The following is a 44,626-nucleotide window of genomic DNA, read 5'->3' as shown; positions in this document are numbered from 1 at the left end:
TTAGTTTTTCGGGCGAGTTGGCCTATGAAATTCACATCCCCAATGCATCGCTCTATGCGGTCTATCTGGCACTGCGCGGCGCGGGCAAGGCCCACGGCATGCGCCTGTTTGGGGCGCGCGCCGTTGACAGCATGCGCCTAGAGATGGGGTTCCTGCACTGGAAGGCGGATTTGATCACCGAATATGACCCCTTCGAGACAGGGCTTCAGCGGTTTGTGAAACTGGACAAGGGCGATTTCATCGGCAAGGCGGCCCTGCAACAGCGCCACGCATCATCGCCAACACGCCAAATGGTGACCCTGAGAATAGACAGCAAAACCGCCCCCGCCCATGCTGGGGCATCCCTGATGCGCGGCGCAGATGTGGTGGGCAGCGTGACCTCGGGCGAATGGGGGCATCGGGTGGGACTGAACATCGCCTATGCCTTTGTTATGCCAGACCGTGGCGCACTGGGGGCGCGGATGCATCTGGATGCCTGTGGTACATTGGTAGAGGCAGAGGTTATCGCCCCCAATTCCTATGACCCCAGCTTTGCACGGTTGCGCAGCTAGCCCCTGCATTGGGGTTGCCATCATTATTAACATAAGACAGATTATAGGAAGAGGCAGCACAGGATCCCAAGGCAGATCCGGGGCGCGAGAATTTGCTTAACTTGTCAAGTGGAAACCAGACTGCTAGTGAAAGCTATGATTGATAAAACCGATGCAGTTCAATTGCGCAGCACCAAAAGATCGCTACCGATCGCATTATTGCGCGCCCGCGAAACCCTGATGGCCCCAGTACGCGAGATGCTCTCGCAGAGCCAAATCAGCGAACAAAAATGGCGGGTTCTGCGGGTGATCCACGAAGACGGCCCCCTAGAGCAAACCACCATAGCAGAGCGCGCCTGCCTGCTGTTACCCAGCCTTACGCGAATTTTGCGCGCAATGGAACAAGATGGCTTTGTCTCGCGCGTACCCGGCGAAACAGATCGGCGCAAATCCGTGGTGACAATCACCCCCCAAGGTATGGAAATCATTCAGCGCCACGCCAGCGAAAGCAATGCCCTATTCGAACGCCTAGAACGCGAATTCGGCCCACAGGATTGGGATACCCTGCTAGAGCTGCTGAACAGATTGCGCAAAATGGACGTCTAGGCGCTTTTGTCTTGCTCTAGCTCTGCAATCAAACGGTGCATTTTCTCTGTATTCATCAATTCTTCAAAATGGGCAATCATCGGCTCTAGTGGCAGGCCAACCTCGCTCCAGCCAATCCAATAGTTGCGAAATCGCTCACTCCAGCGGTTTGGATAGCGGGTGCCGAAGGGGCGCTCGAAACGATGCACCCAGCGTAAAAACGGCAGGCACAGCGTGCGCGCGCCCCCATTGCGAAATTTCTGATGGATATAGCCCTCTTCGCCACCAAACCCGCGAAACCGAGCGTTGAATCCAGGCCACGCGGCCCTGCGGCAGGCAAAAACCCCCAGACCCTGCATGGGGATATCAAAGGGCGGCGCATCCGCATCCTGCCCCGCCGGATCAATGCCCCAGCGGCCATACATGCCGCTCTTCCATTCGGGTACAAAATGGGTGGCAATTTCGGCCAAATCATCAAACACCAGCGGCCCCTGCAACAGGTCATTGCTGTCTGGATTGGCCTCGATGTAATCCAGCAAACGGCGCAAAACACCCTGCTGAAAAAACACATGGCTATCCATAGACAGGACAAATTCCCCCGCCGCCTCTGCGAAAATACGCTCGCGTACAGCGGTGCCCACGATATCACCCGCGGGGATGTAACGATAATTGGGAATGCTGTCTTCTAGTCTCTTGAGCGCCGCACCACAGATCCCATCAGGATGATTGTCAATCACCACAAATTCAACATGATCCAGCACCTCTGGGTGATACAAACGCATGGCCTGAATCGAAAAATACACCCCGTCGTAATCATCATAGGTGGCCATACCTATGGTCAGCTTGGCCGCCCCGCGCGGCGGCGTGGGGGCGGGCACCGGATGATTGGCATTTTCAATATCCCCACCACGTGCCCCAAGCGCCCCCGCAAATTTCTGAAATGTCTCAAGACTGGGGCGCACACGGGCTGTGTAATGCGCCAGCTGATCCACCACCCCGCCCAGCTGTTTGGTCAGCCCATAGCTGATCTTGACCACAGGGGTCTGCGCCAGCAATGCCGCCACCGCCCCCAAATCACCCGCACCCCATCTGGGATAAAGCGCCGCAATCTCGGCCATGGCCGCATCTGGCCCTAGGGGCGTTAGCGAAAATTCGTGCTGGCGGTCATAGTCTACCAAGATAATCATCGAGGGCCGCAGGCTTTGGCCTTGGCTGCGCCATGCATCATCCAGAATGAAGTGTTTGCGCCCGCGATAATCAAAGGCCAGAATAGACCCAAAGGCCGCCAGCCGCGCCACCTTGCCCGCGCTGGCCTCTGGCACCGCCAACAGGCCAGCATAGCCAGACACCAGATCCCCCGATGACGCTAAAACACATTGCCCATCTGATAGGATAGAAAAGCCCGCATCAACCATCCATGCGGCTAGAATGGATTTGCCGCTGGCTGGCCCGCCTAAAATCAGGGTAGCATCCTGCCCCTGTGAAACCACGCTGGCCGACAGCAAGGTGCCCTCGGCGAGGCCAGTAGGGGCGCTAAGCTGGGCCACCACATCAGCGATCTGACCAAAGATTTCGGCGGTGTTAAATGGGCCAGCGGCCGGGGCGCCATTGGTGGAAATCTGCCATGTGCCCTGCGGTGTCGGCTGTACCAAAATCTGCCCGCGCGGCTGAATGTCGGGAGCACAGGTTGTCTGACAGGGCAATAGGCTCTGGACAGAGGCGGTGATTTGCTCTGGTCCACATAGTTTTATCACCCCAATGCCCGCGTCAATGTATAAATCTATCACTTATCTATCCTGTCAATTATCCGATGAATTCCCCCGGGGCCGGCCTTGGGCATCTATGGCCCAAAATGCAATAACCCGCGCAGGTTTTACCATACGCGGGTTATAGATCTTTGTAGGTCTATGCCAATTAACCGTCGTTTTGGCTCGGTGATGGCAATGTCGTGGTGATGGTATTATCATCGTCGTCGTCATCGCTAGAGGCGATCACAGCGGCCACAACGCCCAACAGCAACAATGGCACCAAAATGCCAGTGGAAGAGCTGCTCTTGTCTTCCATTTCAATCATTTCTTCTACTGCCGGCTCGGTCAATGTACCGGCCTGCACAGGGGCTACAGACAAGGCAGCCGCTGTCGCGATAGGTGTTACATATTTCATGGTATCTCTCCGTTTTTATCCATGCCTTGTACTAAATATGTAAAATTTGATCAATCAAATCTGGGCGTTTTCTGCATTTTTGGCGGGTTTACCGGCCAATACGGTGCATTTTCGCCACTTTTCACGCGATGTGGCGCATATACCCAACGGGCGCTCTGCTTGGAAAAATAACACAGGGCCGCGGCGCAATTTGGCAGCCAAGAAGAGCTGCTGGATGGTGTGAAATTCTACATCGACAACACCCACCCGGCCCGTGCCTTGGCCGATTAGGTGCGTTTGGGCGATGCGATAGAAAAGGGATTGCAGGGGCGACTTATCTCCGATAAAAATAGTCAACTAAAAAACGAGCCCCCCATGCCCCAGCAATCCACACCCAAAAAACGCCCCAGCCCGAAAATCCTAACGGTGAAACGCGCGTGGCACCTGACGCCAAACATGATCCGCGTTACCTTCCAAGGCCCCGAATTGGCCGATATCCCCACAGGCCGCGAGGGGGCAAATTGCAAAATCATCCTACCAGAGCAGGGCGAAAACCGCGCAGAGTTTCATGCGCGCATCAACAGCGGCCCCCTGCCCCTGCGCCGCACCTATACCGTGCGCCACCACCGCCCAGAGACCCAAGAGCTGGATATCGATTTTGTCGATCACGGCACAGCTGGCCCCGCATCCGCATGGGCCAACCGCGCGCGGGCAGGCGATTTTCTAGGGTTTTCGGGGCCAAGCAGCGTGAAAATTGCCGCGTATAATGCGGATTGGTATTTGGTGGCGGCGGATCCATCCGCCCTGCCCGTGGCGGCCGCCACCCTAGAGGCCATGCCCCGCGATGCCATCGGCACCGCCGTATTTGAAATTACCAGCCCCGAGGACAAGCAAGACATCGACGCCCCCGCCGGCATTGACATTCATTGGCTGGTACACCCAGACCCCAGCCAGCCCTCGAGCGCACAAGAGGATTTCATCCGCGCCATGGACTGGCGCGAGGGGCGTGTGCAGACCTGTATCGCGGGGGAATCTGGTGTGATTAAATCTCTGCGTGGTTTTTTAGCACAGGAAATGAATGTGCCGCGCGCGGATACCTATATTTCAGGCTATTGGAAAATAGGCCTGATCGAGGATCAACACCAACAGATGAAGCGCGCCGAAGCGGGATAAGTGCCCGCCCGCGGCGGTAGAATTTGGATATTTAAAAGATTTGGAAGCCGGCCGGCGGGACTGCGGGGCGGCGCGTTTGGGTGCAGGTCTCCCCGCACCCAAACGCACACCCAAGGGGGCTTAGCCCTGCATTTTTTCGCCGACGAGGGCGATGAGGGTATTGTGGTCTTTGTCAAAATTGCGAATGCCCTCGGCCAGTTTTTCGGTGGCCATTGCATCGGCGTTCATAGCCCAGCGGAAATCAGCCTCGTTCATGGAAATCGCGGCAACGCCGCTGGCGTTTTCTGGGGATAGGGCGCGGGGCAGGTCCGCGGTTTCGTTGCCCATTTCCTCTAGGAATTTTGGCCCGATAGTCAGATTATCACAGCCCGCCAGCGCCTTGATCTGGTCACTATTGCGGAAAGAGGCGCCCATCACGATGGTATCGATCCCATTTGATTTATAGTAATCGTAGATAGAGCGCACAGATTTCACGCCTGGATCCTCATCAGGGGCATAGCCGTCTACGCCCTCGGCCTTTTTGTACCAATCAGTGATACGCCCGACGAAGGGCGAGATGAGGAATGCACCCGCATCGGCACTGGCCACGGCCTGTGCCATGCAAAACAGCAGCGTCAGGTTACAATCGATGCCTTGCTTTTGCAGGATTTCTGCGGCGCGGATGCCTTCCCATGTAGAGGCCAGCTTGATCAAAATGCGCTCTTTGCCAACGCCACGTTTGGCGTATTCGGCGACAATCTCTTGGGCGCGGGCCACGGATGCATTTGTATCAAATGACAAGCGCGCATCCACCTCGGTGCTGACGCGCCCGGGCACAATCGCGGCCAGCTCGGCGCCAATGGCGACCGTTAGCACATCGCAGACCTGTGATGCGGTTTTGCCCGCCGCCTTGCCCGCGGCGATTTCTGCGGCAATCAGATCCGCAGAGTCGGGGTCCTTGATCGCGGCCAGCACCAATGATGGGTTGGTGGTGCAATCCACGGGCTGATATTTTTTCACCGCCGCCACTTCGCCTGTGTCGGCAACCACCGTGGTCATTTCGCGAAGCTGATCCAATACGCTTGTCATAATCTGTTCCTTTTGTTCAGGGCGATGCCCTCTCCCACATTCGCGGCTACCATAGGCGCGTCACAACAGATATGCCAGCATCAATGCACGCCCGCCCACCCCCTAGCGCAGACGCTGAAGGTGCTTTTTCAAAACCAGAACCGCGCGATCCGCATCGCGCCGCGCAATGGCGGCTATGATTGCATGATGATCGCGGTCAACGCGCTGTTCCCAGCGGTTGGCCAACAGGTGCAGAATGTGGCGCGCCGCCAAGAATTGCAAAGATTCGGTAGCCCGTAACATGCGCGGCATCCCACAAGGCGCCAATATAGCCGCATGAAAGGCACGGTTCTTGGCCTCCCATTCATACAGATCGCTGGCCTGATCACAGGCCATCTGCGCCGCGCGCGCCCGCGCCAGATCCCGCGGGGTAAACCGCAGGGCGGCATGGTGTAGCGCCACAGGTTCCAGCGCTAGGCGCATGGCCTTTATTTCACGGATATCATTGGCCCCAATCGCCGCCACCCGCACGCCGCGGCGCGGGATGCTGATGGCCAAACCACGCGCCTCTAGGCGCAACAGCGCCTCGCGCACCGGCACATGGCTGGTGTCAAATCGGCGTGCAATATAATCTTGGCGCAATCGTTCATCCGCCGGAAGAACCCCGCGGATGATCTCCTCGCTTAGGGTCGCAAGGATCTGCTCTGATATGGTTTCACTGCGCGCGGTGCTCATACCCCAGCATTAAAAGACAGAACCACCCCCCGCAAGCCCGCTATGCCAGCAATCCGCGCAGCGCATCGCGCAGGGCCGCGGCCAGATCCGCATCCACCAAGACCCCCGCCTCTGGGTCAAAGGCCTCGCCAAATACCGGCACCGACAAAGATCCGCGCATATCAGCCCCGAAATGTGGCGCCGAGGTCAGCGCAAGATTCAGCACATTCTGCGCCCCCCCAGGCCCCGGGGATGTGCCAAGCGCCACCATCGGCTTTTGCTGGAACACAGGCTTGCCAAGGCGCGAGGCCCAGTCAAACACGTTTTTATAGGCCGCCGTATAATTGCCGTTATGCTCGGCAAAGGCAAAGATCAGCGCATCCGCATCACCAATAGCCTCTAGAAACCGCACCGCGGGGCTGGGCACACCATGGGCCTGCTCGTGATCAATACCGTAAATGGGCATCTCGTAATCACTTAGGCGCAGGGCCACGACCTCGGCCTCTGGATTCAACTCTGTTTTAAATACATCGCTGGCGTGATTAACCAGCATCTGGTTGATGGACTGGGCGCTGTTGCTGGCGGCTAGGGTTACGATCTTCATCTTATGTCTCCGATTTGCAGTTTCCTTGCTTATGCCCTATCTTGGTTTTCAACAACAACAGACCCATATGCGCGGGTTATGCGCATTTTTGCAACAGGTAGCCCATGGACCACTGGACAGAAATCCGCACCGCCGCACAGGTGGCCCGCCTCGGCACCGTCAGCGCCGCCGCACAGGTGCTGGGCATTCACCGCGCCACAGTCACCCGCCACATAGACCTGCTCGAGGCCAGCTTTGCCGCGCCGCTGTTCCTGCGCCACGCGCGCGGCTTTACCCCCACAGATCTGGGCGCATCGCTGCTGCGTAGCGCCGAGGAAACCGATGCGCGCTTTGCTCAATTGGCCCGCCAAGCACAGCGCCAATCCCAAACCCTTAGCGGCGAATTCACCATCACCTCGCTGAATACTATGGCCCCCTACCTGTTGCCCGCCATCCATGAATTCACCACCCAGCACCCAGAGGTACGGGTGCATTTCATAACAGGCGATAAAATCGTGAAACTAGAGCTGGGCGAGGCCGATGTGGCCCTACGGGTGGGGCGCCAGCCCGATGATCCTGATAATGTGGTGCGCGCCTTTGGGGGGATTCAGCTGGGGCTGTTTGCGGCCCAAAAATACATCGATGCCCACGGCCTGCCCCCTAGCGAGCATAGCTTTGCGCATCATCATTTCGTGGGCGGCGCCCAACCAGACCCGCGCCCGCCCTTCCTGCGCTGGCTACATGAATGCGTCCCCGCATCGGCGCTGCGGTTTCGATCGCAAGACAATGCCCTGCGCGCGGCGGCGGTAAGCGCGGGTCTGGGCATCGGGTTTTTGCCCAGACGCGATGCCATCCACGACCCAGACCTGACCGAGGTGATGCCCCCACGCCCCGAATGGCAAACCCCCATCTGGCTGGTGACCCATGTGGATTTGCACCGCACACCCAAGGTGCAGGCCTTTCTTAAAATCCTACACCGCGTGGTGGATTTCTCGGGCACGGAATAACCCGAGTATTTAAATCAACTATTGCACACCCCCCCACCCCCTGCTATCCCTCAATTAACCGATTTAATTAGTCGGATATAGCCAGAGCAGACCCGCCCGCCACCACGCCACAGGGTCACCCACCACTCAGCAACCCCATATCCATCCGCAGGCCCCAAAAACCTGCCCAAGATCTAAGGAACCAGATCATGAAAACCACCCTTTCGGCCCTTGCGCTCTGTGCATTTTCCCTACCAGTCATGGCAGACACCAGCGCAGTGCTGGACAATTATGCCGCCATCGCTCAGGCAAAATACGCAGACAGCCTAAGCACCGCACAGGCGTTAAAATCTGCCGTAGATGCCCTGATCGCCGCCCCCTCCGATGCCACGCTAAATGCCGCCAAAACCGCATGGCTGGCCGCGCGCGTGCCCTACCAACAAACCGAAGCCTACCGTTTTGGCAACCCCATCGTTGACGATTGGGAAGGTAAGGTAAATGCATGGCCCCTGGACGAAGGCCTGATCGATTACGTAGATGCCACCTACGGCGGCGCTACCGATGAAAACGAATATGCGGCACTGAACGTAATCGCCAACCCCACCTTCACCCTGTCTGGCACAGCGATCGATGCGACAGAAATCACCCCAGAATTGCTGTCAGACACCCTGCACGAAGCTGATGAGGTCGAAAGCAACGTCGCCACCGGCTATCACGCCATTGAATTCCTGCTCTGGGGCCAAGATCTAAACGGCCACGGCGCAGGCGCAGGCAACCGCCCAGCAACCGATTATGCCACAGGTGCCGCCTGTACCGGTGGCAACTGTGAGCGCCGCGCCGATTACCTGCGCGCCGCCACTGACCTGCTGGTCAGCGATCTGGAATGGATGACCGCCCAATGGGCCCCCAAGGGCGCCGCACGCGATGGTCTATCCCTACAAACCATCCTCACCGGAATGGGGTCATTGTCCTATGGCGAACAGGCCGGCGAGCGCATGAAGCTGGGCGTGATGTTGAACGACCCAGAGGAAGAGCACGATTGTTTCTCCGACAATACCCACAACAGCCATTTCTACGATGGCTTGGGCGTGCAAAACGTCTACCTTGGCAAATACACCCGCGTTGATGGCACTGTGATTTCTGGTGCCTCTCTGGCGGATCTGGTCGCGGCAAAAGACGCCGGCGTTGATACAGCCCTACAGGCGGATCTGGCCGCCACAATGGGTGAATTGGGCGCGCTAAAGGCCGCCGCAGAGGGCGGATTTGCCTATGATCAAATGCTAGAGCGCGGCAACGCCAAAGGCGAAGCACTGATCATGAATGCGGTCAATGCGTTGGTAAAACAGACCAAATCAATCGAGCGCGCCACCGTAGCACTGGGCCTTGATGCCATCGCGATCGAAGGCTCTGATAGCCTTGACAACCCAGACGCGGTTTTCCACTAATACTGCAAATCGGCGCCGCACCCAACGGGGCTGCGGCGCCAACCAACTGGCCACAGGCCCCAAGGCAAACCATGTATCGATTATCCCACGGCCCCCTGTTGGCGGCGCTAATCTTACCCAACATGCCTTGGGCGGATACCGCGCCTAATGTGATCCCGCGCACCGCCGATGAATCCGCGCGCATTGCCGCAGTCACCGCCCCCACATCCGATTTTTCTGCGCCTGAAAAATTTGAATCCAACCCCGCAGGCGCCGCCAGCGTGCCTGTGCGTAAAAATTCAGATGCCTTTTCTGACCCATCGGCCAATATCTCTTTCGCCGATCAGCTGAATTTTAGATTGGGCAACGCGCTGTTTCGCAAACTATGGGTATCCTCCCCCAGCTCTACCCTCGCCAGCGATGGCCTGGGCCCGCTTTATAATGCGCGCTCTTGCCAGCGGTGCCATTTGAAAGACGGGCGTGGCCACCCACCAGCAAACAATGACGATCGCGCGGTCTCCTTGGTGCTGGCCCTTGCGCGCCCTGACCCACATCCAGATACATCCGATATCACCGGCTATCTCGCCACCCTGCCCGATCCCACCTATGGCGCCCAGTTTCAGGATCTGGCCGCCCCGGGCCATGCCGCCGAGGGCCGCTTCGAGATCACCACCACCGATTATCCGATCACATTCGCTGATGGTACAGAAATCACCCTGCAACGCCCAGAATACCACCTGCACGATCTGGCCTATGGGCCAATGCACCCACAGACCATCGCCGCACCCCGCATCGCCCCACAGATGATCGGCCTAGGCCTGCTAGAGGCCATAGACCCCACGGATATCATCGCCCATGCCGATCCCGATGATGCCGACGGGGATGGCATCTCTGGGCGCGCAAATATGGTGTATTCTGGCGCCCTTGGCCAAACCGCATTGGGGCGCTTTGGTCTAAAGGCCACCTCCGCCAGCGTGCTGGATCAATCGGCGGCCGCATTTTCTAATGACATTGGCATTTCATCCCCCCTACACCCTGCAGGCCACGGCGATTGCACCCCAAACCAGCCCGCATGCCGCGCCGCACCCAATGGCAATACCCCCACGCATGACAATGCCGAAATATCCGCCGAGGCGCTGAGATTGGTCACATTTTATGCCCGCAACCTTGGGGTGCCCAAACGCCGCCGCGTAGATGCGCCCGAGGTGCTACAGGGCAAACAGATATTCTACGACAGCGGCTGTATCGCCTGTCATAGACCAAAATTCGTAACCCAGCGCCTGACCCACCTGCCCGAGCAGAGCTTTCAGCTGATCTGGCCCTATACGGATATGCTGTTACATGACATGGGGCCAGATCTGGCCGATGGTGTATCCGCCGCGCGCGCCACGGGACGCGAATGGCGCACGCCGCCCCTATGGGGCATAGGCCTAACCCAACAGGTCAGCGGCCACACGCGCTTTCTGCACGACGGGCGCGCGCGCAACCTGTTAGAGGCGATCCTATGGCACGGCGGCGAGGCCGAGACGGCCAAGCAACAGGTGCTACGGCTGTCAAAACCCCAACGCGATGCCCTGATCGCCTTTATCGAAAGCCTATGATGCAAAACCTTCTCGGGGGCCCGGTATCACCGATTACTGCGCCCCCTGCCCTATGGTTCAGCGGCTGGTTACTCGGCCACTGGCGCGCTGGGGTCTGGCTCGCGCGCCACAATCTCGGCCCATATGGCGGCCTCTAATTCTTTGGTATCAGAGCTAAGCTGCTGTAGCTGGGCCTGAATTTTAGACATCTCTGCGCGGTGATCAATCTGGGGCTGTTGTGGCACGGGGTCGGGCATGGCCTCTACCTGTGCGCTGAGCGCGCGCATCATATCCTGAAGTTCGATAAACGCGGCCAGATTGGTTTCCTGAAACCGTTCCAAATCTGCCTTCAGGGATTGATTGCTGGCATAGACCCCAGTTTGCAATGCGTTCACACGCGCGGCCACCGATTGCTTGTCCATCACAATTACATATTTTGCCACAACCAGCCCCACCACTGTAGATCCGATCAAGGTAATACAAAACCGCACCAAAAATGCGGTCATCCGTTGTTTGAAAAACATGCCCCAGCTCCTTGGCGATAGGCTAGCGCAGAAAATGCGCGGTGCCAATGATTCACTGTGATTTCTACGGGCTAAACCTGAAAGCGCAAGGCCCGCAGCTGGGAATAGTAGATCTGTGCGCATTCAAACAACATGCGGCTAAGGTGGGTATCAATATAGCGGGCCACGAAATCAGAAGGCGCGCGCACAACCAGCTCGCCCTCAGCATACCCAACAAATTCAAGCCGCGCGAACCACGCCTCGAAAATGGCGCTATCTTGGGCCCGTAGGGCCGCGCGCAGATCACGCCAGGGGGCGGTTTCCGGTGGGCCCTCTTCGGGGGCTGGGCCATCGGTGCCAAAGGCCACTTTGACCACTGTGGTCTCTGGCGCTTTGCTGGGCAACAGTGTGGCGGCGCGCTCCTCAAAATCGGGGCCAATGGCCGGCCAATGCGGGCGGCTGGTTTCCAGCAGATTATCAAAACACATCCCATAGGTGCTGACACGGCCGCGCGCGCCCTGACGTTTGACTGTGATCCATCCTAGGCTGCGCATCTTGGCCATCTCGCGTTTTACCGTGCGCGGATCCACAGACCATAGGCGGGCGATTTCCTTGTGCCCCATGGTCAGCTCGTCACTGCGCCAATTATAACGCGTAGTGATCAACGCCAACAAACGCATTACCAATTTCTGGCGCTGTTTTTCCTGCGCCAGACCATAGACCATCATTGCCGATAGAATATCATATTTTTTGACCGATGCCTGTTGGCCAACTGCTCTGCGAACCGCCATGCGATTATCCCTGCTGTGCTGGTGATCCAGCTTTGTTATCTTGGGATTATTATTTATATATTGATCTACCGAACGCCGCCAGCCTAGGGGGCCCCATGGGGGATATCCTGTTGCAATGGCGCGGTGCACAGATGCATCGGCCACTGGAGAAGCCCTAGAATGGTTGCCGAATGGTTTAGCCTTTGCGGCTTTGCCAACGCTTTTCCCAATTCTTCTTGTATTTGCGTCTAGTGGATTGATTCTGTCAAGAGAAATAGCACAGCCTCTCAATCTCTTTCCCCATTTCCCCCTCAAATATATCTAAAAGATAGGTATCAATGGTATAGGGGGACATACAGTACGTCCCCTATTGGCGGAAAAATGTCCCCTAATTGCGACCATGCGCCGCCAGGGCGTCCCCTAATATTTCCTGCGCTCGACCCGCCAAGCGATTGTTAAACCACAAAAGACTGCCGAATCGCCTCGGGGGCAAAAGACCGTGGTTTCAACCCCCTACCCTCGTTTTCCCCCCGCGGGGAGGCTTTCGCCACTATAGCTAACTTCATCTTTGCTTTTTTTGCAAATAAAGCGTATTTAGAAGAAAACGCAGAATTAACGTCCTACAGGAAACCATACTATGTTCACCCACGAAGATCTTAGCGCCCTTCAGGCCAATTCCCTAAAGATGCAAAGCTGGATCAGACAGCAAACATTTAGCCCAGAGATGACCAAGACCCTGCGCCGCTTTAGCAGCTGGGAGGTGGCAGAGCTGATCTTTCAAATCAACCAATCCACCTTTCGCGGGCGGCTGGCCGCCGATCCCTCCCTGCCCGCCGGCGAGGTCGAGGCAGATGGCCGCCAGCGCTGGTATAGCCTTGATGAAATCAACGAGCTGCGCCGCCGCATGAAGGTGAACCGCAAGAGCCTGATGCCCAAGCGCCCCGCGGGGAAGCGCGCGGTGCGCTGTGCCATTGCCAATTTTAAAGGTGGCGCGGGCAAATCAACCGTGGCGCTGCATTTCGCCCATGCCGCCGCGCTGGATGGCTATCGCGTCTTGGCGGTGGACTTTGATCCGCAGGCCACGCTGAGCCATTCTATGGGCCTAACGGATGTGGCCGAGGACCACACCGTCTGGGGCATCATGGCGCGGGATCTGGAACGCGAGACCAATCGCATGAATACTGCATCCCAAGGCGCCGAGAGCGGCACCGCCCTGCCCCAGCGCAAAATCCCCGCATCCATCACCGACATGGGGCTGGGCGATCTGCGGGTCAATGATTTCATCAAGCCCACCGCATGGCCCACCATCGATATCGTGCCCTCCTGCGCCAATGCCGCCTTTGTGGAATTTGCCTCGGCCCAGTACCGCCACATGAACCCAGAATGGTCTTTCTTTGCCGCCGTTAGCCGCTATCTGGATGCGATCCCCGATGATGCCTATGACCTGATCATCTTCGATTGCCCCCCCGCCATTGGATACCAATCCATGAACGCGGTCTTTGCGGCGGACGTACTTTATATCCCCTCAGGCCCGGGCTATTGGGAATATGACAGCACCACCAGCTTCATCGGGCAATTGGCCGAGGCACTAGAGGATCTGAGCCACGGGTTTTCCCACAGCTTCCCCGCAGGGAAGATCGCCCTGCCTAAGGTCTTTCAGGATATCCGCTTCCTTGTTACCCGCTACGAGCCGGGCAATGAATTGCACCGCGCGATGGTCGAGGCCTTTGGCAAGGTGTTTGGGGATAGACTAACAGACCACCCAATCGAGATGACCCGCGCCGTCGAGCAATCTGGCCGCTTCCTCAGCTCGGTTTACGAAATCGACTACCGTGAAATGACCCGCGATACATGGCGCCGCGCGCGCTCTAGCTTTGATCGCGCCTATACGGAATTCAGAACCACGTTCCAAGATGCATGGGACCAGTTGGAGGATGAGCAATGAGCAAGAAACGCCGCATGTTCGACATAGACATGCCAGATATGGCCGCCACGGAATCCCCCGCGGCCCCCGAGACAAAATCCGCCATGCCCGCACGCCGCGGCCCCATGGCCACCGCCATTAATGAAACCTCGGCCAGCCTGAAAGAGCGCGCGGCCATCGAGGCCGAGATCCGCGCCGAGAACGACGCCTTGGCACAGAATTTCGTGGCGCTGAAGAAGGCGGGTCTGGTGCTAGACCGCATCCCCGTGACGGATGTCGAAACCTACAAGCTGACCCGCGACCGTGCGGTGGGCAAGGATTACGAACTGGACGAGCTAAAGGCATCCATCGCCGAAATCGGCCTGTCAAACCCGATCCAGGTCGAGGCGCGCAGCGACGGGCGCTATGAATTGATCCAGGGCTTTCGTCGCCTTAGCGCCTACCGCGAGCTGTTGGAAGAGACCGGCGATAGCGCGCGTTTCGGCCATATCCCCGCGGGGATTGTGCAAGAGGGCGAAAGCATCGAGAGCCTGTATCGCAAAATGGTCGACGAGAATTTGGTGCGCAAGGATATCAGCTTTGCCGAGATGGCGGCACTGGCCATATCCTATGCGGCCGATCCCAACACCATTGGCGAGACGGCGGATAAATCTGTGGCGATCCTGTTCAAGGCGGCATCCTATCAAAAGCGCAGCTATATCCGCGGCTTTGTGAAGCTGTTGCAAGAGCTGGGATCGGATCTGGAATACCCGCAATATATTCCCCGCAGTTTAGGTCTGGGCCTACAGGCGCGTATGGACGAAGAGGCGGGCATTGCGGGCGCCATCAAGCGCGACCTAGCGCCGCTGGTCAACCGCAGCGTGGCAGACGAGCTGGCGGTGCTGCGCGCCTATGTGGGCGAGGTGGACGAAGAGGCACCCACACCCGAGACCAAGGCGCGCAAGGACAAAGGCCCGCGCCAAGCCAAGACCACCTTTCAAATCTCGCGCCCCGAGGGCACGGCGAAATGCACCGCATCATCGGGCAGATTAGAGGTGCGGCTGGCGCGGGATTTTTCCACCGTGGATCGCCTACGTCTAGAAGATGCGGTGCGCCGGCTGTTGGATCAGCTAGACTGATCCACCTGTCATAGCAAATGCAGAGCCTTCCCCGCGGGGAAGGTTTTTTTATGCCTGTTGTCTGGGTGCGGAGGTTTTGCGGGATCTTGTGGTGGGGCAGGGGGAAGCATAGGGTAATTCAGCGGGTCTTTTGGTGGTGCTGGTCGGTTGAAAACCTTCCCCGCGGGGAAGGTTTATGCCTTGAAATAGGTGGTTTTGTATAGTATAATATACATAAAGCGATATAAGGTATAGTATAGTAACATGAAGCAAGATCAAAAACTCCCCGCAGATATCCGCGATTCCCTTGCCAATCTAGGCGAGGATATTCGCCATGCCCGCCTGCGGCGCGAAATCCCTATGGATGTGCTGGCGCGTCTTGCGGGCACCACGCGTCTGACGCTGGGCAAGGTGGAGCGTGGCGCGCCCAATGTTTCTATTGGGATCTATGCGCAGGTTCTGTATCAATTGGGCCTGTTAGATGCGCTGGGTCATGTGGCGGATCCAGCCTATGATATCGAGGGGCGTAAGCTGGCCATCAAGCCCTTGCCGATGCGGGGTAGGGGGGCTAAAACAAGGTAAGATATTTAAACAAGGCATCTGGGGGCCAACATATTTATGCAACCAATTGAGAATCTGATCCCAATTGAAAAGCCAGAACGATTCCGAGATCTGGGCGCAGTGGATATCGACCGATTGGTCGCTATGGTCGGCAAGGTTTCCGAGGCGGTTTGGGCGCGCGAAAACGCCGAGAAGGAAAACAACTTTGCCTGTTTTCATCATACCGATCATTTGGTCTTTCGGTTCATTCATCGCAACGCGGATCATCGCTCGTCTTATGCGCGGCAATTATGGCCAGCGTGGCAGGGGCTGATCCAACCTGTTTTGGACAGTGTGATCAAACCCTATGGATTTGAAAAACCCGAATTCCCCAAGGTGATGTTGGCGCGGCTACAGGGTGGCTATGGCATCGATCCCCATACGGATGGCGCAGGGTCTAATCTGCATTGCCATAAAATCCATGTCCCACTTCAGACCAATGCGGGGGCGACCTTTCATGTGGATGGTGTGGATCGGCATTTGGAAAAGGGTCAGGCCTATGAGGTGAACAACATCAAATCCCACGGGGTTTGGAATGCGGGCGATGAGGCGCGCATTCATTTGATTTTCGAAGTATTTGAAGGCGCGCATGAGCGCGTGAAAGAGGGCGTATAAATGGACATTACCGAGACCACCTGTATCACCAAGAACGAGGCCGTATTGGCCACCGAGTTGGACGGCGAATTTGTGATGATGGATATCGAGAGCGGGGCCTATTACAGCCTTGCGGGGGTTTCTGCGGATATCTGGGAGATGCTAGAGCAAGGCCCCAAGACATTGGGCGAGCTTGAGGCCAAATTATTGGGGGCCTATGATATCGATGCAGAGAGCTGTCGGCGCGATGTCGTTGCCTTTATTGGGCAGATGGCGGATGCCGAGGTTGTTGCGCTGACATGAGCGAAGATATCTGCGGGGGTCACTGTTTGGTGACCGTATGCAACGAGGCATTTATGCCTGGTTGCCTGACGATGATTGCCAGTTTCCTAGAACACAATGCGTGGTATCAGGGCGATATTCTGGTGCTGGGCGATGATATCCTGCCGGCCTCTGTGAAGATGTTAGAGCGCCTGGACAAGCGCATAACGGTGCGGGGCCTGGATGACGAATATCGCGCGGCCTTAACCAAGGCCCAGATCGAGAACCCGCGGCGCAGGGTGATGTTTAGCGCGCTTCAGGCCTTTGGATTGTATGGGTATGATCGGGTGTTGTTCTGCGATAGCGATCTGCTGATTTGCGCTGACCTGCGTGATGTGTTTGCGCGCGAGGCTGATTTATTAGTGGCCCCTGATGGGCCGAATTTGCGCGGCAATGGCCGCAGTCGAACCACCTGTAATGAGGCACCAATAGATGCCCCCGAGGGGGTCTTGCGCGATACGTTTAATTCTGGGTTTGTGATGATTGGGTCTGCGCTGCGCACCCCTGAAACCTATGGGCGATTGTTGGATTTCCTATCGGATGATTTTTGGCAAGAGGGCGGTGTGCGCCTGCATGATCAGGCGGTTCTAAATATTGTGCTAGAGGGCCGCCAAGAGATGCTGGGGGTCGAGTACAATTTCCTGTTGGGCCATGTGGGGGATACACAGGCCAAATATCAGGGCGCGTTGTCGGATGTGAAGGTGTTTCATTTCAATTGCCTGCAAAAGCCGTGGGCCAAGGATTTTGATGCCGCCGGAGAAGCGGCAGTGATCTATGGTTACCGGGCATGGCGCGCGCATTATGTACGCACCCAAGAGGCGCTGGGGTATAAAAAATTCAATGGTGCCCAGCATTTGCGCCGCGAACTTATCAAAACCCATCTGTTTCTATTGTGCCCCAATAACAGCGGTTCGACGTTCCTGTCCAAGGCCATCGGCACCAGCCGTCATGTTTGGGATTTGTACCGCGAGGGCCAGCACATGCTGGGATTCAAGGGGCCAAATACCCGCGTGAACGGCCAGCTGATCTGGGCGGGCGAGGACGCAGGTTTTGCCGAGTACCGTGATGCCAGCAATTTTAATTGGCCCCACAACCAAAAGGTTTGGTATTTTCAGGCCACGGCCGACAGCATCGATGCCAGCGTGTTTTTTACCAAGGCCCCGCCCTTTATCGCCTATGCCCAAAGTCTTGATAGGCATTTTGATAATGCAAAATTCTTGATGATGATTCGCAACCCCTATGCCATGTATGAGGGCATCGTGCGCCGCCGTGCCGCCCTAGATCAGGGGCCGAATTATGTTCATAACCTACGTGTGGCCGCGATCCATGTGATGCGCTGTTTTGATCTGCAGCGCAAAAACCAAGCCCTGTTTAAGGACAAGAGCGTATTCTTTACCTACGAAGAGATGTGCGCCATGCCTGATCAAGTGGCCGCGCGCATTATGGATTTTGTACCAGAGCTGGATGATTTGGATTTGGATCAGACCCTGTTTATCAAGGGGCGCTATTCCGAGCGCCTGCGCAATATGAATGCGGATCAGATAGGTGCGCTAACGCCGCAACAGCTAGAGGTCGCAAATGAGGTCTTTGACCACGATCTGATTGCGCATTTCGGGTATCAATCAATTATGGCACCGGTTCGTGCATAGCGCGGCGATATCCGGCGCGCTGGTGTTTGGCGCAGGCGATGCACAGGGCGGCGATGGGCTGATGCTGGGGGGCTGTCGGCTGGTGACCAATCCCGCGCTGGTGGATATGGGGCAGGTTTTCACCCACCTGCACCGTGCCAAGGGCCAAGAGCTGTTGGTGGCCGTATTTGGTCGCATCTGCCATTGGCCTGATCTGTCTGATGCGGATTTACGCGGCGCCAATCAGGCGCAACTGGTGGCCCAGGCCTATGGCGAGGGCTTGGGGTTTTTGCCAGCACTGGCGGGGGATTTTGCCATTGTGATCTGGGATAATATTGCCCAGAGGTTGTTGCTGATTTCAGATCATCTGGGCACGCGGCCCCTGTTTTATCTGGATCAAGGAAATGCGGTGTATTTTGCCAGTGCTATCGCCGATTTGTTGCCCCATTGCGTGGATCGCGATTGCCTGTACACGCCCAAGGTATTGGATTTCCTACATGGGGCCAATACCAGCGATCCGCGCCGCGAAATAATTGATGAAATCCGATCATTGCATATGGGCGAATACGTTGAATTTCACGCAGGGCAGGGGGCTAAGGTCACCCCCTATTGGCACCCAAATGATGCGCCGGTTCAGCGCGGGAAATCTGATGCTGAGCTGATTTCAGAACTACAGGATCTGCTGCGCTTGTCGGTTCAGCAACGTGTGCCCCATGATATCCAATTGGCGCTGCATATTTCTGGTGGGTTAGACAGCTCTGCGGTGGCGGCCATTGCTGGGCCATATGCCAAACAGCAGGGGCTAAAACGGCCCATTGGGGTCTCTTGGCTGCCGGATGCGGATACCCCTGATCAGCGCGGGCCGGATCACGCATATTGCGCCCTAGCCGCCCAAACCTATGATGTGGATTTGAGCTGGGCGGGGATCAAGGCCTGTGACCAAGAGGCGTTTTTCGCGCTGGATCCCTGCGTTGGTAATTCGACCTCGACGCTGTTATTAGAAATTGGTGCTCAGCGCGCGCTAAAAGATGATGCGCCGCGGCTGGTTTTATCGGGATGGGGCGGAGATGAGGTGATATCTAACCCCGGGCGCAGCAAATGGCGCGGGCGTGTTCCCGGCTGGATGCGAAGCCTGCGCCATGCGCCAAGGGCGCTATTTTCGCGCCGATCAGAGCGGGGCAACAACAGCTTTTTGACCCCCTCATATTTGGCACAGTTTCGCGCCCAAGAGCAGGCCATGCCGGGGCTACGTGATGGCACGGCGCGGCGGCGTCAAATCCTGCGCCTGACCCTTGGCGGGATACAGGAACGCATGCGCAGCTGGTCTTCGTATTTTGCGGATCAAAGGGTGCAGTTTGCTTATCCGCTATTGGATCAGCGATTGGTGAGCTTTGTTTTGGGGTTGCCGCCACATTTGTTTACATCAGAAACCGGCCTGCGCCGCAATGTGATCCGTCTGGCGACCAGCGGGATACTGGTGGATAAATTGCGCCTGCGCAATGACAAGGAAGAGCCGGCGCGATTCGATGATTCGGCCCGTGCTGGGCGTGAAATTGCGCCAGAATTTCTGGCGCGTCTTGATGCGGGCGCGTTTGATCCCGCGCGCGCCGCATTTTTGGATATGGATCGCCTAAGGCAGGGTTTGAAAGATCAGGTAGCGGGGCAAAAGACCCAGTTCGGCAAGATCAGCAATGCCTTGGCTTTAATCCTGCAATCGCGCCCTTAGGAGGGGGTGTAGTTCGTAAGCTCTGGGGCTGGTCTGGTGCCGGGATAGACCGCTGCATCGGTCAGCTGTGGTACATTGCCGGTTTTCAGCTTTGGGGTTGACCATTGCTTTTTCTCGGCTTCGGTATTTTGGGGCTTCATGGGTGTTCCAATCTATGTAAATACAACCTAAACATGTAAATAGACCTGTGGTTGGGCCAAGGCAAGAAATATTTTTGCCCCGCCAGCAAAAGCAATTGAAACCCCGTGGGGAATGGGGGAAAATATCGCAAAAATTGGACAGCTATGAATACGTATCTTGCATTTGGTTTGGTGATTGCCTCGGAAATTGAAATCCCAGAATTTCAGATCGTAGAGGCGCGCACAGTGGATGTGACCATAGGCATTGGTGCGGTGCCAGAGCGGCTATCTGGTGCCACCCATGAGCGGGCCAATTGGCAGGCCAAGCGCGGCGCATTCCTAAGTATTTTTGAAGGTGTGGGCCGTTATTTGGTAGAGGATGGCGCGCGCATCACTGTGGCGCCAGAGGCTGGGGCTGGGGGGGATGATCTGCGGGTGATTTTGCTGAGCTCTGCGGTGGCGGCCTTGTTACAGATGCGCGGGTTTTTAACGCTGCATGCCAGTTCTGTGGCCACGCCAGCAGGGGCGGTGTTGATATCCGGCAAGTCGGGATACGGCAAATCCACCACCTTGGCGGGGTTTCGCAAGCGCGGGTATAAGATGCTGTCGGATGATATCACGGCGCTGAAGCTAGATGATCAGGGTGCCTTGGTTGCGGTGCCCGCCTTTGGGCGCAATCGCCTAACCGAAGCGGCGGCGCAACATTATGATGTGGCGCCGATGAATCGAGAATTGGTGCAGGCCAGCGTGCCCAAATACAATTTGCCGGTATCGGAATTGCACAGCGGGCCAATCAGGGTATCCAATCTATTTTTGTTGCAACTTGCGCAACAGGATGCGCCGCTGTCGATCGAAACACTGAGCGCCAAGGATGCAATGCCGTGGATATTGAAATTTACCTTTCGGTCAAATTTTCTAAAGGGTCTGGGGATGTTGTCTGCGCAATTCAGGCTGGGATCTGTTTTGACCAAACAGGCCAAGACCATGGTGATTTCGCGCCCGCGCGAGGGGAGCACGATCGACGAGGTTAATGAGCTGATCTACACAGAGCTGGGGCTATGATTCTACTGGCGTCATATCCCAAGTCAGGCAATACTTGGGTGCGTAGCATGTTAACGCATTACCTCTCCGATGCGGGGGATATGAATATCAACCAGCTGACGCTGAAGCAGCCGTTTATTCTGCGCGCGGATTTTGACGAGGCGGTCGGGGTGAATTCTGCGGATTTGAGCATGGGGGCCTTGGACAATTTACGCGCGGATTTTTGCCGCGACTATATTGCCGATAATAGTGATGAATTTGCCGCCAAGGTGCACGACATTCAGCGCATCGCCCCCAATGGCCGTGCGGTGTTTCCGTGTGATAGCGTGCGCGGTGTGGTGTATTTGATCCGCAACCCTTTGAATGTGGCGCCCAGTTTTGCCAATCATTTGGGATTTGAGATCAGGCGCACGATCAAGGTAATGAACCGGCCGCTGTTTCGTCTAAGCGGGCGCATAGAGTTTGGGCATCATCTGTTACCACAGCAGATTGGCACATGGAGCGAGAATGTGACCAGCTGGGTTGATCAGCGTGATATTCCTGTGACGGTGGTGCGCTACGAGGATTTGCTGGCTGATCCGGTGGGTAATTTCGCCCGCATTGTTGCCGCGCTTGGGCGGGATGTGGATGCGGATCGCATAGCACAGGCGGCAGAGTATTGCGCCTTTGATCGCCTACAACGCCAAGAGGCGGCGTCGGGTTTTAGCGAGATGAATTTTGCGAAGAACGGGTTTTTTGCCAAGGGCGCGGCGCGGGATTACCGCGCAGAGCTATCAGATGCAGAGATCGCACAGATAAATGCGGATCATGGCGCGGTTATGCGCCGTTTTGGATATGCGACCGATTAGGGGCCTTAGGAAGGGCGGTAGATACCACCTTCAAAGGTGGAGGTATATCCCCCAGCTTGTGTTACATCGCCAATTTTGGCGGAGCGCTGACGCTGTGCTTCGTGTAGTTCGGGTGCAATCCATTTTTTCTTGGTTGTCGTGTCTGGCATTTTGGGGTTCCTGAAGTTTGGTGTTTAGAATGATCATTTGGTCGAAAGAAATTTCGCCAAGTTCTGATCAGATTAGGATGGGTTGTAAAAGGTGCCCTCTGGTCTCTTGGGGTTTTCAAATAAGCCCGCATCAGTGTTTTCGGCTAGATCGTCGACGATCAGTTCTGGCGCGGTCCAGTCTTTTTTAGCTTGTTGTGTATCTTTGTGTGTCATGTTTATTTTCCTAGGGCGACCCATAGTAGGTGAATTTGGCTTTGTGTTTTAAATATCCGAGAGTCTGTCTGGTCAGGTGACGGTTGCGGCCTCTTAAAAAGATTAACAGATATTAACCAATTCAAGAATGATTTTCAATGCCTCATGCACCGAGCCCATCAGCACAGGTGCGCGCATTCTGGAACGGGGGTTTTTACCGACCCTGTGGCGAAAAATTCCAGCAGGCTTTCCACCATCAGATCGCACATGTAAATGTGGATCATAGCGCGGTTATGTGACCGATTAGGCGCTTTAGGATAGGCTGTAGATCATACCCTCACTACCCACTCCTGGCTCAGTGCCCGATTCTGTTACATCACCAATTTTCGCGGAGCGCTGGTGTTGCTCTTCGTAAAGGTTGGGCGCGGCCCATGCTTTTTTATGATCTTCGGTTTTTTTAGTCGATTGCATTTTGCGCTCCTTAATGTGTTGTGGCGATTTACCAAAATCTTTCGTTAATTTCAATGTAGCTTTTGGGTCGGTCAATCAGCACAGGTGCGCGCATTCTGGAACGGGGGTTTTTACCGATCCGGTGGCGAAAAATTCCAGCAGGTTTTCCACCATCAGATCCCCCATCGCAGTGCGGGTTTCATGGGTGGCGCTGGCGATATGGGAGGTTAGGATGGTATTGGGCAGGGCCGATAGGGCGTCGGGTATTTCTGGTTCGGCCGCGAACACATCCAGCGCGGCAAAGCCCAGACGCCCATCTGTCAGCGCCGCTATCAGCGCAGGCTGATCCACCACAGACCCGCGCGCCACATTTACAAAAATACCCTGTGGGCCGATGGCATTGATCACATCCGCATCCACCAGATGCTGGGTGGCCTGCCCCCCTGGTGTAATGGCGATTACGGCCCAGCAATCGCGGGCCATTTGGGTGAGATCATCATAGTATTTATACACCACGTCCCCGCGTTTGCGACGGTTGTGATAGACCACATCACAGTCAAACGCCGCCAGCTTTCGGGCGATTTCTAGCCCAATACGCCCCAGCCCGATAATGCCCACAGTTTTGCCCGTGATCGAGGTCGACAGGCCTAGATTGCCCGCGCTGGCCCATTGGCCGCTGCGGGCGTGGGTGTCTTCGGCAATCAAATTGCGGCTGGCGGCCAACAACAGCAACAGGGCGTGGTTGGCCACATCGATGTTCAGCACATCGGGGGTGTGGCTGATTTGAATGCCGCGCGCCACCGCAGGCGCGCAATCAATTGCGTCATAGCCTACGCCATAACAGGATATGACCTGTAGGTTTGGGAAGGCATTCATGTATTTTGCCGAGATCCCAGAATGGCCATTGGTGGCCACGGCGGTGATTTTATCGCCCATTTCCGCCAAGAAGCCATCGATATCATCGATGTCGCGGCGGCTGTGCAGGGTGAAATGCTGGTTAAACGCCTGAATCATCCGCTTGGTTGCGCCGCCGATCAGGAACAGATGCGGTTTTGTCATGTGCTATGTGTCCATTGTTACGCGTTGGGTCTGGGTGCCTAGGCCCTGGATCGACAGGCTCATTTCATCGCCCACGGCCAGATATTGGGGGGGGGTCATGCCCATGCCTACGCCCGGTGGCGTGCCTGTGGAAATCACATCGCCCGGGTGCAATGTCATCAGCTGTGAGAGGTGGGCGATGATTTCAGCCACGCTAAAGATCATGGTGCTGGTATTGCCGGTTTGGCGGCGGGTGCCATTGATATCTAGGTGCATGCTGAGGTTTTGCACATCGTCGATCTCGTCTGCGGTGACCATCCACGGGCCAGTCGGCGCGAAGGTATCGCAGGATTTCCCCTTGGTCCATTGACCGGTTAGCTGGGTTTGGAAGTGGCGTTCTGAGACATCATTGATCACACAGTATCCGGCCACATAATCCAAGGCCTCTTCTGTGGATACATATTTAGCCGCCGTGCCGATCACCACGCCCAGCTCTACCTCCCAATCGGTATGGGTGGATCCGCGCGGCATCGAGACATCATCGTTTGGGCCGCTGATGGCCGATGTGGCCTTGTGAAAGAGGATCGGGTGTTTGGGGATTTCGGCGCCTGTTTCGGCGGCGTGATCGGAATAGTTTAGCCCGATGCAGGGCATTTTGCCGATATTACCCACACAGGGCCCAAGGCGCGGGTTGCCGCTGATCAGGGGCAGGGTGGCGGGATCAAGGGCGGCCAGTTCTGCCAATTTATCGCGGGCAAGGGCTGCGCCATTTACATCGGATATGTGATCCGACAGGTCGCGGATATGGCCATCGTCATCCAGTAGCCCGGGTCTTTCTGCGCCAGCGGCGCCATAGCGAAGCAATTTCATCGGATGTCCTTAGTGGTTGTGGCGTGGGGTGAATTTGGCGGCGATGTTTTGATAGTTTTGCGCATCTTGCAACAGCATTCCATCAGATAGCGGGCCGCTGAGGGCGCGGAAATATTGTTGCCATGGGGTTTGGCTATCGGGAATCGGATAGCCGCCATCGCGCACCAGTTTTTCGAACCGCGCCTCGATTTCGGTATCCGGGATTTGTAACAGCACCTCGCCTGTGTTCAGATCAATGCGAATGGGATCGCCGTTTTGGATGATGGCCAGCGGCCCGCCAGCGGCGGCCTCGGGGGATGCATTTAGGATCGAGGGCGAGCCGGATGTGCCCGATTGGCGGCCATCGCCGATACAGGGCAGGGCGTCTATGCCCGCCTTTAGCAGGTAATTTGGCGGGCGCATGTTCACCACCTCGGCAGCGCCGGGATAGCCCAACGGGCCTGTGCCGCGCATGAACAGGATCGAGTTTTCGGTGATGTTTAGTGCAGGGTCATCGATGCTGTGGTGGAAGTGTTCTGGCCCGTCAAAGACAATGGCCGTGCCCTGTAGCGCATTGGGGTCATCGGGGTTTTCTAGGTAGCGGGCGCGAAAATCCGCAGAGATCACGCTGGATTTCATAATTGCGCTGTCAAAAACATTGCCTGTCATATGGATGAATCCCGCCTTTTGTTGCAGGGGATTATCCAGCGGGCGGATCACATCCGTATTGGTGATTTTGGTGTTGGCACAGTTTTCCCCGATGCTGGCGCCATTAACCGTGGCCGCATCTGGGTGGGGCAAGAGATCATGGGCCATCATTTCATTGATCACGGCAGGGACGCCGCCCGCGTGGTGGTAATCCTCGCCCAGGTATTCGCCTGCGGGCTGTAGGTTAACCAACAGCGGGATGTCATAGCCGATGTCCTGCCAATCTTGGTTATTCAGCTCTAGTCCCAGATGGGCGGCGATGGCATTTAGGTGGATGGGGGCATTGGTTGATCCGCCAATTGCGCTGTTAACGGCGATGGCGTTTTCAAAGGATTTGCGGGTCATGATATCGCTGGGTTTCAGATCCTGCCAGACCATATCAACAATGCGTTTGCCGGTGGCATAGGCCATTTGTCCGCGCTCGCGGTAGGGGGCGGGTATTGCGGCAGAGCCGGGCAATTGCATCCCCAGCGCCTCGGCCAGCGAATTCATGGTGCTGGCGGTGCCCATGGTGTTGCAAAACCCTGTGCTGGGGGCCGAGGATGCGATCAGGTCGATCAGTTCGCTCTCGTCGATTTCGCCGCGCGCCAGCATTTCGCGTGCCGTCCAGACGATGGTGCCTGATCCCGTGCGTTTGCCATTGAACCAGCCGTTCAGCATGGGCCCTACAGAGAAGGCGATGGCGGGGATATTCACCGTGGCCGCCGCCATCAAAAGGGCGGGGGTGGTTTTATCACAGCCAATATTCAGAACCACGCCATCGATGGGATAGCCAAAGAGGCTCTCGACCAGTGACAGATAGGCCAGATTGCGATCCAGCGTGGCGGTGGGGCGCTTGCCGGTTTCTTGGATTGGGTGCACGGGGATTTCCATCACCGTGCCACCGGCGGAAATAATACCATCGCGCAGGCGTTTTGACAGCTCTAGGTGGTGGCGGTTACAGGGAGACAGGTCAGATCCGGTCTGGGCAATGGCGATGATGGGTTTTTTCATGCCCAGCTCTTCGCGGGTTAGGCCGTAATTCATGTAGCGTTCTAGGTACATGGCCGTAAGCTCGGATTCCTCTGGGTTATTAAACCATTGGCGCGAGCGCAGGTCGGATGGCTTTTTCTTCTGTGTCATTGGGGGCTCTTGGGTTGGGTATCTAAGGAGTGGGGGCCGCGCAGGCCGATCATGCTGCTTTCCACATGTTGTTTGAGCATGGCACAACAGGCATCGGCATCGCCGGATAGCGCGGTATCCACGATCTGGCTGTGTTCTGTGATATTGCCGGCGCGATAGCCGAAATTACCGTGGATGTTATTGATCACCAGCAATTGGCGAAAGCGGTCGAAGAAATCCACATGGGTGGATTTTAACAGGCTGTTGGGGCTAAGGGATACCAGTGTCATGTGAAATTCACGTTCGGCGGCAGTCCATATGCCAACATGTTCGCGGGCGGATTTTTCTGTCTGCATGGCGGTTTCTATATGGGCCAGCTTGTGTTGGGCGGCCGTCAGGCGGGCCTCCCATTCTAGGGTGCTATGGGCGATAGAATGGCGCGCGCCGGCCTGTTCCAGCATGATGCGCATTTGGGCCAGTTCTATCATTTTTTCGGGGTTAGGGTTGGGGGTGTGAAACCCGCGTTGGTCGATAAAATTTAGGAACCCATCGCATGACAGGCGAAACAACACCTCTCGCATGGTAGAGGCCGAGCAATCATAGGGCGCGCGCAGCTCGTCGGGCTTCATCCGAAACCCGCCGGGGAATTCTGCGGTGATCAGGCGATTGCGCAGATTTTCATAGATGCTGTGCGAGGGCATGGTGGTGGCGGGCATGGGGGCGGGGGTCCGATCGCGTGGTTTAAATATTGTGATATAGGGTGAATCACAAAATAAAAAGGTATTTTCATTATTTTACCACGGAGGGGACACCGCCCCAAAGACCATAGGGTGTTCGCGCCAGTGTGCCATATGGACAGGGTAGCGCGCTAGCCTAGCACAGGATCGACGAAGATGAAGTTATCTGTGCTGAGGTCGGCCATATTTGCGCCGACCAGATAGAGCGTATCGCCCGTGGTGCCGCCTAGGCTGGCCAGATCGATTTGCACGGCCCAGCCTTGGTCAGACAGGGCCAGTTGCAGATCATCCCAATTGCCGTTTTCATAGTGGCGCAGCTTCACCAGATCATGGTCGCTCTCGAAATCATGGATATAGTCTGTGCCAGAATCTGCGGAAAACACGAAGGTATCGGTGGTAGCATCGGCGCCGTAGTCGCCCCCCCACATGTGATCTGTGCCCTTGCCCCCCGTTAGGGTATCTGCGCCTGCGCCGCCAATCAGGTGGTCGTTGTCCTGACCCCCGCCCAGATTATCCGCGCCATCCCCGCCAAATAGGCTATCCTCGCCCTTGTTCCCGCGCAATTTATCCGCGCCGCTGCGCCCATAGAGGGTGTCGTCGCCTTTGCGCCCCTTGATCGTATCGTCAAAACGGGTGCCGTAGAGTTCCTCGCTGTTATTGGTGCCGTTTTTCAGATCATGTGAGATGAAATCGCCGGTTAGGGCATCATTACGGGTGTCAGAGCTTTCCAGCTCGTAGATGCGGATATAATCGATGCTGTAGGGGTCTGTGTAATCTGTGCTGGCATCGGTATCGCCGCCAAACCCACCAACGGCCAGCGACAAGAGGATCTGCATTTCCTGATCCAGTGTCACCGAGGCCTCGCGGATCAGGGTGCCATCATAGAACCATTGCAGGGTATCCTCGGTCCATAGCAGGCCATAGGTATGAAAACCTGCGCCTGCATCGGTGTTTTGGGTGTAATCTGCATCGGGGGTCATGGTGCCGCCCTGATCTTGCCAATAGTTGGTGTGGATGGTGCCCGCCTCTGCGCCCCTGATTTCAAAGATATCAATTTCTGATGTCCATTCGCCGCTGGTGGGCAGCAACCAGAGGCTGCTCCAGAACCCTGTTTGTGCCGGGATATCAGCGCGCATTTCTATATAGCCATAGGTAAAGCCAAAGCTCATTTCGCTGGTTAGAATTGCCGAGGAATATTCAGCGCCATTTGCCAGCGCGGATTGGGCGGGGGTCAGCGGGGTGGCGGTGATTTGGGCAGTGCCGTTATTGAATGCGATAGGGTTTTCGAAATCCGTCATGTCGGGATCGACATAGTATTGTAGCTCGCCATTTGCGGCGATATTGCGGGCGTCATCTTGGTGTGGGCGATAGGATGTGGCCCAAATATCGCCATCTCCGATTCCATCCCAGATGCGGGCCGTGTCGAAATCATCCTGAAAGGTCAGGACGTAGGTTTGGTCATTGAGGGTAAGGGTCATGCGAGACTCCGCGCTGTGTTGTTTTGGTTAACACAGTTAGCAAAATTCTCGCTATGGTGGTGAAATATTGGTTAATTGGTTAACGCGCGGGCAGCATGAATGGTGCCCGCGGTTGGTTAAGAGACCCGGTATACGGGAGTTTCAATACCATCGACGGTTCGGCCGGAATCTGTTTCACGGGCGATTTTGTCGCATTTTAGCTTTGGTTCTGTCCACTGTTTTTTCTGTTGGATATCTGGTGATGTGTTTTCTAGCGGGTTAGACACAGACATTGGAATTCCTATTGTTCAGTCATTGGTTGTTCACTGAGCAATGGCTAACATATTGAGGACGCTGGTCGCAATGTCGAAAATTTCAAAATATCCCCGCGGGATTATGAGACGGCGCTGCGTTTCATTGCATACACTTGCATTGCGAGCCCTGACAATAGCCATGGCCGATTTTTAAAATAAGTGGTGCCCGAGAGTGAAAAAATCTGTGTCTAAGAGGGTTGGTAGAGGCCAAGTTCAACTTTATAGTATTTCGGGCCGGCATCCGTTTCATCGGCAATTTCGTCGCGCGATAGCTTTGGTTCTGTCCATTGTTTTTTCAGCGGCTCGGAGGTTTGACGGATGGTTTGTTTCATTTGGTATTCCAATTTTCGGGTTGATAGCCCTGGATAGTGGCCATGAGGTATGCGAAACTAACTTGTCTATTGGTTAATATGAGGGCGAGGGGCTGTTCTTAGGACGGCCGATAGACCACATCCTCTCGGCCGAAAAAAATAGGAGCACCCGAATGGGTTTCCTTGTCAATCAGATCCGCCTCTAGGGTGGGGGTGATCCACTGTTTTTTCTTTGGTTCTTTGGATTCCATTAGTATCTCACGATTTAAGACTGCTGTTGGCAACAGAGTAAATTAGGACAGTTCATAAGTAAAGGGGGGCGTCAGGTGCAATCGGGGCCGTTGTTTACAGAGCGGGGGGTTGGGATAATTTCAAATTATCTATAATTTCGCGCAACGCTTGATGCAGAGGGGGCAAGGCCTTATAACCGCGCCAACCAACGAGAGTATGATCATGCTGCAAAATACAGATATTCGTCATAACTGGACTCGCGAAGAGGCCGACGCCATCTACAACAAGCCCTTTATGGATTTGCTGTTTGAGGCCCAAACCATTCACCGCAAATACTTCGATCCCAATCAGGTACAGCGCAGCAAATTGCTGAGCATCAAAACCGGTGGCTGTGCCGAGGATTGCGCCTATTGTAGCCAATCCGCGCGCAATGGATCCAAGCTGTCTGCCAAGAAAATGATCGAGGTTCAGCAGGTGATTGCCAAGGCCCGCAAGGCCAAAGAGGGCGGCGCCACGCGCTATTGTATGGGCGCTGCATGGACATCCCCCAAGGATCGCGACATGGATGCCCTAACGGCCATGGTGGCGGGGGTCAAAGAATTGGGCATGGAAACCTGCATGACCTTGGGGATGCTAGACGAAGAACAGGTGTTCCGTTTGCGCGATTCTGGGTTGGATTATTACAACCACAATATTGATACATCCGAGCGTTATTATTCCGAAATCATCACCACGCGCACATTTGCGGATCGCCTCGATACGCTGAATTTGGTGCGCGAATCAGGGATGAAGGTTTGTGCCGGTGGGATTGTTGGCATGGGCGAACAACAGATGGACCGCGTTGACATGTTGGTGACCCTGGCCACATTGGTAGAGCACCCCGATAGTGTACCGGTGAATATGTTGATCCCTGCCGCGGATACGCCGCTGGCGGATGTGAAACCGCTGGACCCGATTGAATTTGTGCGCACGGTGGCCTTGGCGCGTATTTTGATGCCGAAATCCCACGTACGCCTATCGGCGGGGCGTACGGATATGAGTGACGAAATGCAGGCCATGTGTTTCTTTGCGGGGGCCAATTCCATCTTTGTGGGTGACACATTGCTAACGGCCGATAACCCAGAGGAAGACAAGGATGCGGCGCTGTTTGACAAGCTGGGCATCATGGCTATGGCCGCTGGCTGTACCGGCGAAAAGGATCAGCTTGCGGGATGAGCGGCTTTGCCGTCTATCAAGATCGCCTAGATCTGTTGGCGGCCAAGGGGCGGTTGCGTGCCCTGATCCCTGCGGGTGGGGTCGATTTTGCATCAAATGATTATCTGGGATTTTCCCAAAACGCGGATCTGCGCGCCCATGTGGCCGATGCGGTTGCGCGCGGTGTGGGGCTTGGGGCTGGCGGATCGCGTTTGCTGCGCGGCAATGATCCAGAGCACGAGGCCCTAGAGACCGAGGCGGCGGCATTTTTTGGCACAGAGCGCGCGCTTTATATGGGGGGTGGGTTTATGGCGAATATGGCGCTGTTTTCCACGCTGCCGCGGGGCGATGATCTGGTGCTGTATGATGAATTGATCCATGCATCGGCCCACGAGGGCATGCGTTTGGGCCGCGCCAGCTGTCAGGCCTTTGATCACAATGATATTGACCATGCCGATAGCCTGATCAAAGCGTGGCGCGCAGGCGGTGGGCGCGGGCGCATTTGGCTGGCATTCGAAAGCGTTTACAGCATGGATGGCGATCGCGCACCGATTGCCGATTTGGTGGATTTGGCCGCGCGTTATGACGCGGCGCTGGTGGGCGACGAGGCCCACGCCAGCGGGATATTTGGCGATGCGGGGCGCGGGCTGTTGCAGGCCTATGAGGGGCAGGTGGATATGGTATCCCTGCACACCTGCGGCAAGGCGCTTGGCGGTATGGGGGGGCTGATCTGTGGTGATACTGCCTTGATAGATACCCTGATCAACCGCGCGCGCAGCTTTATTTTTGCCACCGCGCCTGCGCCGATCAATGCCGCCACTGTGCGCGGGGCGCTGAAATTGCTGCAATCCAGTGATGCCCCCAGCGCACAGCTGCTGGATCATGTGGCCTTTGCACAGGATATCTTGCGCGATACCTGTGGGATTGTGGGATCAGACAGCCAGATTATCCCCGTGATCATCGGCGCCGATCAGCCCACCATGGATATCGCGGCGCGTCTACAGGCGCGCGGGTTTGATATTCGCGGCATTCGCCCCCCCACCGTGGCGCGTGGCACATCACGCCTGCGCATTTCCATCACGCTGAATGCCAGCCGCACAGACATCACCGCAATGGCCAATGCCTTGGCCCAAGAGCTACAGGGGATCACCCATGGGCAATAAAATTGTTGTAACCGGTACGGATACGGACATTGGCAAGACCATTTTCAGCGCGGGTTTGGTTGGGGCCTTGGGCGCCCAATATTGGAAACCCGTGCAATCGGGGCTAGAGGGCGAGACCGACAGCCAGATTGTGGCGCGCCTGTCGGGGCGGCCGGTATTGCCCGAGGCAATGCGTTTGAACATGCCCGCATCCCCGCATTTGGCCGCCGAGGCCGAGGGCCGCGAGATTGCGCTGGCGGATTTAGCCCCGCCCGTGGTAGATGGCCCCTTGGTCATCGAGGGGGCAGGGGGCGTGATGGTGCCGATCAACCGCCGCAAGACCTATTTGGATTATTTCGCCGATCTGGGCGCGCCGGTGATCCTATGCGCGCGCACGCAATTGGGCACCATTAATCACACGCTGTTATCCCTGCGTGCCCTGCGCGATGCGGGCTGTGCGGTGGCGGGGGTGGCCTTTATTGGCGATGCTGAACCTGATGTGGAACAGAGCATTGTGGAATTTGGCGCGGTGCGCAGGCTGGGGCGGCTGGGGATGTTAGACCCGCTACGCCCCGAGACGCTGGCGGCGGAATTTGCCGCCCAGATGGATGTTACGGGGCTATTATAATGACACCAAAAGAGTTTGACGCCCATCACCTGTGGCATCCCTATAGCAGCGTTTCTGATCCCGCCCCCATGCACCGTGTGGCGCGCGCCGATGGCGTGACCCTGACGTTGGCCGATGGGGCACAGATGATCGATGGCATGGCCTCTTGGTGGTCTGCGATCCATGGCTATGGTCAGCCCAGCATGGTCAAGGCCGTACAGGATCAGGCCGCAAAGATGAGCCATGTGATGTTTGGTGGGCTGACCCATGATCCAGCGATCGAGCTGGGGCGTAGGTTGTTGGATATCACCCCCGCACCGCTACAACGGATATTCTATGTGGATTCTGGATCGGTGGCCGTAGAGGTGGCCATGAAGATGGCCGCGCAATACCAACAGGCCGTGGGGCGCGCGGGCAAGCACCAATTTGTCACCCCGCGCGGCGGCTACCACGGGGATACATGGAAGGCGATGAGCGTCTGTGATCCCGTAACCGGCATGCACCATATCTTTAAGGGGGCCCTGAGCATTCAGCATTTCGCCCCGCGCCCCCCGATCGCGATGGGGCAGGATTGGACGGATGATGATGCGCAAAATGGGCTGGGGGCGCTGCGCGCTATCTTGGCCGAAAACCACGCAACAATCGCAGGCATGGTGATCGAACCTGTGGTGCAGGGCGCGGGGGGGATGTATTTTTACCACCCCCGCTATCTGGATGGCGCGCGCGCCCTATGTGATGAATTTGATGTGGTGCTGATCTTTGATGAAATCGCCACCGGTTTTGGGCGCACGGGGAAAATGTTTGCCACTGATCACTGTGAAATCACCCCTGATATTCTGTGCATGGGCAAGGCGATCACCGGTGGGATGATGTCTTTTGCCGCCACCATGACCACCGATAAAATCGCCAATGGTATCGGATCGGCCGAGCCGGGTGTGTTTATGCATGGGCCGACATTCATGGGCAATCCGCTGGCCTGTGCGGCGGCGGCGGCCAGCCTTGATCTGCTGGGCACAACACCTTGGCGCGCGCGGGTTGGCGCGATAGAGACGCAGATGCGGGCCGAGCTGGAACCCCTGCGCGCCTTAGACGGTGTGGCCGATGTACGGGTTTTGGGCGCGATTGGGGTGGTGGAGATGGATCATTTTGTATCCTCGGCACAGGCGCATCCCATTTCCAAACAGCTGGGCGTGTGGTTGCGCCCCTTTGGGCACAATATATATTGCATGCCGCCCTATGTGACCTCGGGGGATGAGCTGTCAAAAATAACCCATGCGATGGGTGAAATGGCACGGGTATTGTAATGCAGATCACGTGGGCGGTGCGGCGCGGCCATGCGCGGGTGATTGTGGTGTTTGGCGGCTGGGGCATTGGCCCCGATGCGGCATCCCACCTGGGGGCAGATGCGGATATCCTGTGGGTGTCGGATTATCGAGACCTGACGACTGATCTGCCAGATTTGGCAGATTATGCAGAGCGTATTTTAGTGGCGTGGTCGTTCGGGGTGTGTTCGGCGGCCTATTGGCTGGCGCAGGGGCGCGGTGATTTCACCCGCTGCGTGGCGATAAATGGCACCTGCCCGCCCATTGATCGGATGTGCGGATTGCCCCCTGTGATGATGCAAAAAACCACCCTGAACCTAAACGCGGCCAGTTACGCGGTCTTTCTACAGCGCTGTTTTGGGTCTGTTCAGCCAGAGCGCACCATTGATGTAGAGGCCCTGCACAATCAGCTGGTCACCATTGGCGCGCGAGACTACACAGGCGTGGCCATGGTGTGGGACCGCGTGATCATCAGCCGCGGTGACCGGATATTCCCGGCCGCCAATCAGCGCCGCGCATGGGCAGGTGGGCCAAAGCCCATAGAGATAGACGGGCCGCATGTGCCCTTTGGGCAGTTTAGGCATTGGGAAGAGATTGTCGGATGAGCAGGCCACTAGATCCGCGCCGTATTGCCCAGAGTTTTGCGCGCGGGCTGAACAGCTATGAGCGCCGTGCGGTGGCGCAGCGCGCCATTGCGCAGAGGCTGGCGCAGATGTTGGCCGCCCAGCCAGAATGCCCCAAACATCTGGCCCATGTGCTAGAGCTGGGGGCGGGTACTGGGTTTTTGACCCAAGCGGTATCGGATCAGTTTTCGGTGGACCGCTGGCTGATCAATGATCTGGTACCGGCGGCGCGGGATCATATCGCCCCGATACTGGCGGGGGAACAGTGGCGTTTTAGCGTTGGTGCCATAGAGGATCAGGTACTGGCGGGGCCGTTTGATTTAATCGCGGGGGCATCGGTTGTGCAATGGGTGGCGGATACGCGGGGGCTGTTGGATCAGATGCACCGTGCCTTGGCCCCGCGCGGCTGGTTGGCGCTTAGCAGTTTTGGCCCTGATCATTTCCATCAGCTGCGCGCGCTGCGCGGCGCGGCAGGTATGCATTATCATAGTGTGGATCAGTGGCGGGCATTTCTGGGCGCGGGGTACGAGGTGCTTGCCATCGAGACCGAGGAGCGGGTTTTGACGTTTGATAGCCTGCGCGCATTATTGGTGCATCTGCGCGAAACGGGGGTGAATGCGCCCAGCACTGTGCCGTGGTCGCGCCGGCGTTTGGCGGAATTTGAGCGGGAATATGGTGCGCGTTTTGGCGATGGTTCGGGGCGCTTGCCGCTGAGCTATGCCCCGATTTATATCGTGGCGCGCCGCCGCTAGGGTGGATTTGGATATTTAAAAGATTTGGAAGGTGCGCGAGGGGTTTGGCGACTTGTAACCGGGGGTATTTCGCGGTTAGGGTTGGGGATGCGCATGAAATGGTTTTTGGGGGTTCTGGCGGCACTGGTTGCTGTATGGGCGATATTTCAGGTCTCTTTTGGGTATTTTAGATCCGAGGAGCTGGCCAAGGCCGAGGGGCGGCTGTCGTTGTATCAAAACTCGATCAGCGCCGAGGTAGAACGCTATGCGCATCTGACCCATATTTTGGCGCGGGATTCTGTGGTGGTGGAGACGATCATGGGGGCGGATACCGGCGCGCTGAACCTGCGGTTTGAGGATTTTGCCCAGCGTGCGGGGCTGGATGCGATATATTTAATTGCCCAAAACGGCGAGACGATTGCCGCATCTAATCACCGTACAGATCGCAGTTTTATCGGCCAGAACTATGCGTTTCGGCCCTATTTTCAGGCGGCACTGGCCGGTGATCAGGGGCGGTTTTATGCCATTGGGGCCACCACTGGGTTGCCGGGGTATTTTATTGCTGATGCGGTGCGCGGGCCGGATGGGTCGGCGCTGGGGGTGGTGGCGATCAAGATTGATTTTTCCGCGCTTGAGCAGAGCTGGAGCGCGCCTGGCGAGCATGTGGTATTGGCCGATGCGGCGGGGGTGATCCTGATGGCGTCCAGCCCGCGTTGGCGCTACAAAACATTAGCGCCACTTGGGCGCGAGGTTTTGCAGCGGATCAAAGAGACCCGCCAATTTCCCAGTCAAGACTTGGATCAATTGGATTGGCGGGCACTGGGGGGTGGGCGCGCCAATCTAGAAGGGGTACAGCGGTTATATCTGGTCGCTAATATCGAGCCTGCGGGCTGGGGGCTGCACTATTTTTCCAGCGAAGATTGGGCGATTTCGCGCGCTTGGCTGGTGTCTGTGTTGGCGGCCTGTGTGGGGGCGGCGATATTTATTGGGCTACAGGTTCAGCGCAGCCGCCGCGTGGATGCGGCGCTGCGTCGATCCGAACAAGAAGAGGTGAAATTGCGCCGTGCCAATGAAATGCTGGCGCTGGAAATTGATGATAGGCGCACCGCCGAGCGCCGGTTGGCGCGCACCAAAGACGAGCTGGAACGTGCCAGCAGATTGGCAGCGCTGGGGCAATTATCGGCCTCGGTCACCCACGAGCTGGGCCAGCCCATCGCCGCCATGCGCAACCATCTGGTGGCGGCAGAAATTGGCGGCACTGGGCCAAGCCCCCTGACCCAGAAGTTAGAGGGGCTGGTGGGGCGCATGGAGAGCATTACCAAACAGCTGAAATTCTTTGCCCGCCAAGATGGCGAACCCTTTGAACAGGTGGATTTACACGGGGCCTTGGCGGGGGCGCTGGGGTTATTACAGGCCAATATCGAAACCACGGGCGTGGCGGTGCGCGGCCCGGATAATTCCGCCCCCGCCACCCTGCGCGGTAGCCGGCTGCGCATAGAGCAGGTGATCACCAACCTGTTGCGCAACGCCATTGATGCCTGTGAAGAGGAAGAGGCGCCCGAGATTACTCTGGCCATTGGCCAAGATGCCCAGCAGGTCTGGTTCGCAGTCAGCGACAATGGCCATGGCATCGGGCAGGCCACATTGGCGGATTTACAAGAGCCCTTTGTCAGCTCTCGCGAGAGCGGGCGCGGCATGGGGCTGGGGCTTGCGATTTCGGCAGGGATTGTGAAAGATCACGCAGGAACAATGCAGGCGGAAAACCTGCCTGCGGGGGGGGCGCGGTTTCGCGTGGAATTCCCCCGCTCAGACGCAAGCGAAGGATAGCCCGTGGCACAGGACAGACCGTTTCAAATCTTGGTGGTGGATGATGATAAATCCATGCGCCAGTCCTTGGTCGATTTGATCGAGGCGGCGGGTTGGCAGGTAACGGCGCTGTCGCGCGCGGAAATGGTACAAGAGGTGCTGCCGCATGCGCGCCCAGATGTGATCCTGTCGGATGTACGCATGCCGGGGATGTCTGGCATGGATTTGCTGGCCAGCCTTGATCCCGCAGGATCGCCGCCTGTGGTGCTGATCTCGGCGCATGGGGACATTCCGCTGGCGGTGAAGGCGATGCAACAGGGGGCCTATAGTTTCGTAGAAAAGCCCTATGAGCCGCGCCGCCTGCTAACCATATTGCGCCATGCGGCACAGCAGGCGCGCATGGCCCACAGCAATCAGCGCCTGAAGGCGCGGCTGGCGCAGCTGTCTGGTTTGGATCGTATTTTGCTGGGCAACAGCAGCGAGATCCAAGACCTGCGTCGCGATATTCTTGATTTTGCCGATATGCAAACCGCGCTGTTAATCCACGGCGATACCGGCACGGGCAAGGAACTGGTGGCGCGTGCCCTGCATGATCTGGGGGGGGCCTCTGGGGCGCCGTTTCTGGCGCTGAATTGTGCGGCGCTGTCGCCCGACAGCTTTGAATCCGAGATGTTCGGGGTAGAGGGCAGGCATGCGGGGCGTCTGCTGGGGGCATCGGGGGGTACGGTGTTTTTAGACGAGGTCTGCGCCTGTCCGCCGCTGGTGCAGGCCAAATTGTTGCGGGTGATCGAGGATAAGCAGATTCTGCCGGTGGGGGCCACGCGCCCAGTGCGGGTGGATTTTCGGGTGATTTCGGCCACCAACGAGGATACGAAACAGGCGCTGGCCGATGGGCGCCTGCGCCAAGATTTCCTGTTTCGGGTGAACACATTGGTTCTGAATCTGCCGCCCCTAAGTGCGCGGCGCGATGATATTGCCCTGTTGGCGGCGCATTTCTTGGCGGAATATGCCCGCGTGCATGAACAGGATCCCCCTGTTTTGACGCGCGATGATATTGCGCTGGCGCTGGCGCATAATTGGCCTGGGAATGTGCGTGAATTGCGCAATGTTTGCGAGCGCACGGTGCTGTTTGCGCGCCGCGGTGCCGGGGCCTTTGCGCGGGCCATGGTCAGTGATGTAACCCTAGAGGATATGCCCGATAATCTGCGCGGGGCGGTGGCGGTTTTCGAGCGCGCCTTGATCAGCAAGGCCATTCAGCGCCACCAAGGGCGCATGGATGATGTGGCCGAGGCCCTGGGCATTGGGCGGCGGACATTAAACGAAAAGATTGTGAAGCTGAACCTCGACAAGGATTCCTTGCTGTAATTGCTCTGCGGAAATCCGCAGGGCAGGGGGGCTGGGCTGCGCGAATATCCTCATTGCAATGCGCCCTAGGCTGGCTAATGATTGCATTACATCAGCATGCTTGGGAGGATATATCATGCAAAAATTATTATTGGGCACCGCGCTTACGGCGATGACGTTTAGCTTTGCCACCGAAACCATGGCCAAAGAGTGGAATGTATCCCTATGGGGTAAACGCCGCGCATTCACAGAGCATGTGGAAAAGCTGGCGGAATTGGTATCAGAGAAAACCAATGGCGAATTCACCCTGAACATCAGCTATGGCGGCCTGTCTAAAAACCGCGAAAACCTTGATGGTATTTCCATCGGTGCCTTTGAAATGGCACAGTTTTGTGCGGGGTATCACGCGGATAAAAACCCATCGATCACCGTACTGGAATTGCCCTTCCTTGGGGTAAACAGTCTAGAAATGGAACGCGAGATTTCCATGGCGGTGTATAACCACCCTGCGGTTCAGGGCGATTTGGCGCGCTGGAATGCGAAATTGCTGATGCCGTCACCACTACCGCAGTACAATGTGGCTGGTGTGGGCGATGCCCCCAAAACAGTGGCTGATTTTGATGGGCTGACGGTGCGTGCAACGGGCGGTATTGGCCGCGCGATGGAGGCCGCAGGTGCTGTGCCCACATCTATGTCTGCCACCGAGGTGCGCCAATCAATGGATAGCGGCGTGGTCAAGGCCGTGGCCTTTGCGCCGCATGCGCATATGTCCTTTGGCACTGTGGAAAACGCCACATGGTGGACCACCAACCTAAATCCAGGCACCGTGAATTGCCCAGTGGTGGTAAATGCCGACGCCTATGCGGATCTAACAGATGCAGAGCGCGCAGCGCTGGACAGCTCTGTTTCAGAAGCGCTGGATCATTACATCAGCTCTTATGACACCAAAACCATGTCAAAGTGGGGCCCGTTGTTGGCAGAAAAGGGCATCTCAGAGGTCACATTCACAGATGCTGAAATCGAGACACTAAAGGCCAAGGTAGCTGCCCCAGCCGCCGCCGCGTGGATCGAGAAAAACACCGCCGCAGGTCTACCAGCACAAGAGCTGTACGATCTGGTTGTTGATATGGTCGCGGCCAAAAAATAATCACCATCTGACCCACCCCAGCGGGGGTGGGTCTTTGCACAAAGGAGAGCGCCATGGCGGGATCTGCACTGGTTTTATCAGACGATAGCCGCCTCAGCCGCATGGATCATGCCCTGCTGAGGCTGGAAACACTATTCGCATTGCTATCTGGATTGGCGGTTTTTGCGCTGATGCTTTTGGCGGTGTTTTCGGTTGCGGGGCGCAATTTCTTGAATGCGCCATTGCCGGGCTATGTAGATTGGATCGAACAGGCCATGCCGCTGATTGCCTTTATGGGCATTGCCTATACACAACGCAATGGCGGGCATATCCGTATGGATATGCTGGTGGGTGCCCTGCGCGGGCGCGCCCTATATATCGTCGAGCTGATCACCACGCTGGCGATTTTAGCGCTGATGATCCTGCTGGTCTGGGGCACTTGGGCGCATTTCCAACGCTCGTTTGATTTTGACGCCCCGCTGTGGAGCCGCGACAGCTCTATGGATATTGCCATACCGCTGTGGCCGGCCAAACTACTGGCGCCGGTGGCGTTCTTTGTGCTGTGTCTGCGGCTGGTTCTACAGATCTATGCCTATGGGCGCGCGGTTGTGACAGGGCAGGACAACCCCGTGGCCGTGCCCCTGCCCATTGATGCGGCAACCCAAGCAGCGCTAGAGGCCGAGACGGTTTCTAGCCGCGACGAATAAGGAATTCTAGGATGGAACCAATTGATATCGGTTTAATCGTATCGGCAGGCATGCTGGTGATGGTGGTTTTGGGTATGCGCGTGGCCTTTGCCGCGGGCATGGCCGGCATGGTGGGGCTGATTTGGATATTCTGGGCCAAGAAGGGCTATGACCCCGCTGATTTCAGCTGGGCCTTGGGGGTTGCGGTGAAAACCGCAGGTCAGGTGCCCCATTCCAAGGTTTCCAGCCAAGCGTTGAGCCTGATCCCTACGTTTATCCTGATCGGCTATCTGGCCTATTATGCGGGGCTGACTCAGGCGCTGTTTACGGCGGCCAAGCGTTGGATTGCATGGGTGCCCGGCGGGTTGGCGGTGGCCACTGTGTTTGCAACGGCTGGTTTCGCGGCGGTGTCGGGGGCCTCGGTTGCTACATCGGCGGTGTTTGCACGTATTGCGATCCCAGAGATGCTGAAAATCGGCTATGACAAGCGCTTTGCGGCGGGGGTTGTGGCGGCGGGGGGCACATTGGCATCCCTGATCCCGCCCTCGGCGATTTTGGTAATCTATGCGATTATCGTAGAACAAGACGTGGGGAAATTATTGTTGGCCGGTTTCTTGCCGGGGATATTTTCGGCCATTGTCTATGCGGGCCTGATTATTGTGATGGCCAAGGTTTACAAAAACTTTGGGCCGCCTGTTGGCGGGTTCACATGGAAAGAGCGCTTTGCGGCATTGCCGGCGGCGGCACCGATTTTGATTGTGGTGATGACCATTGTTTTGTTTGTCTACAATCCCTTTGGGGGGGATGCATGGGGTACACCCACCGAGGGGGGCGCGATCGGGGCCTTTGTGGTATTCTTGATGGCCCTGTACCGCGGGATGCGCTGGGGTGAATTTCGCAGCGCAATCCTAGAAACGGCCAAACTGGCGGTGATGATCTTTACCATCATTTGGGGGGTTTTGATTTATGTGCGCTTTCTTGGATTTGCGGATTTGCCGGGGGCATTTTCTGATTGGCTGACCTCGCTAACCCTATCGCCGATGCTGATTTTGATCTGCATTCTGCTGGCCTATGCGGTCTTGGGGATGTTTATGGATGCGATCGGGATGATGTTGTTGACCCTGCCGGTGGTTTATCCGGCGGTGATGGCGCTGAATGGCGGCGAGGCCGTGGCGGCGGCGGACAGTGCCTTTGGCATGTCTGGGCCGATGTGTGCGATTTGGTTCGGGATTTTGGTGGTGAAAATGGCCGAGTTCTGCCTGATCACGCCGCCCATTGGGCTGAATTGTTTCGTGGTGGCGGGTGTGCGCGATGATCTAAGCGTGCAGGATGTGTTCAAGGGGGTTACCCCGTTTTTCATCGCCGATGCTGTGACCATTGCGCTGTTGGTGGCCTTCCCTACAATTGTATTGTGGTTGCCCTCGCAGGTTTAGCGGCATCTTTACGGGCCTCGGCCAGATGGCCGGGGCACCATATTCGATATTTTCGAAATAATGCTGTTATGATATTGTCAGGACACCCTAAGGCAGATCATGACCCAGCGCAAAAAACCCAAAGACCTAAGCCTAAAGGCATTAGAACTGTTTCAAATGGTTGCCGCGCGTGGATCATTGCAGGCGGTGGCACAGGAAAGCGGGCTGACCATCAGCACCGTTTCGCACCACCTGCGCAAAATCGAGGATCATCTGGGGGTTGCGCTGTTTGACCATCAGCGCCGCCCCATGGTTCTGACCCAAAAGGGACAAGATTTTTTACACAATATCGAGGGTGCGCTCTTGGCCATTCGCAGCGCCTCTGCCGAGGCATCCGCGGGCGATATCGCACAGGCCAGCCGTTTGCGCATGGGGTCGATCGAGGATCTGGACAGCGATATCATGCCCGAGCTGGCCGTGCATTTAGCCCAGAACATGCCGCGCTGTGATTTGGAATTTCACAGCGGCAGCAGCCATGATTTATGTGCGCAATTGCGCCAGCGCCGGCTGGATCTGGGGGTGCTGGCATTGCCCAGTGAGGGGGTCGGTGATCTGCGCCTCCGCCCGCTGTTGCGCGATCCATTTGTAGTGGTGGTGGGGGCATCGGCGGGGGCCACGCTAACGCAGGTGATTGCGGGCCAGCCTGATCTGCCGTTTCTGCGCTATTCCAGTAATCTGGTGATGGCGCGCCTGATCGAGGCACAATTGCGCCGCATCGGGGTCAGCGCCACGCGCCGCTTTAGCTGTAGTAACAATCAAACCTTGATGGCCATGGTGGCGGCCAATGCGGGCTGGACAATCACCACGCCATTGTTGTTTTCCCGCGCCAAGAGGTTTCATCCCAGCATCACCATGCATCCCTTCCCGGGGAAAAGCTTTGCGCGCAATTTGGGGCTGGTCTCGACCGCCGATTGTTCGGATGCGGTGGTGGATTTGGCCGAGACAACCCTGCGCCGTTTGATTGATCAGCACGCCATTGGCCCGCTGCATAACACCCAGCCATGGCTGCAAGAGAGCTTCACCCTTGTGCCGCAATAATCGTATCAAAGTTTCGATTTTTTGATAAATGTTGCCGCGCCCTTGTGATGCCCGCCCGCGCGGGGGTTAATCAGATAAACACCAAGGAGATATCTGATGAAATCGCGCACCAAGGTTGTGGTTATTGGCGGGGGGATTGCGGGCTGTTCCACCCTGTATCATCTGACAAAGGAGGGCTGGTCTGACGTGGTCTTGGTAGAGCGCAACGAGCTGACCAGCGGCACCACATGGCATTCCGCCGCTCAGGTCACCAATTTTGGCGGCAACCAGACCATGGTTGGGCTGAAAACCCATTCGATTAACCTGTATAAAAAACTGTCTGAAAACCCAGATTACCCGATCAATTACCACCACGGCGATGGTGGCATTCGTCTGGCCAACACGCCCGAGCAAATGCAGGGCTATCGTCATTTTGCATCCATGGCGCGGGGCATGGGGGTGGAATTTGAAATACTGGATGCCGCAGAATGTGCCGCGCGCCACCCGCTGATTTCCACCAGCAATCTGCTGGGGGGGCTGTGGGATCCGCTGGATGGGGATATTGATCCGGCACAATTGTGCCAGGCGCTGGCCTTTCATGCGCGCAAGGCAGGGGCCGAAATCTACCGCAACACCCCCGTCACCAACCTGACCCAGCACAGGGATGACACATGGACCGTTCAGACCGAAAAGGGGGATATCGATTGCGATATTGTGGTGAATGCGGGGGGGTACCGTGTGAACGAGGTGGGGGCGATGATGGGGGTGCATCATCCTGTGGCCTCGATGGAGCATCAATATTTCCTAACCGAGGATATCCCCGCCATTGCCGCGGCCGGCCACCGTATGCCGCTGTTGCGCTGCCCCATATCGGATTATTATTGCCGTCAGGAAAAGGGCGGCCTGTTGGTGGGATTCTATGAGCAAGATTGCAAAACATGGGGCATGGATGGGATTGACCCCAATTTCGTCAATGCCCTGTGCCCCGATGATCTAGACCGCGTGATGGATGTGCTGGCGGGGGCGTTCGAGCGCATGCCCGCCCTTGCAGATACCGGTATTCGGTCAATTGTAAACGGCCCGATCACCTATACCCTTGATGGCGCGCCCTTGGTCGGGCCGATCCCGGGCAAGCGCAATGCATTTTGCATCATTGGCCTACGCGCGGGGCTGGGCGAGGGCGGGGGCCATGGCTGGCTGTTGGCGCAACAGATCGTCCACGGCGAGGCGCAATATGATACATGGTGCATCGATCCGCGCCGCTTTGGCCATCATACCAATGTAGAGCTAACAGCGCTAAAGGCGATCGAGGATTACCAAAACGAATTTCGTTTTCATTTCCCCCACGAGCATCGCCCCGCCGCTCGCCCCGCCAAAACCACGCCGCTCACGCCCGTCTTGGCGGCCGAGGGCGCGGAATTCAGCGTGGTGAATGGCTGGGAACGCATGGATTACATCAAGCCCAGCCCCGATTTTCACCCCAGCCTAAGTTTTGATTTTGACGAGACCTTTGATCTGGTCGCATCAGAGGTGAAGAACGTCCAGAAAAATGTCGGCCTGTGCGAGGTAAACGGGTTTAACCGCCTAGAGATTACGGGCGCGGATCGCCATGCCTTTCTGGATCGCATGATCTGTGGCGCTGTCCCCAAACGGGCAGGGCGCCTGGGGCTTGGCTATCTGTTAAATCATCATGGCATGGTCAAGGCCGAGGCCACCATCGCCAATATCCCCGCATCCGATCGCGGCCCTGATCGGGTCTGGTATGGATCGGCCGCGGCCAGCGAATTGCATGATACGGATTGGCTCACCGCCCATCTGGAGGCGGACGAAGATGTACAGATCAAAAGCCTGACCAATGATCAGACCATACTGGTTCTGGCCGGCCCCAAGGCGCGCGCGGTGCTTTCGGATGTTTCGCGCGCCGATTGGTCGAAAGAGGCCTTTCCTTGGTTGTCGGTGCGCGAATGTTTTATCGGGTTTTCCCCCGTTACCGTATTGGGGGTTAGTTTTTCGGGCGAGTTGGCCTATGAAATTCACATCCCCAATGCATCGCTCTATGCGGTCTATCTGGCACTGCGCGGCGC

Annotated in this window: 48 protein-coding genes; 28 read left to right on the top strand and 20 right to left on the bottom strand. The window is 56.9% G+C overall.

Annotated elements, in window-relative coordinates:
- Both QQL62_RS10675 and hpaR read left to right on the top strand, forming a co-directional pair.
- A partial coding sequence (locus QQL62_RS10675; RefSeq protein ID WP_284378842.1) for a glycine cleavage T C-terminal barrel domain-containing protein occupies positions 1–551 on the top strand: 551 nt, incomplete at its 5' end.
- A gap of 135 nt (positions 552–686) precedes the next feature.
- Positions 687–1,136, top strand: a complete 450-nt coding sequence (hpaR, locus tag QQL62_RS10670; protein WP_284378839.1) for a homoprotocatechuate degradation operon regulator HpaR — start codon at positions 687–689, stop codon at positions 1,134–1,136.
- Here the strand turns inward: hpaR and QQL62_RS10665 are convergent.
- The 3 genes from QQL62_RS10665 to QQL62_RS10655 all read right to left on the bottom strand — a co-directional run bounded on the left by QQL62_RS10665 (position 1,133) and on the right by QQL62_RS10655 (position 3,614).
- Positions 1,133–2,902, bottom strand: coding sequence for a glycosyltransferase (locus tag QQL62_RS10665; protein ID WP_284378836.1), 1,770 nt, complete (start codon positions 2,900–2,902; stop codon positions 1,133–1,135). The two genes, hpaR and QQL62_RS10665, sit on opposite strands and share 4 nt — an antisense overlap.
- A 127-nt stretch (positions 2,903–3,029) precedes the next feature.
- Entirely contained in the window at positions 3,030–3,278 is a 249-nt protein-coding gene (locus QQL62_RS10660) for a hypothetical protein (protein ID WP_284378834.1), read from the bottom strand.
- A gap of 54 nt (positions 3,279–3,332) precedes the next feature.
- Entirely contained in the window at positions 3,333–3,614 is a 282-nt protein-coding gene (locus tag QQL62_RS10655; protein ID WP_284378831.1) for a hypothetical protein, read from the bottom strand.
- An 18-nt stretch (positions 3,615–3,632) separates the two neighbouring features.
- Here QQL62_RS10655 and QQL62_RS10650 point away from each other — a divergent pair, with 18 nt between their 5' ends.
- Positions 3,633–4,430 carry a siderophore-interacting protein gene (locus QQL62_RS10650; protein WP_284378828.1) on the top strand — a complete coding sequence of 266 codons (798 nt, stop codon included), beginning with the start codon at positions 3,633–3,635 and terminating at the stop codon, positions 4,428–4,430.
- Between the two features lie 120 nt (positions 4,431–4,550).
- Here the strand turns inward: QQL62_RS10650 and tal are convergent, their stop codons facing one another.
- The 3 genes from tal to QQL62_RS10635 form a co-directional block, all read right to left on the bottom strand.
- Entirely contained in the window at positions 4,551–5,498 is a 948-nt protein-coding gene (tal, locus tag QQL62_RS10645; RefSeq protein WP_284378827.1) for a transaldolase, read from the bottom strand.
- A gap of 102 nt (positions 5,499–5,600) precedes the next feature.
- Entirely contained in the window at positions 5,601–6,212 is a 612-nt protein-coding gene (locus tag QQL62_RS10640; RefSeq protein WP_284378825.1) for a GntR family transcriptional regulator, read from the bottom strand.
- Positions 6,213–6,252: 40 nt separating this feature from the next.
- Positions 6,253–6,795 carry an NADPH-dependent FMN reductase gene (locus QQL62_RS10635; RefSeq protein WP_284378822.1) on the bottom strand — a complete coding sequence of 181 codons (543 nt, stop codon included), beginning with the start codon at positions 6,793–6,795 and terminating at the stop codon, positions 6,253–6,255.
- A gap of 104 nt (positions 6,796–6,899) precedes the next feature.
- Here QQL62_RS10635 and QQL62_RS10630 point away from each other — a divergent pair, with 104 nt between their 5' ends.
- The 3 genes from QQL62_RS10630 (at position 6,900) to QQL62_RS10620 (ending at position 10,785) form a co-directional block, all read left to right on the top strand.
- Positions 6,900–7,781: a LysR family transcriptional regulator gene (locus QQL62_RS10630; protein WP_284378821.1), complete on the top strand. Its 882-nt coding sequence runs from the start codon at positions 6,900–6,902 to the stop codon at positions 7,779–7,781.
- Positions 7,782–7,969: 188 nt separating this feature from the next.
- Complete coding sequence (locus tag QQL62_RS10625; RefSeq protein WP_284378818.1) at positions 7,970–9,205, top strand: imelysin family protein; 1,236 nt, start codon at positions 7,970–7,972, stop codon at positions 9,203–9,205.
- Positions 9,206–9,276: 71 nt separating this feature from the next.
- Complete coding sequence (locus tag QQL62_RS10620) at positions 9,277–10,785, top strand: di-heme oxidoreductase family protein (RefSeq protein WP_431355765.1); 1,509 nt, start codon at positions 9,277–9,279, stop codon at positions 10,783–10,785.
- A 68-nt stretch (positions 10,786–10,853) separates the two neighbouring features.
- Here QQL62_RS10620 and QQL62_RS10615 read toward each other — a convergent pair whose 3' ends face one another.
- Both QQL62_RS10615 and QQL62_RS10610 read right to left on the bottom strand, forming a co-directional pair.
- Entirely contained in the window at positions 10,854–11,288 is a 435-nt protein-coding gene (locus QQL62_RS10615; RefSeq protein ID WP_284378815.1) for a hypothetical protein, read from the bottom strand.
- A 71-nt stretch (positions 11,289–11,359) separates the two neighbouring features.
- Positions 11,360–12,058 carry a DnaA N-terminal domain-containing protein gene (locus QQL62_RS10610; protein WP_284378813.1) on the bottom strand — a complete coding sequence of 233 codons (699 nt, stop codon included), beginning with the start codon at positions 12,056–12,058 and terminating at the stop codon, positions 11,360–11,362.
- Between the two features lie 616 nt (positions 12,059–12,674).
- Between QQL62_RS10610 and QQL62_RS10605 the strand changes: the two genes are divergently transcribed.
- The 7 genes from QQL62_RS10605 to QQL62_RS10575 all read left to right on the top strand — a co-directional run bounded on the left by QQL62_RS10605 (position 12,675) and on the right by QQL62_RS10575 (position 19,927).
- On the top strand, positions 12,675–13,982 hold the full coding sequence (locus tag QQL62_RS10605) for an AAA family ATPase (RefSeq protein WP_284378809.1): 1,308 nt from the start codon (positions 12,675–12,677) through the stop codon (positions 13,980–13,982).
- A complete protein-coding gene (locus QQL62_RS10600; RefSeq protein WP_284378807.1) occupies positions 13,979–15,079 on the top strand; it encodes a ParB/RepB/Spo0J family partition protein in 1,101 nt (366 codons plus the stop codon). Before QQL62_RS10605 ends, QQL62_RS10600 begins: the two co-directional genes overlap by 4 nt.
- Positions 15,080–15,322: 243 nt before the next feature.
- Entirely contained in the window at positions 15,323–15,640 is a 318-nt protein-coding gene (locus tag QQL62_RS10595; protein ID WP_284378805.1) for a hypothetical protein, read from the top strand.
- A gap of 36 nt (positions 15,641–15,676) precedes the next feature.
- Entirely contained in the window at positions 15,677–16,273 is a 597-nt protein-coding gene (locus QQL62_RS10590) for an aspartyl/asparaginyl beta-hydroxylase domain-containing protein (protein WP_284378802.1), read from the top strand.
- A complete protein-coding gene (locus tag QQL62_RS10585; RefSeq protein ID WP_284378800.1) occupies positions 16,274–16,555 on the top strand; it encodes a PqqD family peptide modification chaperone in 282 nt (93 codons plus the stop codon).
- Positions 16,552–18,222, top strand: a complete 1,671-nt coding sequence (locus tag QQL62_RS10580; RefSeq protein ID WP_284378797.1) for a glycosyltransferase — start codon at positions 16,552–16,554, stop codon at positions 18,220–18,222. Before QQL62_RS10585 ends, QQL62_RS10580 begins: the two co-directional genes overlap by 4 nt.
- On the top strand, positions 18,215–19,927 hold the full coding sequence (locus tag QQL62_RS10575) for an asparagine synthase-related protein (RefSeq protein WP_284378796.1): 1,713 nt from the start codon (positions 18,215–18,217) through the stop codon (positions 19,925–19,927). Before QQL62_RS10580 ends, QQL62_RS10575 begins: the two co-directional genes overlap by 8 nt.
- Here QQL62_RS10575 and QQL62_RS10570 read toward each other — a convergent pair.
- The gene (locus tag QQL62_RS10570) at positions 19,924–20,067 is read right to left on the bottom strand and encodes a hypothetical protein (protein ID WP_284378795.1); all 144 of its coding nucleotides are present in this window, start codon (positions 20,065–20,067) and stop codon (positions 19,924–19,926) included. The two genes, QQL62_RS10575 and QQL62_RS10570, sit on opposite strands and share 4 nt — an antisense overlap.
- Positions 20,068–20,211: 144 nt before the next feature.
- On the opposite strand from QQL62_RS10570, the gene QQL62_RS10565 reads away from it, so the two are divergent.
- Positions 20,212–21,108: a hypothetical protein gene (locus QQL62_RS10565; RefSeq protein WP_284378794.1), complete on the top strand. Its 897-nt coding sequence runs from the start codon at positions 20,212–20,214 to the stop codon at positions 21,106–21,108.
- Entirely contained in the window at positions 21,105–21,935 is an 831-nt protein-coding gene (locus QQL62_RS10560) for a sulfotransferase domain-containing protein (protein WP_284378793.1), read from the top strand. Before QQL62_RS10565 ends, QQL62_RS10560 begins: the two co-directional genes overlap by 4 nt.
- A gap of 5 nt (positions 21,936–21,940) precedes the next feature.
- Here QQL62_RS10560 and QQL62_RS10555 read toward each other — a convergent pair whose 3' ends face one another.
- The 11 genes from QQL62_RS10555 to QQL62_RS10505 all read right to left on the bottom strand — a co-directional run bounded on the left by QQL62_RS10555 (position 21,941) and on the right by QQL62_RS10505 (position 29,492).
- Positions 21,941–22,084 carry a hypothetical protein gene (locus QQL62_RS10555; protein ID WP_284378792.1) on the bottom strand — a complete coding sequence of 48 codons (144 nt, stop codon included), beginning with the start codon at positions 22,082–22,084 and terminating at the stop codon, positions 21,941–21,943.
- 72 nt (positions 22,085–22,156) lie between these two features.
- Positions 22,157–22,297 (bottom strand): hypothetical protein, encoded by a 141-nt coding sequence (locus tag QQL62_RS10550; RefSeq protein ID WP_284378791.1) that lies wholly within the window; start codon positions 22,295–22,297, stop codon positions 22,157–22,159.
- Positions 22,298–22,588: 291 nt separating this feature from the next.
- Positions 22,589–22,747 carry a hypothetical protein gene (locus tag QQL62_RS10545; protein ID WP_284378790.1) on the bottom strand — a complete coding sequence of 53 codons (159 nt, stop codon included), beginning with the start codon at positions 22,745–22,747 and terminating at the stop codon, positions 22,589–22,591.
- A gap of 75 nt (positions 22,748–22,822) precedes the next feature.
- Positions 22,823–23,785 carry a 2-hydroxyacid dehydrogenase gene (locus QQL62_RS10540; protein WP_284378789.1) on the bottom strand — a complete coding sequence of 321 codons (963 nt, stop codon included), beginning with the start codon at positions 23,783–23,785 and terminating at the stop codon, positions 22,823–22,825.
- Positions 23,786–23,788: 3 nt separating this feature from the next.
- Positions 23,789–24,634: a fumarylacetoacetate hydrolase family protein gene (locus QQL62_RS10535; protein ID WP_284378788.1), complete on the bottom strand. Its 846-nt coding sequence runs from the start codon at positions 24,632–24,634 to the stop codon at positions 23,789–23,791.
- A gap of 9 nt (positions 24,635–24,643) precedes the next feature.
- A complete protein-coding gene (locus QQL62_RS10530) occupies positions 24,644–26,443 on the bottom strand; it encodes an IlvD/Edd family dehydratase (protein WP_284378787.1) in 1,800 nt (599 codons plus the stop codon).
- A complete protein-coding gene (locus QQL62_RS10525) occupies positions 26,440–27,138 on the bottom strand; it encodes a GntR family transcriptional regulator (protein WP_284378786.1) in 699 nt (232 codons plus the stop codon). The genes QQL62_RS10530 and QQL62_RS10525 overlap by 4 nt, the downstream gene beginning before the upstream one ends.
- Positions 27,139–27,290: 152 nt before the next feature.
- The gene (locus QQL62_RS10520; RefSeq protein WP_284378785.1) at positions 27,291–28,637 is read right to left on the bottom strand and encodes a family 16 glycosylhydrolase; all 1,347 of its coding nucleotides are present in this window, start codon (positions 28,635–28,637) and stop codon (positions 27,291–27,293) included.
- A gap of 116 nt (positions 28,638–28,753) precedes the next feature.
- Positions 28,754–28,909 carry a hypothetical protein gene (locus tag QQL62_RS10515; RefSeq protein WP_284378783.1) on the bottom strand — a complete coding sequence of 52 codons (156 nt, stop codon included), beginning with the start codon at positions 28,907–28,909 and terminating at the stop codon, positions 28,754–28,756.
- Between the two features lie 209 nt (positions 28,910–29,118).
- Positions 29,119–29,262 (bottom strand): hypothetical protein, encoded by a 144-nt coding sequence (locus tag QQL62_RS10510; RefSeq protein WP_284378781.1) that lies wholly within the window; start codon positions 29,260–29,262, stop codon positions 29,119–29,121.
- A 98-nt stretch (positions 29,263–29,360) separates the two neighbouring features.
- The gene (locus QQL62_RS10505) at positions 29,361–29,492 is read right to left on the bottom strand and encodes a hypothetical protein (protein ID WP_284378778.1); all 132 of its coding nucleotides are present in this window, start codon (positions 29,490–29,492) and stop codon (positions 29,361–29,363) included.
- Positions 29,493–29,694: 202 nt separating this feature from the next.
- On the opposite strand from QQL62_RS10505, the gene bioB reads away from it, so the two are divergent.
- From bioB to QQL62_RS10440, 13 genes are all read left to right on the top strand, one after another.
- Positions 29,695–30,687, top strand: coding sequence for a biotin synthase BioB (gene bioB / locus QQL62_RS10500; protein WP_284378775.1), 993 nt, complete (start codon positions 29,695–29,697; stop codon positions 30,685–30,687).
- On the top strand, positions 30,684–31,829 hold the full coding sequence (locus QQL62_RS10495; protein WP_284378772.1) for an 8-amino-7-oxononanoate synthase: 1,146 nt from the start codon (positions 30,684–30,686) through the stop codon (positions 31,827–31,829). Before bioB ends, QQL62_RS10495 begins: the two co-directional genes overlap by 4 nt.
- Positions 31,819–32,436: a dethiobiotin synthase gene (bioD, locus tag QQL62_RS10490; RefSeq protein WP_284378769.1), complete on the top strand. Its 618-nt coding sequence runs from the start codon at positions 31,819–31,821 to the stop codon at positions 32,434–32,436. The genes QQL62_RS10495 and bioD overlap by 11 nt, the downstream gene beginning before the upstream one ends.
- Positions 32,436–33,719, top strand: coding sequence for an adenosylmethionine--8-amino-7-oxononanoate transaminase (bioA, locus tag QQL62_RS10485; RefSeq protein ID WP_284378767.1), 1,284 nt, complete (start codon positions 32,436–32,438; stop codon positions 33,717–33,719). Before bioD ends, bioA begins: the two co-directional genes overlap by 1 nt.
- Entirely contained in the window at positions 33,719–34,342 is a 624-nt protein-coding gene (locus QQL62_RS10480; RefSeq protein ID WP_284378759.1) for a pimeloyl-ACP methyl esterase BioG family protein, read from the top strand. Before bioA ends, QQL62_RS10480 begins: the two co-directional genes overlap by 1 nt.
- Positions 34,339–35,112, top strand: coding sequence for a methyltransferase domain-containing protein (locus QQL62_RS10475; RefSeq protein ID WP_284378757.1), 774 nt, complete (start codon positions 34,339–34,341; stop codon positions 35,110–35,112). The genes QQL62_RS10480 and QQL62_RS10475 overlap by 4 nt, the downstream gene beginning before the upstream one ends.
- 93 nt (positions 35,113–35,205) lie before the next feature.
- A complete protein-coding gene (locus QQL62_RS10470) occupies positions 35,206–36,918 on the top strand; it encodes a sensor histidine kinase (RefSeq protein ID WP_348520666.1) in 1,713 nt (570 codons plus the stop codon).
- Between the two features lie 3 nt (positions 36,919–36,921).
- Positions 36,922–38,262, top strand: coding sequence for a sigma-54-dependent transcriptional regulator (locus QQL62_RS10465; RefSeq protein WP_284378751.1), 1,341 nt, complete (start codon positions 36,922–36,924; stop codon positions 38,260–38,262).
- A gap of 115 nt (positions 38,263–38,377) precedes the next feature.
- Positions 38,378–39,388 (top strand): C4-dicarboxylate TRAP transporter substrate-binding protein, encoded by a 1,011-nt coding sequence (locus tag QQL62_RS10460; protein ID WP_284378746.1) that lies wholly within the window; start codon positions 38,378–38,380, stop codon positions 39,386–39,388.
- Positions 39,389–39,441: 53 nt separating this feature from the next.
- Entirely contained in the window at positions 39,442–40,074 is a 633-nt protein-coding gene (locus QQL62_RS10455) for a TRAP transporter small permease subunit (protein ID WP_284378744.1), read from the top strand.
- 11 nt (positions 40,075–40,085) lie between these two features.
- The gene (locus QQL62_RS10450; RefSeq protein ID WP_284378739.1) at positions 40,086–41,486 is read left to right on the top strand and encodes a TRAP transporter large permease; all 1,401 of its coding nucleotides are present in this window, start codon (positions 40,086–40,088) and stop codon (positions 41,484–41,486) included.
- Positions 41,487–41,585: 99 nt separating this feature from the next.
- A complete protein-coding gene (locus QQL62_RS10445; RefSeq protein ID WP_284378738.1) occupies positions 41,586–42,563 on the top strand; it encodes a LysR family transcriptional regulator in 978 nt (325 codons plus the stop codon).
- Between the two features lie 96 nt (positions 42,564–42,659).
- On the top strand, positions 42,660–44,626 hold a 1,967-nt coding region (locus tag QQL62_RS10440; RefSeq protein ID WP_284378736.1), incomplete at its 3' end, for an FAD-dependent oxidoreductase.

This window comes from Amylibacter marinus (assembly GCF_030160015.1).
Classification (GTDB): Bacteria; Pseudomonadota; Alphaproteobacteria; order Rhodobacterales; family Rhodobacteraceae; genus Amylibacter; species Amylibacter marinus.
This window is presented reverse-complemented; position numbering and strand designations above follow the sequence as displayed.

What these genes read in the sequence shown, in the direction of transcription:
- QQL62_RS10540 (WP_284378789.1), bottom strand. Translation starts at nt 23,785, where the DNA reads ATGACAAAACCGCATCTGTTCCTGATCGGCGGCGCAACCAAGCGGATG.
- QQL62_RS10530 (WP_284378787.1), bottom strand. Translation starts at nt 26,443, where the DNA reads ATGACACAGAAGAAAAAGCCATCCGACCTGCGCTCGCGCCAATGGTTT.
- QQL62_RS10615 (WP_284378815.1), bottom strand. Translation starts at nt 11,288, where the DNA reads ATGTTTTTCAAACAACGGATGACCGCATTTTTGGTGCGGTTTTGTATT.
- QQL62_RS10660 (WP_284378834.1), bottom strand. Translation starts at nt 3,278, where the DNA reads ATGAAATATGTAACACCTATCGCGACAGCGGCTGCCTTGTCTGTAGCC.
- QQL62_RS10520 (WP_284378785.1), bottom strand. Translation starts at nt 28,637, where the DNA reads ATGACCCTTACCCTCAATGACCAAACCTACGTCCTGACCTTTCAGGAT.
- QQL62_RS10610 (WP_284378813.1), bottom strand. Translation starts at nt 12,058, where the DNA reads ATGGCGGTTCGCAGAGCAGTTGGCCAACAGGCATCGGTCAAAAAATAT.
- QQL62_RS10505 (WP_284378778.1), bottom strand. Translation starts at nt 29,492, where the DNA reads ATGGAATCCAAAGAACCAAAGAAAAAACAGTGGATCACCCCCACCCTA.
- QQL62_RS10535 (WP_284378788.1), bottom strand. Translation starts at nt 24,634, where the DNA reads ATGAAATTGCTTCGCTATGGCGCCGCTGGCGCAGAAAGACCCGGGCTA.
- QQL62_RS10525 (WP_284378786.1), bottom strand. Translation starts at nt 27,138, where the DNA reads ATGCCCGCCACCACCATGCCCTCGCACAGCATCTATGAAAATCTGCGC.
- QQL62_RS10650 (WP_284378828.1), top strand. Translation starts at nt 3,633, where the DNA reads ATGCCCCAGCAATCCACACCCAAAAAACGCCCCAGCCCGAAAATCCTA.
- bioB (WP_284378775.1), top strand. Translation starts at nt 29,695, where the DNA reads ATGCTGCAAAATACAGATATTCGTCATAACTGGACTCGCGAAGAGGCC.
- QQL62_RS10455 (WP_284378744.1), top strand. Translation starts at nt 39,442, where the DNA reads ATGGCGGGATCTGCACTGGTTTTATCAGACGATAGCCGCCTCAGCCGC.
- QQL62_RS10475 (WP_284378757.1), top strand. Translation starts at nt 34,339, where the DNA reads ATGAGCAGGCCACTAGATCCGCGCCGTATTGCCCAGAGTTTTGCGCGC.
- QQL62_RS10480 (WP_284378759.1), top strand. Translation starts at nt 33,719, where the DNA reads ATGCAGATCACGTGGGCGGTGCGGCGCGGCCATGCGCGGGTGATTGTG.
- QQL62_RS10495 (WP_284378772.1), top strand. Translation starts at nt 30,684, where the DNA reads ATGAGCGGCTTTGCCGTCTATCAAGATCGCCTAGATCTGTTGGCGGCC.
- QQL62_RS10570 (WP_284378795.1), bottom strand. Translation starts at nt 20,067, where the DNA reads ATGAAGCCCCAAAATACCGAAGCCGAGAAAAAGCAATGGTCAACCCCA.
- QQL62_RS10555 (WP_284378792.1), bottom strand. Translation starts at nt 22,084, where the DNA reads ATGCCAGACACGACAACCAAGAAAAAATGGATTGCACCCGAACTACAC.
- QQL62_RS10470 (WP_348520666.1), top strand. Translation starts at nt 35,206, where the DNA reads ATGAAATGGTTTTTGGGGGTTCTGGCGGCACTGGTTGCTGTATGGGCG.
- QQL62_RS10460 (WP_284378746.1), top strand. Translation starts at nt 38,378, where the DNA reads ATGCAAAAATTATTATTGGGCACCGCGCTTACGGCGATGACGTTTAGC.
- QQL62_RS10600 (WP_284378807.1), top strand. Translation starts at nt 13,979, where the DNA reads ATGAGCAAGAAACGCCGCATGTTCGACATAGACATGCCAGATATGGCC.
- QQL62_RS10550 (WP_284378791.1), bottom strand. Translation starts at nt 22,297, where the DNA reads ATGACACACAAAGATACACAACAAGCTAAAAAAGACTGGACCGCGCCA.
- bioD (WP_284378769.1), top strand. Translation starts at nt 31,819, where the DNA reads ATGGGCAATAAAATTGTTGTAACCGGTACGGATACGGACATTGGCAAG.
- QQL62_RS10450 (WP_284378739.1), top strand. Translation starts at nt 40,086, where the DNA reads ATGGAACCAATTGATATCGGTTTAATCGTATCGGCAGGCATGCTGGTG.
- QQL62_RS10620 (WP_431355765.1), top strand. Translation starts at nt 9,277, where the DNA reads ATGTATCGATTATCCCACGGCCCCCTGTTGGCGGCGCTAATCTTACCC.
- bioA (WP_284378767.1), top strand. Translation starts at nt 32,436, where the DNA reads ATGACACCAAAAGAGTTTGACGCCCATCACCTGTGGCATCCCTATAGC.
- tal (WP_284378827.1), bottom strand. Translation starts at nt 5,498, where the DNA reads ATGACAAGCGTATTGGATCAGCTTCGCGAAATGACCACGGTGGTTGCC.
- QQL62_RS10640 (WP_284378825.1), bottom strand. Translation starts at nt 6,212, where the DNA reads ATGAGCACCGCGCGCAGTGAAACCATATCAGAGCAGATCCTTGCGACC.
- QQL62_RS10630 (WP_284378821.1), top strand. Translation starts at nt 6,900, where the DNA reads ATGGACCACTGGACAGAAATCCGCACCGCCGCACAGGTGGCCCGCCTC.
- QQL62_RS10445 (WP_284378738.1), top strand. Translation starts at nt 41,586, where the DNA reads ATGACCCAGCGCAAAAAACCCAAAGACCTAAGCCTAAAGGCATTAGAA.
- QQL62_RS10605 (WP_284378809.1), top strand. Translation starts at nt 12,675, where the DNA reads ATGTTCACCCACGAAGATCTTAGCGCCCTTCAGGCCAATTCCCTAAAG.
- QQL62_RS10565 (WP_284378794.1), top strand. Translation starts at nt 20,212, where the DNA reads ATGAATACGTATCTTGCATTTGGTTTGGTGATTGCCTCGGAAATTGAA.
- QQL62_RS10560 (WP_284378793.1), top strand. Translation starts at nt 21,105, where the DNA reads ATGATTCTACTGGCGTCATATCCCAAGTCAGGCAATACTTGGGTGCGT.
- QQL62_RS10545 (WP_284378790.1), bottom strand. Translation starts at nt 22,747, where the DNA reads ATGCAATCGACTAAAAAAACCGAAGATCATAAAAAAGCATGGGCCGCG.
- QQL62_RS10590 (WP_284378802.1), top strand. Translation starts at nt 15,677, where the DNA reads ATGCAACCAATTGAGAATCTGATCCCAATTGAAAAGCCAGAACGATTC.
- QQL62_RS10595 (WP_284378805.1), top strand. Translation starts at nt 15,323, where the DNA reads ATGAAGCAAGATCAAAAACTCCCCGCAGATATCCGCGATTCCCTTGCC.
- QQL62_RS10515 (WP_284378783.1), bottom strand. Translation starts at nt 28,909, where the DNA reads ATGTCTGTGTCTAACCCGCTAGAAAACACATCACCAGATATCCAACAG.
- QQL62_RS10585 (WP_284378800.1), top strand. Translation starts at nt 16,274, where the DNA reads ATGGACATTACCGAGACCACCTGTATCACCAAGAACGAGGCCGTATTG.
- QQL62_RS10510 (WP_284378781.1), bottom strand. Translation starts at nt 29,262, where the DNA reads ATGAAACAAACCATCCGTCAAACCTCCGAGCCGCTGAAAAAACAATGG.
- QQL62_RS10635 (WP_284378822.1), bottom strand. Translation starts at nt 6,795, where the DNA reads ATGAAGATCGTAACCCTAGCCGCCAGCAACAGCGCCCAGTCCATCAAC.
- QQL62_RS10625 (WP_284378818.1), top strand. Translation starts at nt 7,970, where the DNA reads ATGAAAACCACCCTTTCGGCCCTTGCGCTCTGTGCATTTTCCCTACCA.
- hpaR (WP_284378839.1), top strand. Translation starts at nt 687, where the DNA reads ATGATTGATAAAACCGATGCAGTTCAATTGCGCAGCACCAAAAGATCG.
- QQL62_RS10580 (WP_284378797.1), top strand. Translation starts at nt 16,552, where the DNA reads ATGAGCGAAGATATCTGCGGGGGTCACTGTTTGGTGACCGTATGCAAC.